We start from the raw sequence: 55510 nt of genomic DNA, 5'->3' as shown, positions 1-55510 counted from the left end.
CGAGATCAAGGTCGGCTGATCCGCCATGGGACGCTACGTCGTCCGGCGGCTGCTCCAGATGATCCCGGTGTTCATCGGGGCCACGCTGCTGATCTTCCTGATGGTCAACGTGATGGGCGACCCCATCGCCGGCCTCTGCGGTCAGCGGCAGTGCGACCCGGCGACGGCGGCCCAGCTCAGGAAGGAGTTCGGTCTCGACAAGCCGGTGTGGCAGCAGTACCTGACCTACATGGGGAACGTCTTCACCGGCGACTTCGGGACGGCGTTCAACGGCCAGCCGGTCACCGAGCTGATGTCGACGGCGTTCCCGGTCACCATCCGGCTGACCATCGTCGCGATCCTGTTCGAGATCGTCATCGGGATCGCCCTGGGTGTCGTCACGGGCCTGCGCCGGGGCCGGCCCGTGGACACCGGGGTGCTGCTGCTCACCCTGGTCGTGATCTCCGTCCCCACCTTCGTCACCGGTCTGCTGCTGCAACTGCTGCTCGGCGTCAAATGGGGCTGGATCAGCCCCTCGGTGTCCGCGGGGGCACCCTTCAACGAGCTGATCCTGCCCGGCCTCGTCCTGGCCTCGGTCTCCCTCGCCTACGTCACCCGGCTCACCCGCACCTCCATCGCGGAGAACCGGCGCTCCGACTACGTGCGCACCGCCATCGCCAAGGGGCTGCCCCGGCGCCGGGTCGTCGTCCGGCACCTGCTGCGCAACTCCCTCATCCCCGTCGTCACCTTCATCGGCGCGGACATCGGCTTCCTCATGGGCGGGGCCATCGTCACCGAGCGGATCTTCAACATCCACGGCGTCGGCTACCAGCTCTACCAGGGCATCCTCCGCCAGAACACGCAGACCGTGGTCGGTTTCGTGACCGTCCTCGTCCTCGTCTTCCTGGTCGCCAACCTGGTCGTCGACCTCCTGTACGCCGTACTCGACCCGAGGATCCGCTATGCCTGAGCAGCCCTACGAACCCGAAGGCGCCATCGCCGGCACCGGCGCGGGCGGCGCGATGGACCTCGGGGCCAGCGAGGCGGAGAGCCTGGAGCGGACGCCGCGCGGACCCGACGGGGGTCCGGTGGGAAAGCCGCGCAGCCTGTGGTCCGACGCCTGGCGGGACCTGCGCCGCAACCCCGTCTTCATCATCTCCGGGCTGGTCATCCTGTTCCTGGTGTTCATCTCGCTGTGGCCCTCGGCGATCACCTCCGGCAGCCCGCTGGAATGCCACCTCTCCAAGGCGCAGGAGGGCCCGCAGTCCGGTCACCCGTTCGGCTTCGACGGCCAGGGCTGCGACGTCTACACCCGCACCGTCTACGGCGCCCGCTCCTCGGTCGCGGTCGGCGTGCTCGCCACCCTCGGCGTCGCGATCTTCGGCTCGGTGCTCGGCGGGCTGGCCGGGTTCTTCGGCGGCGTCTCGGACTCCTTCCTGTCCCGCATCACCGACATCTTCTTCGCCATCCCGGTCGTCCTCGGCGGTCTGGTCCTGCTGTCCGTGGTCACCAGCAACACCGTCTGGCCGGTCATCGGGTTCATCGTCCTGCTCGGCTGGCCGCAGATCTCCCGCATCGCGCGCGGAGCGGTGATCACCGCCAAGCAGAACGACTACGTGCAGGCCGCCCGGGCGCTGGGCGCCTCCAACACGCGGATGCTGCTGCGGCACATCGCCCCCAACGCCGTGGCCCCCGTGATCGTCGTGGCGACCATCGCCCTCGGCACCTACATCGCCCTGGAGGCCACCCTGTCCTACCTGGGCGTCGGTCTGAAGCCGCCCAGCGTCTCCTGGGGCATCGACATCTCCGCCGCCTCGCCCTACGTCCGCAACGCCCCGCACGCGCTGCTCTGGCCGTCCGGGGCACTGGCGATCACCGTCCTGGCCTTCATCATGCTCGGCGACGCGGTGCGCGACGCCCTCGACCCGAAGCTGAGGTGACCGCGCGTCATGCTGCTCGAAGTGCGCGACCTGCACGTGGAGTTCCGCACCCGGGACGGAGTCGCCAAGGCCGTCAACGGCGTCAACTACGGTGTGGAGGCGGGGGAGACGCTCGCCGTCCTCGGCGAGTCGGGCTCCGGCAAGTCGGTGACCGCGCAGGCCGTCATGGGCATCCTCGACATTCCGCCCGGCCGGATCACCGGCGGTGAGATCCTCTTCCAGGGCAGGAACCTGCTGACGCTGAAGGAGGAGGAGCGCAGGAGGATCCGCGGCGCCGAGATGGCGATGATCTTCCAGGACGCGCTGTCGTCCCTCAACCCGGTGCTGTCCGTGGGCGACCAGCTCGGCGAGATGTTCGTGGTGCACCGGGGCATGTCGCGCAAGGACGCCCGCGCCAAGGCCGTCGAACTGATGGACCGGGTGCGCATCCCGGCGGCCGGCGAACGGGTCCGGCAGTACCCGCACCAGTTCTCCGGGGGCATGCGCCAGCGCATCATGATCGCCATGGCGCTCGCCCTGGAACCCGCGCTGATCATCGCCGACGAGCCCACCACCGCCCTCGACGTCACCGTCCAGGCCCAGGTCATGGAACTCCTCGCGGAACTCCAGCGCGAGTACCACATGGGGCTGATCCTGATCACCCACGACCTGGGCGTGGTCGCCGACGTGGCCGACAAGATCGCCGTGATGTACGCCGGACGGATCGTGGAGACGGCCCCCGTGCACGACATCTACAAGGCGCCCGCCCACCCCTACACCCGCGGCCTGCTGGACTCCATCCCCCGGCTCGACCACAAGGGCGGGGAGCTGTACGCCATCAAGGGCCTGCCGCCGAACCTCATGAACATCCCGTCCGGCTGCGCCTTCCACCCCCGCTGCCCGATGGCGCAGGACGTGTGCCGCGCCGAGGAGCCCCCGCTCTACGACGTCACCGACTCGGACGCCGACCGGGGCAGCGCCTGCCACTTCTGGAGGGAGTGCCTGCATGGCTGAACCGATTCTGGAAGTGCGCGGACTGGTCAAGCACTACCCGCTCACCCAGGGCATCCTGTTCAAGAAGCAGATCGGCGCCGTCAAGGCGGTCGACGGCGTCGACTTCGCCCTGGACCGGGCCGAGACCCTGGGCATCGTCGGCGAGTCCGGCTGCGGCAAGTCGACGGTCGCGAAGATGCTGGTCAACCTGGAGCGGCCGACGGCCGGGGAGATCCGCTACAAGGGCGAGGACATCTCCCGGCTCTCCGGCCGGGCCCTCAGGGCGGTCCGCCGCAACATCCAGATGGTGTTCCAGGACCCCTACACCTCCCTCAACCCCCGCATGACCGTCGGCGACATCATCGGGGAGCCGTACGAGATCCACCCGGAGGTGGCGCCCAAGGGGGACCGGCGCCGCAGGGTCCAGGACCTGCTGGACGTCGTCGGGCTGAACCCGGAGTACATCAACCGCTATCCGCACCAGTTCTCCGGAGGCCAGCGCCAGCGCATCGGCATCGCGCGCGGGCTGGCGCTGCGGCCGGAGATCATCGTGGCCGACGAGCCGGTCTCGGCGCTGGACGTGTCGGTGCAGGCACAGGTCATCAACCTGATGGACCGGTTGCAGAAGGAGTTCGAGCTCTCCTACGTCTTCATCGCCCACGACCTGTCCATCGTCCGGCACATCTCCGACCGGGTCGGCGTGATGTACCTCGGCCGGATCGTCGAGACCGGCACCGACGCCGAGATCTACGACCATCCCACGCACCCCTACACCCAGGCCCTGCTCTCCGCGGTGCCGCTGCCCGACCCCGACGCCCGCGAGCAGCGGGAGCGGATCATCCTCGTCGGGGACGTGCCGTCCCCGACGAACGTCCCCTCCGGTTGCCGTTTCCGCACCCGCTGCTGGAAGGCCCGGGAGCGCTGCGCGCTGGAGGTACCCGAGCTCGCGGTGCCGGAGGAGTTCCGTCTGGCCACCGGCCCCGCCGTGCACGACTCGGCCTGCCACTTCGCGGAGGAGAAGGTGGTGGTGCCCGGTCAGGAGCCCGGTGAGCGCGGGGCGGACCGCGGGGCCGGGGCGCGCCGGGAGGGCCGGGACGAAGGGCTGTTCCGTGAGGAGGGGCTGTTCCGCGAGGAGGCGCAGGGCGGTGAGGAGGAGCAGGACCGCCGGGCGGGGCAGGGCGGCGAGGAGGCGGGGGACCGCCGGGAGGGGCCCGGCGGGGTGTCCCGCGAGGACGGCGACGGGCCGGGGTGACATCTCGCCCCGGCCCGCCTACGGCACCCGCACGGCCGTACGCTGTCGAGCATTCCGCGTCCGTATATCGGAGCCGATTCGGTGAAGTTGCCTCGCTGTGAACGCGGTTGGTGTGCTTTTGTACTGTTATGCCAGCGAGCGTCGAAGGAAGTCCAGCTGGAGTCGCAGCAGGTTCTCCGCGACCGTCTCCTGCGGAGTCATGTGGGTGACTCCGGACAGCGGCAGCACCTCGTGCGGCCGGCCCGCGGCCAGCAGGGCCGAGGACAGCCGCAGCGAGTGGGCGACGACCACGTTGTCGTCCGCCAGCCCGTGGATGATCATCATTGGCCGGTGCGGGTCGGCGGCGTCGACCAGGCCGGCGTCGTCCACCAGCGAGTTGCGCCGGTAGACCTCCGGCTGCTCCGCCGGGTGGCCCAGGTAGCGCTCCTGGTAGTGGGTGTCGTACAGCCGCAGGTCGGTGACCGGGGCGCCGACCACCGCGGCGTGGAAGACGTCCGGTCGGCGCAGCACCGCCAGTGCCGCCAGGTAGCCGCCGAATGACCAGCCGCGGATCGCGACCCGGGACAGGTCCAGCGGGAAGTCGCCGGCCAGCGCCTGCAGGGCGTCCACCTGGTCCTGGAGCACCACCGCCGCGAGCTCGTCGCGGACCGCCTTCTCCCAGGCGGGGGAGCGTCCGGGGGTGCCCCGCCCGTCCGCGACCACCACCGCGAAGCCCTGGTCGGCGAACCACTGCGGCGTCAGGTACGGGTTGCGGGCCGCGAGCACCCGCTGGCCGTGCGGACCTCCGTACGGGTCGACGAGCACCGGTAGGGGGGTGTCACCGTCGTAGTCCCGTGGCATAAGCACGGCGCACGGAATCCTCCGTGCGCCCCCGTGGACGAGGGTGACGCGCGGCGACATGCCGGGATCCTCCGCATATGAGGGGACGATCAGGGCCGCCCTGTCCCCACCGCCGGCCCGATCGCCCTCCCGCAGCAGGCGCGCCCGCGAGCCGGGCCGGTCCGGTGTGGCCGAGACCAGCACCGTCACCCCGCCGGAGCGGACCGCCGTGTGCACGCCGGGCTCCTGCGACACCCGCTCCACACCCAGCTCGCTCACCCGGTACACGTGCAGCTCACCGATCTCGGCCTCCGCCGCCTCCTCGCCGGCCGACGCCGAGACCAGCACGTCCTCCTCCCCGACGTCCAGCACCGCCCGCACGTGCAACTGCCCGTTGGTCAGGGCGCGGTCGCCCACGGCGAGGACCCGCGCCCCGCCCTCGTCCGCGATGCGGACCAGTCGTCCGGATGGCGACCAGCAGGGCACCCCGGCGAACAGTTCCAGCCAAACCCGATCTTCGTCGGCGTGCACCATCCGGGTCGCCCCGGTCTCCGGGTCCACCGCCAGGAACAGCTGGCTGCGCTGGTCCCTCGCCTGCACCAGGAGCAGCGGGGCACCCGCGGCTGACCAGTGCACACGCGCGAGATACGGGTAGCGCGCCCGGTCCCAGGAGACCTCCGTGCGCGCCCCGTCCAGGCCGATCACGAACAGCCGCACCTCCGCGTTCGCGGTGCCCGCCGCCGGGTAGGCGACGTGGCGTGGCTCACGGTCCGGCCGGGCCGGGTCGGAGATCCACCAGCGCGCCACCGGCGTGTCGTCCACCCGGGCCACCAGCAGCCGGTCCGACTCCGGCGCCCACCAGAAGCCCCGCGAGCGCTGCATCTCCTCGGCCGCGACGAACTCCGCCAGCCCGTACGACACCCCGTCCGACTCGGGCTCGGCGAGCGCGCGGTCGCCGTCGCCCTCGGCGCCCACCACCCGCAGGGCGCCCCGGGCCACGTAGGCGACGCGCCTGCCGTCGGGGGAGGGGCGAGGGTCGACCACCGGCCCCGCGGCCCGCAGCTCGCGCGCCGTACCGGCCCGCAACTCGGCCGTGAAGAGCCGCCCTGACAAGGCGAAAGATGCCAACTCCACGGCCGTGTCGGTGGCGTAGGCGACGATGCCGGAACCGCCCTCCCGGCTGCGTTCGCGCCGTGCCCGCTCCTCCGGCGGCAACTCCTCCCGCGCCCCCGCGAGCAGCGCTCCCGGATCCGCCGCCAGGCGTTCCGTGCCGTCCGCCGGGTCGAGCACCCACAGCGCGCCCACCCGGTCCGTACCGGAACGCGACCGCAGATACACGACACGGGAACCGTCCGGCGCCACCGTGAACGAACGCGGCGCGCCGAGGGTGAAGCGCTGGGTGCGGGCATGCCGCCGGGGGAAGCTCTCAGGCTCGGTCGTCATGCCTCCGACCATATTGGCCATGCGCCCCCTTGCGCGTCCGTGCGCCGATCGATGCGCGCGTACGGATAGCTATGATCACTCACGCTGTGTGGGTATGAACCTGCCGGCTGCCCTAGGAACGACCGCGTGGACAACGTGCCCTGCTCTGTTTGGAGGTGAACCGCCGTGGCACTCTCGATTTCGGCGGTGGTGCTGCTGGCGATCATCGTCTTCCTTCTGATCAGGAAGTCGGGACTCAAGGCCGGACACGCCATCGTGTGCATGCTGCTCGGGTTCTATCTCGCGTCCTCGACGGTGGCGCCCACCATCAGCGACCTGACGACCAACATCGCGGGCATGATCGGCAGCCTCAAGTTCTGACCGCCGTAGGCTGGGGGCCATGACGGAACTGCCCGCCCGGCGTCTGCTCCTGGTGCACGCCCACCCGGACGACGAGTCGATCAACAACGGCGCGACCATGGCCAGGTACGCCTCAGAGGGCGCCCTGGTCACCCTGGTCACCTGCACCCTCGGAGAGTTGGGCGAGGTCATCCCGCCGGAGCTGCGGCATCTGTCCGGAGCCGCGCTGGGCGCGTACCGCGCGAGCGAACTCGCCGCCGCGATGCGCGCACTCGGCGTCGACGACACCCGCCGGCTCGGCGGGGCCGGACGCTACCGGGACTCCGGGATGATGGGCCTGCCCGACAACGACGACCCCGGCTGCTTCTGGCGGGCCGACGTCGACGAGGCCGCCGGGCACCTCCTCGAGGTCATCCTCGAGACCCGCCCGCAGGTCCTGGTGACCTACGACGACCGCGGCGGCTACGGCCACCCCGACCACATCCAGGCCCACCGCGTCGCCATGCGCGCGGCCGAACTGGCCGCCGGGGCCGGCTGGGACATCCCCAAGATCTACTGGAACCGGGTGCCCCGGCCCGCCGCCGAGGCCGCCTTCGCCCGGCTGGAGGGCGATCTGCCCGGCCTCCCCTTCGACCGGGCGGCCGACGTGGACGACGTGCCCGGAGTGGTCGGCGAGGAGCGGATCACCGCCGAGATCGACGGCGCCGCGCACGCCGCGGCCAAGGCCGCCGCGATGCGCGCGCACGCCACCCAGATCGCCGTCGCCGAACCGTACTTCGCGCTCTCCAACGAGCTGGCCCAACCGCTGTTCCGCACCGAGTACTACGAACTGGTACGCGGGCGTGCCGGCGCCGCACGGGAGACCGACCTCTTCGCCGGGCTGCCCGGCGGGACCGGGGAGGCGTCGTGAGCGACCGCCCCCCGCTGCTCGCGCAGCCCCTGCGCGTCCCCTCGGCCGGGCGGATCGCCGGCTACCTCGCCCTGGCGCTGCTCGGTGCGGCGACCGGAGTGGCCGGCTCGCTGGTGCAGGCCGGCTGGTTCCCGGGCGGACTGCTGCTGGCGCTCGCCGGTTCGGCCGGCGTCTTCCTCGGCGGGGCCCGGGCCGCCGGCAGGCGCGCCGGGGCCGTCGCGCCCGCCGTCGGCTGGGTCGTCACCGTCATCCTGCTCACCGCGAGCCGCCCGGAGGGCGACTTCCTGTTCGCCGCGGGAGCCGGCTCCTACCTGTTCCTGCTCGGCGGTATGGCAACGGCTGTGATCTGCGCCACCCTCGCTGGCGGACGCCGTCCGGGTGCCGGTTCCTCCCGACTTGGCAAGTGACGTACCGATTCGCCGCCGGTCGGCCGTGCGGGTCCGGTGCCGGTTTCCCCAGCGGCCGTGGGATGCGCGCCAAACACGGCCAGTATGGTGGTGCGCGCCGCCGAGCCGCCCGAGACAGGTCGAAAGTAAGGGCGGCGGAGCCAATCGGGAGAACCTGCCTTGAGTCGTGAAACTGACACTCCGTCCTCCGGGCCCAACGGCCGCGGCGGAGCCGCGTACCCGTCGGGCACCCCGCCCTACGGCACCCCTGCGGCGTCCGACGGCACCACGGACGCGGGCCGTTCGGCTGCTCAGCCCGAGGAGCGCAAGACCGAGACCACGCTGACGACCCGTATCCGGATCAACATCCCCGGTTCGCGTCCCATCCCGCCGGTCGTCATGCGCAAGCCCGTCGGCGAGACCGACGGCTCCGACGCCGCGGAGGGCCCCGAGGGCACCGGACGGGCCGAGGCCGCTCCGAGCGGCGACACCGGCGCGCGCCCCGCGGGCGCGCCCGCTCCCGCCGCCGAGACGCCCGCCGAACCGGCCCCGAGGGCCGGGGAGAAGCCCACCAGCGACTGGTTCGCGCCCCGCAAGTCCTCGCCCGGCAAGGGCGGCCAGCCCGGCCCGGGCGCCAAGGGCGCCACCCCGCCCGGCGGTTCGCCGGCCGGCCCGCCTCCCGGCGGCGCCGGGGCACCGGCCGGCCGGAATCCGGGCGCCGGCCGTCCCGGCGGAGTGGTCGGCGCCATGAAAGCGCCCGGCGGTTCCCAGCCGGGCACTTCGCCCGGCGCCCGCCCGGGCGGGGCGAGCGGCACCGGCCTGCCCGGCGCGACCGGTGGGCCCGTGGCGCCCGGACACGGCGGCGGCACCGGCTCCTTCGACGTGACCGAAGCGCTGGCGGCCGGCCCGCTCGGCGGTGCCGCCCGCCCCGGTTCGGGCCCCGGCGGCGAACCGGGCGGCGAGGACCTGCCGTACTTCGCGGACAACGGCGCCGCCGACCAGCAGGGCGGCGGCCTCGGGGCCCCGGACGGCGGCTACGGCGGACCGGGCGACCCCTACGGCGGGCCACGCGGACTGGACGACCCCTACGGCACCGCTCGCGGTCAGAACCCGCCCGGCGGCTACGACGCCCCCCGGGGCCCGGGCGGGCCCGGCGTGAGCGCGGGCCACGGCAGCGATCCCTTCGGGGTGCCCGGCGGCCCCGGCGCAGGCCCGGGCCCCTCCGGTCCGACCTCCGGTCCGGTCACCGGCGACGGGCCGACGGTGACGCCGGCCGGCGGCACCGGCGCACCCGGCCCGCACGGCACCGCAGTCCCGGGCGCCGGGGCCGGAGCGGGCCTCGGCACCGGCCAGTTGAGCGACGACACCGCGATCCTCACCCCGCAGACACCCGCCCCCGAGCCGCCCCCCGGCGGCTACGGCGCCCCCGGCGACCAGGTCTCCGGTCCTGCCCTCAACGGCGGCCTGCCGGTCGTGCCCCCGGCCGGCGGGACCGGTGCGGCCGGCGGCAGCCCGTTCGGCCCGGTCGGCGGCATCCCGTTCGACGACCCGGAGCCGAACCCCCCGCAGCAGCGGTCCGAGCCGGAGCGGCAGCGCAGCACGCCCGCACCGGCACCGAAGAAGAAGGGCCGCAGCAAGGCGGCACTGCTCGTCGGAGGTCTGGTCGTGCTGGCCGCCGGCGCCTACGGCGCCGGGCTGCTGATGAACCACTCGGACGTGCCCAGGGGCACCACCGTGCTCGGCGTCGACATCGGCGGCGGCACCCGCGACCAGGCCGCCAAGGTGCTCGACCAGAACTTCGGCAAGCGGGTCGGACAACCGCTGAAGCTGTCGGTCGGCGGCAAGACGGTCACCCTCAAACCCGACCAGGCCGGCCTCCAGTTCGACGAGGACGCCACGGTCGGGGCGGCGGCGCAGAGCGACTACAACCCGGTCTCCGTGATCGGCTCGCTGTTCGGCAGGCAGCGGGTCGTCGAGCCGGTCATGCCGGTCGACGAGGAGAAACTCCAGGCCGCCCTGCGGGCCACCGCCGCGGGCGGCACCGGCTCCGCGACCGAGGGCACCATCAGGTTCGAGTCCGGCAAGGCCGTCGCCGTCCACGGCAAGCCCGGCAAGGGGGTCGACGTGATCCGGGCCCGGCAGATCGTCGAACAGGCCTACCGCACCCAGGTCGAGACCGGTTCGGCCGGCACCGTGCGACTGCCGACGGCGACCACGGAACCCACCGTCTCCGACGCCGAGGTCGATCGGGAGATGAAGGAGTTCGCCGAACCCGCGATGTCGGCGAACGTGTCGGTGCGCACCGACGCCACCCACTTCATCGAGTTCAGCCCCGAGAAGTCGCTGTGGAAGTTCCTCCGGGTGAAGGCGGTCAACGGCAAACTCGTCGACAGCCCCGACCTGGACGCCCTCGCCGGTCTCTACGGCAAGACCTTCGACGGCGTGCTGATCGCCCGGGCCAACGGCGAGAAGACCGCGGTCACCCCGCAGGACGTGTACGGCGCGCTGCGCCAGGCCCTGCTCAGCACGACCCACCGGGACGTCGTCATCGACACCGACCCGAGCTGACGCGCCGGGGCGGGTCGCCCCGGCGCGCCCCGGGCGCCCGCCGCGACCCGCGCCGGAGCCGGAAGCGCCCGCGCCGGGCCGGGTGTCCGCGCCGGGCCGGGTGTCGGCGCCGGGCCGGGTGTCCGCGCCGGGCCGGGTGTCGGCGCCGCGGGGCCGCGGGCCCACCGCATGACATCTGTCATGTGCTGATCCGGACCGCAGACACTCCCGCACGAGCGGCCCCGGCGGCCACCATGGACGCCATGACGACGACAGTGACGACCACCGCCAGTCCGGTGGTCGAGTTCGACCGGGTGAGCAAGAGCTATGACAGCGTACGGGCCGTCGACGGGCTGTCGCTCGTGCTGCGGCCGGGGGAGACCGTGGCGCTGCTCGGGCCGAACGGGGCGGGCAAGTCGACCACCCTCGACCTGCTGCTCGGCCTCAAGCGCCCCGACTCCGGCACGGTCCGCCTGCTCGGCTCCGAGCCGCGCGAGGCGATCGTGGCCGGCCGGGTGGGCGCGATGCTGCAGAGCGGCGGGCTGATGGACGGGGTCACCGTCGGCGAACTGGTGCGGCTCGCCTGCGCGCTGCACCCCAGGCCCTACCGGGTGAGCGACGTGCTGTCGCGGGCCGGGGTCGCGCAGATCGCCGACCGCAAGGTGGACAAGCTCTCCGGCGGGCAGGCCCAGCGCGTCCGCTTCGCGCTCGCCACCGCCGGGGACAGCGACCTGATCGTCCTGGACGAGCCCACCACCGGCATGGACGTCACCACCCGCCAGGCCTTCTGGGCCACCATGCACGAGCAGGCCCAGCAGGGCCGTACGGTCCTGTTCGCCACCCACTACCTGGAGGAGGCCGACGCCGTCGCGGACCGGGTCCTGGTGCTGCACCGCGGCCGCCTGCTGGCCGACGGCACCGCCGCCGAGATCAAGGCGAAGGCGGGCGCCCGGCGGATCTCCTTCGACCTGGCCGGCGGCGTGGACGAGGCCCTGCTGCGCGACCTGCCCTTCCTGACCTCCCTGGACGTGTCCGGTCAGACCGTGCGCATCCAGTCCTCCGACGCCGACGCGACCGTCCACGCGATGTACGGACTCGGCCTCTACCCCCGCAACCTCGAAGTCGCCGGGCTCGGCCTGGAGCAGGCCTTCGTCGCCATCACCGCCGCCGAGGAGGCGAAGCAGTCGTGAACCACCTCATCAAGCTTGAACTGGCCCGCTCCCTGCGCAACCGCAGGTTCCTGTTCTTCTCCGTGATCTACCCGGCGCTGCTGTTCCTGATCATCGCGGGCAGGGCCGACAGCACCACCGAACTGGACGGGTCGGGCCTGACCCTCCCGACCTACATGATGGTCTCCATGGCCTCCTTCGGCGCCCTCACCGCCGTGCTGATGGGCAACAGCGAGCGCATCGCCAAGGAGCGCGAGAGCGGCTGGGTGCGGCAGTTGCGGCTGACGTCGCTGCCCGGCCGCGGCTACGTCCTCGCCAAGACGGCGAGCGCGGCGGTGGTGAGCCTGCCGTCCATCGTCGTCGTCTTCGTCGTCGCCGCGGCGGTGAAGGACGTCCGCCTGGACGCCTGGCAGTGGCTCGCCCTCACCGGCGCGATCTGGGCCGGCAGCCTGGTGTTCGCCGCGCTCGGTGTCGCTCTCGGCTATCTGGCCAGCGGGGACGCCGTCCGCCCCCTCACGATGATCATCTACTTCGGCCTGTCGATGCTGGGCGGCCTGTGGATGCCGTCGACGACCTTCCCCGACTGGCTGCAGAGCGTCGCGAAGTGGCTCCCCACGCACGCGTACGCTGCCCTGGGGCGCTCCATCGAGCAGAGCCAGGCCCCGCAGGCCCAGGACATCGCACTCCTCGCCGTGTTCTTCGCCCTCTTCGCGGGCGGCGCGGCTTGGCTCTACCGGAAGGACACGCTGAAGGCGTGAACAGCGTAGGCATCGCGCAGCGCCCGCAGACCGCCAGACAGCGGGTCATGAAGGCCCTCTGGACGGGCATCTGGCTCGTCTACCTGAGCGGGCCCGTCGACGACCTCCTGCACGGCGGGCACAGCGCCGGAGTGAGGCTGCTCGGCGGGATCGGCCTGGTGGCCTTCGTGGTGTGGTACCTGGCCCTGGTCTTCCGCGCCGGGCGACGCGACACCGTGCCACTGGTACTCGGCTCGCTGGCGGTGCTCGCCACCCAGGCGACCGTGCTCTCGCTCACCCTGGGGCGCGACTGGCTGGTGCTGTACGTGTACGTGGCCGTCGCGTCCGGCGCGGCGCTGCCGATGCGCTACGCCCGCTGGACCGTGCCGGGCGCGTCCGCGCTGCTGGCCGTGGTCGCCCTGACCGTCCCGGGCGGCCGCGCCTTCCTCGGCGCGCTGCTCGTCCCGGCACTGCTCGGCGGGTTCTCCATGACCGGCGTACGGGAGTTGATCCGCACCACCGTCGAACTGCGGGAGGCCCGCGCCACCGTCGCCCACCTCGCGGCCAACGAGGAGCGGCTGCGGCTCGCCCGCGACCTGCACGACCTGCTCGGCCACTCCCTGTCGCTGATCACCCTGAAGAGCGAACTCGCCGGCCGGATGCTGCCCGGCCGGCCGGACCAGGCCGCCCAGCAGGTCGCCGACATCGAACGGGTCAGCCGCCAGGCCCTGGTGGACGTCCGGGAGGCAGTCACCGGCTACCGCCGGCCCCGGCTGGCCGCCGAACTGGCCGGCGCCAAGGTCGCCCTGACCGCGGCGGGCGTGGACGCCGCACTGCCCGTCGAGCCCGGCCTCGACGGACTGCCCGAGGAGAGCGAGTCCGCGCTGGCCTGGACGCTCCGGGAGGCCGTCACCAACGTCGTACGGCACAGCGGGGCGCGCCGCTGCGCGGTCGAACTGCTGCACCGGCAGACCCTGGACGGGCCCGTCCTGGAACTCTCCGTCGAGGACGACGGCTCCGGCGGCTCCGGCGGCGCCCCCGGCAACGGGCTGACCGGGCTGACCGAACGCCTGGAGAAGGCCGGCGGTGTCCTGGAGAGCGGTCCGCTGCGGCGTGGCTGGCGTCTGGTGGCCCGGGTGCCCGCGGTCGACGTGCCGGACGTAGGATCCGGCGCATGACCCGCGTGATCAACGTGCTCCTGGCCGAGGACCAGTCGATGGTCCGCGAGGCGCTCGCCGCCCTGCTCGGCCTGGAGGACGACATCGAGGTCGTCGCCCAGGTGGCGCGCGGCGACGAGGTCCTCGGCGCGGCCCGGGAGCACACCGTGGACGTGGCCCTGCTGGACATCGAGATGCCGGGCGCCACGGGCATCGAGGCGGCGGCGGAACTTCACCGGGAACTGCCCCGGGTGAAGCTGGTGGTGCTCACCACCTTCGGCCGGCCCGGCTACCTGCGCAGCGCGATGGAGGCGGGCGCCGACGCCTTCCTCGTCAAGGACGCCCCCGCGGCCCAGCTCGCCGAGGCGGTCCGCAAGGTCCTCGCGGGGGAGCGGGTCATCGACCCGACGCTGGCCGCGGCCGCCCTGGCCGAGGGCGCCAACCCGCTCACCGACCGCGAGCGCGAGGTACTGCGCTCCGCCGCCGACGGCTCCACCAACGCCGAACTCGCGGCCGCCCTGCACCTCTCGCCGGGCACGGTCCGCAACTACCTGTCGACGGCGATCCAGAAACTGGCCGTGCGCAACCGGGCGGAGGCGGTGCGGATCGCCCGGGAGAAGGGCTGGCTGTAGAGCCCGTCCGGGGAACTGCGGCGACTCCGGCGCGTTCACCGGCAGGGGTCGTCCGGGTCCGCGGTGAGGCCTCGGGCGTGGACGCCGGCGGCGGTCGTCCGACTCCGCGGTGAGGCCTCCGGCGTGGCGCGGGCAGCGGTCGTCCGACTCCGCGGTGCGGGTGCGGTGCGGGTCAGTTGAGCATCGCCCGCGCCGTCCGGGCCTCGCCGCGCAGCCGCTCCGCGGCCTGCGCGTCCACCGGCGCCACCACCTCCGCGTACGCCTCCAGTTCGGCGGCTCCGGCGGCGAACTCTCCCCGGCGCACCAGCGCCTGCCCCAGCTCGTGCCGCAGCCGCGCCGGACGGGACGGCAGCAGCAGGGACAGCTCCACCGACCACAGCGCCACGTCGGAACGCTCGGGCCGGGCCGCGGCCCAGGCGCGGACGTTGTTCAGGACGCGCAGTACCACGTCCGCGGTGGCGGCGGGGGCCAGGGAGGACGGGTCGAGCGGAGTCCCGGTGGCTCCGGCGACCAGCAGCTCCGCGTCCGCTCCGGTCAGGATCCGGCCGCCGTCGAAGGGGTCGGCGAGCACCTGCTCCTCCCCGGAACCGAGGCCGACCACGAAGTGCCCGGGCAGCGCCACCCCGTACACCGGTGCCCCGGCCCGCCGTGCCACCTCCAGCCACACCACCGACAGCAGGATCGGCAGCCCGCGCCGCCGCCGCAGCACCTCGTGCAGCAGCGAGGCCTCCAGCCGCCGGTAGTCGGCGGAGGTGCCGTGGAAGCCGTACCGGTCGCCGAGCAGTCCGCGCAGGGCCTCCGCCCAGGCCGCCGGGGACCCGGGCCGGAACGGCAGTTCCCCGGCCAGCCGGTCCAGCTCCACCTGCGCCGCGTCCATGCCGGCGTCGTCCAGCGTCCCGTCCGCGACGGCGCCGATCAGCAGGCACAGGGTGGACAGGTCGGGCCGTTCGGCGCGGGCCTCGGCGGCGAAGCGCTCGCGCAGCCCGGCGGAGCGCTCGGGCGGCGGGGGATACGGGGGACGCATGGCCGGCCGTCGCCTCCTCACGCGTGCCCGGGCCGGGGCGCGCGGTAGTGCCGGTACGCGTGGTGCGGGGTGAAGCCCATCCCGGTGTACAGCGCCCGGGCCCCCTCGTTGCCCGTCTCGACCTGGAGCCACGCGGCCGAGGCGCCCTCGTCGAGCGCCCGCCGGGCCAGCGCGGCCATCACGGTGGTGGCCAGCCCGCGCCGGCGCAGTCCGGGATCCACCTCGACGGCGGAGAACGAGGCCCACCTCCCGTCCACGACGCACCGGCCGATGGCCGCCGGGGCGCCCTCACCGGGCACCGCGGCGAACCAGACCGACGGTCCGCTGCCGAGCACCGTCAGGGCCACCTCGCTCACCCCCTTGCGCTGGTAGCGGGCCAGCCAGTCCTCATCGGCCCGTCGGGACAGCGGCACCCGGTCCGAGCCGGGCCGGTCGGCGAGCGGCGCCAGCGACGCGGTCCACAGCTCGGCCGTCGACTCGGCTACCCAGCCGCGCCGTTCCAGCTCGGCGCAGAGCGCTTCCTGGGTGCCCTCGGCCCCGGTCGAGGTCTGTATGTACGCGGGCAGGCCGCGCTCGCCGTACCAGCGCTTCACGGTCTCCAGCGCCTCGTCGAGCGGCAGGCCCGGGTCTCCGAGCGGCAGGACGGAGTTGGCCCGGCGGGTGAAGCCGGAGGCGGCCCGCAGCTCCCACCCGCCGAGCCGCCGGCTCTCCACCGGCCGCCAGGCGCGGGAGGCGACGCGGGCGAGTTCGGTGTAGGAGGCGGCCGGACCCCGGCGACGCGCCGGGGCGGCCGGCACCACCTTTCCGGCGACCAGCGCGGACTCCGCCATATGGACTGTCCGACCGTCCTTTCGTGTGATCACCACCACACCATCGTCCCAGGATGTGAGAACGCCGACCGTGTCGGTGAACTTTCCACCGGTTTCCCGGGGATCGTTCAGTCGTCGCACCGAGACGCGTTTGCCCACGTCAGCGGCGGTGACACGGACCTCAAGGCGCCCGGCGGCAGAGAATTCCACGGGTCGGTTCACCCCTCCTGTTCGGATCATGCCCAGGAACGGAGATACTAGGGGCGGGCATCGACGACGCCGCGCTCCCGCGCGCCAGGCGGCGGAGCCTGTGGGAGGCCCGCCAGCGCCCTATCGAGGAGGAACGACAGCGTGACCTACGTCATCGCGCAGCCTTGTGTCGACGTGAAGGACAAGGCGTGCATCGAGGAGTGCCCGGTCGACTGCATCTACGAGGGCCAGCGGTCCTTGTACATCCACCCGGACGAATGCGTCGACTGTGGTGCCTGTGAGCCGGTCTGCCCGGTCGAGGCGATCTTCTACGAGGACGATGTGCCGGACGAGTGGAAGGACTACTACAAGGCGAACGTCGAGTTCTTCGACGAGCTGGGCTCCCCGGGCGGGGCGAGCAAGCTGGGGCTGATCGAGCGCGACCACCCCGTCATCACCGCTCTGCCGCCGCAGGCCTGACCGGCCCAGCGAGCGGCCCCGCTCCGCCGCCTCGGTCCCGCACGGCCCTGATCGTCCCGATCGAGAGCGCCGTGCGGGACCGAGGCGTTCTGCCGTACCGACCGACGAAAGCGAGCCAGCACCCGTGTCCGCAGTCTCCGCGCTCTCCGACCGGCTGCCCGCCTTCCCCTGGGACAGGCTGGCGCCCTACAAGAAGACGGCCGCGGCGCATCCGGACGGCATCGTCGACCTGTCCGTCGGCACGCCCGTCGACCCGGTCCCCGAGCTGATCCGCAAGGCACTGGTCGACGCGGCCGACTCGCCCGGCTACCCGACCGTCTGGGGCACGCCGGAGCTGCGTGACGCGATCACCGGCTGGACGGAGCGCCGACTGGGCGCCCGGGGCATCACCCACCACCACGTGCTGCCCGTCGTGGGCTCCAAGGAACTCGTGGCCTGGCTCCCCACCCAGCTCGGTCTGGGCCCCGGCGACCGGGTCGCCTTTCCGCGACTGGCCTACCCGACCTACGAGGTGGGCGCCCGCCTGGCCGGCGCCGGGTACGAGGCGTACGACGACCCCACCGACCTCGACCCGGCGGGGCTGAGGCTGCTCTGGCTGAACTCGCCGTCCAACCCCACGGGCCGGGTCCTTTCCGGCGGGGAACTGGCCCGGATCGTCGCCTGGGCCCGCGCCCACGACGTCCTGGTCCTCTCCGACGAGTGCTACCTGGAACTGGGCTGGGAGGCCGACCCGGTCTCCGTCCTCCACCCGGACGTCAACGGCGGCTCGCTGGACGGCGTCGTCGCGGTGCACTCGCTGTCGAAGCGGTCGAACCTCGCCGGCTACCGGGCCGCGTTCCTGGCCGGGGACCCCGGGGTGCTCGGTCCGCTGCTGGAGATCCGCAAGCACGGCGGGATGATGACCTCGGCGCCGACGCAGGCGGCGGCCGTCGCGGCCCTGGCCGACGACACGCACGTCCGCGAGCAGCGCGAGCGCTACGCGGCGCGCCGTGCACTGCTCCGCGAGGCGCTGCTCGGCCACGGCTTCCGCATCGAGCACAGCGAGGCCGGCCTGTACCTGTGGGCCACGCGGGACGAGTCCTGCTGGGCGACCGTCGGGAGGCTGGCCGACCTCGGCATCCTGGTCGCCCCCGGCGACTTCTACGGCCCGGCGGGGGAGAGGTTCGTACGGGTGGCGCTGACGGCGACGGACGAGCGGGTGGCCGCGGCGGTCCGCCGACTCGCGTAGCCGGGCCGGACCGCACCGCGCGGCGGCGCCCCGACCGGGCCGTCCCGCCCTTGCCGGTGGCCCCCGCAGTTCTGGTCCCGCCCTTCCCGGTCGTCCCGCTCGTTCCGCCCCTCCCGGTCGTCCCGCTCGTCCCGCCTCGGTCGGCGGGGCGGGGTGCGCGCGGGTGCACCAGGCGCCCGGGCGCCCCGGCACCCGGCGCGCACGCGACGGGGCCCGGGGGCGGACCCCCGGGCCCCGTCGCGGTCGACGGCGCCGGACCGGCGTCAGCCGAGCGGCAGGCCCTGCAGGGGCAGCGCCTGGGCCGGGGACCCGTGGGTCAGGCCGTCCGCGGGCAGCCCGTCCGTGGGCAGCCCGCCCTGCGTCGCCGTCTTCGCGGTGTCGCCGAGGAGGCCGCCCGCGGCCCCGCTCGCCTCGCCCGCGGTCTTCTGCGCCATCGGCGCCGCCTTCTCCACGGCCTGGCCGCCGGTCCTGCCCGCTGCGGGCACCGCCTGCTCGACCGTCCTGCCGCCGGTGTCACCGGCGACCCCGGTGGCGTGCTGCACCGCGCCGTCCGCGGTGTTGCCGACGCTCCCCGTGTCCAGGGCGGTCAGCCCGCCGAGGTTCGGGGCCGCGGGCAGTTCGGGGGCCGCGCTGGCGGAGCCGGCCGCACCGACCCCGGCGGCCGCTCCCGCTGCGACGAGCAGCGCGGTACGGGCGATCCGGCGGGTCAGGGGGAGGGACATGATGCTCCTTCGACGGGAGAGAACGTGAACCGTCCGACTGCGCCCGGCTCGTGGGCCACCGGCGGTGCTTCGGGCCGACAGTCCGCCGTCCGGGCTCGGACGCAGTGACTACCGCTCGAGGTCTGCGAAGGTTGCGGCGGGCCGACGCAAAGAGTTGGCAATGCGTCGCATTATCGGCTACGGATAAAAACGGACAAAAGGCTTCCGGTCGGAAAGTCCGCCGAATCCCCAGAACCCTTTGTTCCCAAGGGTTCCGCCGGATTCGAGGGTGACGCCACGAAAAACTGCGCACCCCCGGGTCCGCGCCGCCCCCGCACAACCCGTGCGAGTGAGGACCCGTACTACTGCCCGGTGGTGATCCGGACCGCGTCCGCGTCCCCTCCGGGCGCCGGACCGCTCCCGTCCGGTCCCGTTCCCTCCGAACCGTCCGCCTGTCCCGCGCCGCCCTTCCCGTCCGCGGTGCCCTCCGCTTCGCGCGCCTGCGTCCGCACCGTGCGCCACCGGCTGTCGGTCCCCCCGGCGACCCACTCCCGACCGGCGTAGCGCACCCGCTCGATGTGCAGCGCGGAGGAGTTGGCCACCGCCCAGTGGGCGAGCTGCCAGCCCCGCTCCTGCCGCGGCCGCGCCGCGGAGCCGTCCGCCCGCTCGGGCACCGGTACCGTCACCGTCCGACCGCTCGCTCCGGCGGTCCCCGAAGGCGCCGGTGCCGCGGTCGGCGAGCCGGCGTGCACCTGCGCACCGGCCTCCTCCAGGGCGCCGCGCCCGAAGTCCCGTACCAGCGCGGCCCGCACCGCGTCCGGGCCCGCGGTCCGGTTCGGCCCCGGCCGACCCTCGCAGGTCAGCGTGGCCGCCGAGCGACCGGTGAGAGCGGCGGCCAGCAGCGCCGCGTCGGGCTCGTGCTTGGCGTACGCCTCCGGGAACCCGCTGCGCTGCACCCGCTGCGCGGCCACCGTCAGCGGCAGCCGGGTGTAGCCGGGCACCTTCACCAGGTGCTCGTAGAACATGCCCGCCGCGTACGTCGGGTCCATGATCTGGCCCCGGGTCCCCCAGCCCTGCGAGGGGCGCTGCTGGAACAGGCCCAGCGAGTCGCGGTCCCCGTGGTCGAGGTTGCGCAGCCCGGACTCCTGGAGCGCGGTCGCCAGCGCGATCGTCACCGCCCGCTCGGGCAGCTCGCGGTTGGTGCCGACGGCCGCGATCGTGGCCGCGTTCACCGCCTGCTCCGGACTGAAGACGTAGGCCGCACCGCCGCCCCGGCCCGAGACGACCCGGCAGCCGGGGCCGCCCGATCCGCCGGTGACGTACTGGACCGCGAGGTAGCCCGCGACCGCGGACAGGACCGCCGCGGCCGCGACGAGACGCAGGAGGCGGGCGCGACGCTTGGGGGAGGTGGGGGACGGCTCTCGCACGCGGTACAAGGTACTGGAGCCCCGCCGACGGGCCCAGTGTCAGTGCGGACAAGCGTGCGCACGACAGGTGTCCGCCCCCGGGCGCTAGGGTCGGGACCATGGCCGAAACCCCGCTTGACCTCACGCTGGACGCCGCCGCGCTCACCGCGCGGCTCGTCGACCTCCCCTCCGAGAGCGGCACCGAGAAGCCGCTCGCGGACGCGATCGAGACGGCCCTCGCCGCCCTGCCGCACCTCGCGGTGGACCGGCACGGCAACAACGTGGTCGCCCGCACCCGCCTCGGCCGCGCCGAACGCGTGATCCTCGCGGGCCACGTCGACACCGTCCCGATCGCGGACAACGTCCCCTCCCGGCTCGACGACGAGGGCGTGCTGTGGGGTTGCGGCACCTGCGACATGAAGTCGGGGGTCGCGGTGCAGTTGCGCATCGCGGCCACCGTGCCGGCCCCGAACCGCGACCTGACCTTCGTCTTCTACGACAACGAGGAGGTCGCCGCCGACCTGAACGGCCTCGGGCACGTCGCCGACGCCCACCCGGACTGGCTGCACGGAGACTTCGCGGTGCTGCTGGAACCCTCGGACGGCCAGGTGGAGGGCGGCTGCCAGGGCACCCTGCGGGTGCTGCTGCGGACGAGCGGCGAACGGGCCCACTCGGCACGTTCCTGGATGGGCGCCAACGCCATCCACGCGGCCGCCCCGATCCTCGCCCGGCTCGCGGCCTACCAACCCCGCAACCCGGTGATCGACGGCCTGGAGTACCGCGAGGGCCTGAACGCGGTCGGCATCTCCGGCGGAGTGGCGGGCAACGTCGTCCCGGACGCGTGCACGGTGACCGTCAACTTCCGCTACGCGCCCGACCGCACCGCCGAGGAGGCCCTGGCGCACGTGCGGGAGGTCTTCTCGGACTGCGGGGTGACCGAGTTCGTGGTCGACGACCACAGCGGTGCCGCGCTGCCCGGCCTGTCGCATCCCGCGGCGGCCGCCTTCATCGAGGCGGTGGGCGGCACCCCGCAGCCCAAGTACGGCTGGACGGACGTCTCCCGCTTCTCCGCCCTCGGCGTCCCGGCCGTCAACTACGGCCCCGGCAACCCGCACCTCGCGCACCGGCGGGACGAACGCGTCGAGACCGCGAAGATCCTCGCGGCGGAGGAGCGGCTGCGGGCCTGGCTGACCGCCTGAACCGCCCGGGACACCGGCCCGGTCCGGCCCCCCTCGCGCCGGTCGGCCCGGCCCCTGCCGGTCGGCCCGGTCACCGTCTGCCGACCGGCCCCGGCGTCCCGCCCGTCTACCGGCCCCGGCGTCCCGCCCGTCTACCGGCCCCGGCGTCCCGCCCGTCTACCGGCCCGGCGTCCCGCCCGTCTACCGGCCCGGCGTCCCGCCCGTCTACCGGCCCGGCGTCCCGCCCGTCTACCGGCCCGGCGTCCCGCCCGTCTACCGGCCCGGCGTCCCGCCCGTCCACCGGCCCGGCGTCCCGTCCGGGTCGGCGGACGGGGCGCCGGTTGTCCCGCCCGCCGACCGCCCGCGCGTCCCGCCGGGTGCCGGTGCCCGCGGCCGCAGGCGCCCGGCGTGCCGGTGCCGCGGGCGCCGGTGCGCCGGGCCGGCACCCGGTTCGACGCAAGGGGCTTCGAGGAGGGACACGCCCGCGTCCTCCCTCCGTAACCCTCGTGGATCTACGCTGAGGTGCCAGCAGCGTCGGACGGAGGGAGCGCACATGGCCACCGGCAACCCCGAGGGCAAGCACCGGCCACCCGAGGAGCAGCGCCTCGGCCCGGTCCTGCGGCGGCGCGGTCAGGTGACGGCGAGCACCACCGACCAGCGCCTGCTCGACGCGGGAGGGCCCACGGACTGGGTGCACACCGACCCCTGGCGGGTCCTGCGCATCCAGTCGGAGTTCATCGAGGGATTCGGCACGCTGGCCGAACTCCCCGCCGCGATCAGCGTCTTCGGCTCGGCACGGACACCGGCCGACTCGCCCGAGTACGAGGCGGGCGTCCGCCTCGGCCGGGGCCTGGTGGACGCCGGGTTCGCCGTGATCACCGGTGGCGGGCCCGGCGCCATGGAGGCGGCCAACAGGGGGGCCTGCGAGGCGGGCGGCACCTCCGTCGGACTCGGCATCGAGCTGCCGTACGAGCAGGGACTCAACCCCTACGTCGACATCGGGCTGAACTTCCGCTACTTCTTCGTGCGGAAGATGATGTTCGTCAAGTACGCGCAGGGCTTCGTGGTGCTGCCCGGCGGCCTCGGCACCCTCGACGAGCTGTTCGAGGCCCTGACCCTGGTCCAGACCCGCAAGGTCACCCGCTTCCCCATCGTCCTGTTCGGCAGCGCCTACTGGGGCGGACTGGTCGACTGGATCCGCGGCACGCTGGTGGCCCAGGGCAAGGCCACCGAGAAGGACCTGCTGCTCTTCCACGTCACGGACGACGTGGAAGAGGCGGTCGCCCTGGTGTCGAAGGAGGCCGGCCGCTGAGCGGTGCGGGCGGAGCCGACCGGGGCGCGGCCGCCCCGGGGCGTCGCGGCGAGGGGCGCGGGGCCACCGCGGGCGGCGCCGGTGGCGCGCCCGCGCCGGGGCGCCCCCTCAACCGGACGCGTCGGTCACGCCAGACCCCGCCGGGCCACGGCCGGCGGGCGGTGCCCCGCGATCGACGCCACCATGTCCAGCACCTGCCGCGTCTCGGCCACCTCGTGCACCCGGTACACCTGCGCCCCGAGCCAGGCGGACACCGCGGTCGTCGCCAGCGTGCCCAGCAGCCGTTCCTTCACCGGTTTGTCCAGCGTCTCACCGACGAAGTCCTTGTTGGACAGCGACACCAGCACCGGCCAGCCGGTCGCGGCCATCTCGTCCAGCCGCCGGGTCGCCTCCAGGCTGTGCCGGGTGTTCTTGCCGAAGTCGTGCCCCGGGTCGATCAGCACCGACTCCCTCGGCACGCCCAGCTCCACCGCCCGCTCGGCCAGCGAGACCGTCACCCGCAGGATGTCGGCCACCACGTCCTCGTACTCCACCCGGTGCGGCCGGGTGCGCGGCTCGGCGCCGCCCGCGTGGGTGCACACCAGCCCGGCCCCGTGGCGCGCCGCGACCTCCGCGAGCCGGGGGTCGACCCCGCCCCAGGCGTCGTTCAGCAGATCGGCGCCCGCCTCGCAGACCGCCTCCCCGACCTCGGCCCGCCAGGTGTCCACGCTGATCACGACGTCCGGGAAGCGCCGCCGCACCTCGGCGACGAACCCGACCGTCCGCCGCGCCTCCTCCTCGGCCGTGACCTCCTCGCCCGGACCGGCCTTGACCCCGCCGACGTCGATGATCGCGGCCCCCTCGGCCACCGCCTGCTCGACGCGTGCCAGCGCCGGCTCGTCGCGGAAGGTGGCGCCCCGGTCGTAGAAGGAGTCGGGGGTGCGGTTCACGATCGCCATGACCACCGGCTCGTGCGCGCCGAATTCACGCCTGCCCAGCCTGAGCATCCCCTGTGACCTCTTCCGGTATGTCGCGGTCTTCGACTGCCTGCGACCCTAACCGCCAGCCTCGCATGGCACGATCGGACCCTGACAGCAGACTCGGCCCCCGGCCCGCGCCCGGACGCCGAGCACACCGAAACCTGGGGAAGCAGCGATGGTTATGTTCTTGTTCCTGGTCGTCGCGCTCGCCGTCGTGGTCGCCGCGGTGACGCTCGCCGTGGTCGGCGGCGGCGAGGGCACCGGCCCGCTGCCCGAGGCCGCCCCCGAGCGGCTGTACGACCCGCTGCCCCCGGACCGGCCCGTGGACCGCGGCGACATCGACGGCCTCCGCTTCCCGCTGGCCGTCCGCGGCTACCGGATGGACGACGTCGACGTGGCCCTCGACCGCCTCGCCGCCGAACTCGACGAGCGCGAGGCCCGCATCGCCGACCTGGAGTCGGCCCTCGCCGGCGCGCGGGCCGCCGCGCACGGCCCGCAGGACACCGGCGGGGACGAGGCGCAGGAGGGCGGACAGTGAACGCCGGCACGGCACTGGCCGGCCCGGACGGCGCGCCGCGCTGCCCGTGGGCGCTGTCCGCCCCGGACTACACGGCCTACCACGACGAGGAGTGGGGCCGCCCCGTCCACGGCGACCAGGCGCTCTTCGAACGGCTCAGCCTGGAGGCCTTCCAGTCCGGCCTCTCCTGGATCACCATCCTGCGCCGCCGCCCCGGCTTCCGCGCCGCCTTCGCCGACTTCGACATCGGCAGGGTCGCCGCCTTCACCGACGACGACCGGAGCCGGCTCCTCGCCGACCCGGGCATCATCCGCAACCGGGCCAAGGTCGACGCCACCCTCGCCAACGCGCGGGTGCTGTCCGGCTGGGCGCCCGGCGAACTCGACGAGCTGATCTGGTCCCACGCCCCGGAACCCGCCGGCCGCCCCGCCCCGCGCGCCCTGTCCGACGTCCCCGCGGTGACCCCGGAGTCGACGACCCTGGCCAAGGCCCTGAAGAAGCGCGGTCTGCGCTTCGTCGGGCCGACGACGGCGTACGCGCTGATGCAGGCCTGCGGTCTGGTCGACGACCACCTCGACACCTGCGTCGCGCGCCGCCGGCCCTGACGGCCGCCGCGTCAGCGGCCCAGGTACTTCGGCTTCTCCTTGTCGACGAAGGCCTGTACGGCGATCGCGTGGTCCTCGGAGGAGCCCGCCCGGGTCTGCAGCTCGTCCTCCTTCTCCAGCGTCTGCGCCAGGGAGTGCGACAGGCCGTAAGCCACCGACTCCTTGAGCGCCGCGTAGGCCACCGTCGGCCCCTGGGCCAGCCGGCGGGCCGTCTTCTCGGCCTCGGCGCGCAGCTCCGACGCCGGGACCAGCCGGTTGGCGATGCCCAGCTCGTGCGCCTCCCGGGCGCTGATGTTGCGCGGGAACAGCAGCAGGTCGGTGGCGCGTCCGGGGCCCACGACCCGGGGCAGCGTCCAGGAGATGCCGGAGTCGGCGGTCAACGCGACCCCGGCGAACGACGTGTTGAACGCGGCCGTGTCCGCGACGATCCGGTAGTCCGCCGCCAGCGCGAACCCGAAGCCCGCGCCCGCCGCCACCCCGTTGACCGCCGCGACCACCGGCTTGGCCGCCTCGGCCAGCGCACGCACGATCGGGTTGTAGTGCTCCTTGACGGTGCTCATGGTCTGCCCCGAGCCGGACTCCCGGTCGGCGGCCAGCAGGCCGATGTGCTCCTTGAGGTCCTGCCCCACGCAGAACGCCCGGTCGCCGGCGGCGGTCAGCAGCACGGCCCGCACCGCGGGGTCGTGCTCGGCGGCCCGCACCGCGTCCCGGAGGGCCACCTTGGCCGCGACGTTCAGCGCGTTCATCGCCTCGGGGCGGTTGAGCGTGATGGTCGCGAGCCCGTCCTGCACCTCGTAGAGCACGCTGTCGGCCATGGTGGGTCCCTCCGCTGTCGGGCCATCGGCGTACCGGCCGGTACGCCTGGGGTACGAAGGACAGCATGACGGAGATCGCGGACGGTGACCCTGGGCGGACGTGTGACCTGCGTCAAACGGAAGGCGGCGGATTTCGGACGCCGGGCGTCCGCGAGGTGGCGCAGTATCGCAGCCACCTCCCCGAATTGAGTGGTTTTGCTCGCGCGCGTTGCCCAAGCGATGCCGACCGATGTTGGTCATCGGGTCCGGAGATGCGGGATAATGGCCGGGAAGCAATGTGTTCGATGCCGGTGACGCGTGTCCTGGGTTTCGGAACCCGGACCGCGCGTGCCCTCCCAGGGGCCGTCGGCTGTGGCGATGAGCTGGTTTCAGGAAGGGGAACGAGCATGGCGGCCATGAAGCCGCGGACGGGTGACGGCCCGCTCGAGGTGACCAAGGAGGGGCGGGGCATCGTCATGCGCGTTCCGCTCGAAGGCGGCGGTCGGCTCGTCGTCGAGCTGACCCCTGATGAAGCCGACGCTCTCGGCGACGCCCTCAAGAAGGTCGTCGGCTGACGCGGAAGCGACCATACCTTTTCGGCCGCCCCGGCACCGCACCCGGTGCCGGGGCGGCCGTACGTCTGCCGGGCGGCCGCGGAAGCGGGGAGCCGCCCAGGGCCAGGTCCTCCGCCGAGTCCCGGGGAAGCACCGAATCCCCCGGAGGAGGGGCAGCGGCGTCGCCGGTCGTCGCCGCCGCACCGAGCCACCGCTCGGCGCTCAGCGCTTGACGGCGCACAGCAGCCCGTCGCCGACGGGCAGCAGGGAAGGCACCACGTCCTGGCTCTCACGCACGGCCCGCAGCAGCTCCCGGATCCTTATGACCTCCGTGGGCTGCGGCCCGGAGTCGACGGTGCGGCCGGCGGCGAAGACGCCCTCGAAGACCACCAGGCCGCCCGGACGCAGCAGACGCAACGATTCAGCGAGGTAGTCCAGGAGCTCCAGCCGGTCCCCGTCGCAGAAGACGATGTCGTACCCGGAGTCCGCCAGCCGGGGCAGCACCTCCAGGGCACGGCCGGGTATGAAACGGGACCGGTTGGCGGCGAAGCCGGCGGCGCGGAACGCCTCCCGGGCGAACTGCTGGTGCTCCGGCTCGGGGTCGACCGTGGTCAGCACCCCGTCCGACCGCATGCCGTGCAGCAGATGAATACCGGAGACACCGGTCCCGGTGCCGATCTCCGCCACCGCCTTCGCGTCCACGGTGGCGGCGAGCAGGCCCAGCGCGGCGCCGGTGGCGGGCGACACCGAGCGCAGCCCTGCCGCGCGGGCCCGGTCGCGGGCCCAGCGCAGCGCGTCGCCCTCGGCGACATAGGCGTCGGCGAACGCCCAGCTCGTCTGCCGGTTGCCGGTAATGGCCCTCTCCCGTCCCCATGGTTGCCTCGGCGTGACTGTATCCGTTGGTGCCGGGAACCCGCAGATGGGACCGCGCGTTAACAAGGAGTGGAAAGGACCGCGGGGGGCACGGTTGGATCACGACGAGGGACGGGACGCCGAGCAAGTGCTGACGCAGACGTATGAGCCGTGTCAGCCCAGATCAAATTCTCGTAAAACCGCTTATCCGGTCCTAACGGGCGAGGTGGCTATGGTAGGGGCTCCACTGGACACCACCAGAGCTGACAGGGGAGGTGCGGCTGCGCCCGAGCATCGGGGAGGAGTGCTGCGGCGCTTCCTCGGGTCGGCGGGCAGGCCGAGATCCGTGACCGACACCGCTGACCACAGCCACGCCGCCGGCTCCACCGCCGTGCGGACCCAGACCGCGACCTTCAGCGGCGACGCGGACGGCCAGGCGTGGACTCCGCCCACCTGGGAGGAGATCGTCAGCGCGCACAGCGGCCGGGTGTACCGGCTCGCCTACCGGCTCACCGGCAACCAGCACGACGCCGAGGACCTCACCCAGGAGGTCTTCGTCCGCGTCTTCCGCTCGCTGTCGACGTACACCCCGGGCACCTTCGAGGGGTGGCTGCACCGCATCACCACCAACCTCTTCCTGGACACGGTCCGCCGCAAGCAGCGCATCCGCTTCGACGCCCTCGGCGAGGACGCCGCGGAACGCCTCGCCAGCAAGGAGCCCACCCCGCAGCAGATCTTCAACGACGCCCACCTCGACGCGGACATCCAGCAGGCGCTGGACACCCTCGCGCCCGAGTTCCGGGCCGCCGTCGTGCTGTGCGACATCGAAGGACTGTCCTACGAGGAGATCGCCGCGACCCTCGGCGTGAAGCTCGGCACCGTCCGCTCCAGGATCCACCGCGGCCGTTCCCAGCTGCGCAAGGCCCTCTCACACCGTTCGCCCGAGGCGCGCGAGCGCCGCTCGCCGGCGGCCGTGGTGCCCGCGCTGGGAGGAGGGGGCGCGTCCGCGTGAGTGGATCACGTCCTGACCCCGCAGAGCAGCACCTGGGAGACCGACTCTCCGCCCTGGTGGACGGCGAACTCGGTCACGACACGCGTGAGCGCGTACTGGCGCACGTGGCCACCTGCCCGAAGTGCAAGGTCGAGGTGGACGCCCAGCGCCGCCTGAAGAACGCCTTCGCGGAGACCGCACCGCCGGCACCCTCCGAGAGTTTCCTGGCCCGCCTCCAGGGCCTGCCCGGGGGAGGCGGGACGGACGGCGGCGGCTCACCGCTGGACGGAGGAGCGGCCGGCGGTCACCCTGCGGGGCCCGGTGCCTTCGGGACGCGGCCCGGTGGCGCGCTCTTCGACCTCGGCCCGTCCCACTCCGGCCCGCCCGGCAGCATGCTGCCGGGCGGTGCCGCCGACCGGGGCTTCCGCATCCACGCCGTCGGCCGGAGCGAGCCGGAGCGGTCCGCCTCGCGCGGGCTCCGGTTCGCCTTCGCCGCCGCCGGTGCGGTGTCCCTGGCCGCGCTCGCACTGGGCGGACTGGCGCCCGGCGCGCCGATCGACATCGACGGGCGCGGCGGCAGCAACGTCACCCCGGCACGCCCCCAGGGAGCGGGCTCCGCGACGGCACCGGAGAGCCAGCGGCGACGCACTACCGGCCCGCTGTTCGCGCAGGGCGCCGGGCAGGGCGGCCTGCTCGGGCAGGCACCGGCGGCCTCCACGGCCGCGACCGCCCCGCTGGTCCCCGGCGTCCTGCCCCCGGCCGGCGAACCGGACGCCGGTGACAAGCTCACCGCGTCGGTGATGGCCGGGGCCGCCGCCGTCTCCCCGCTGATACGCCCCCTCGACGTGCACGCGCCGATCGCGCTGCCCGAATGGCATCCCGCCGCCTCCGGCACACCCACCCCGGGCCTGCTCGCCGCACCGCTGCCGGATGCCGCCGTTTCCCCCGGTGCCTCCAGCGCCCACTGACCGGCCGCTGCGCGGCCGCCCGAACGCCTGGTTGAATCCGGGGTGGACCGCGCCCGCATTCAGCCGGGCGCCCAGTGGACGATCCACGGCGGAGTCCGAGCGACACCGGCCGCGGCCGGCTGTGGGGAGAGCATGAACGAGGGGAAGCCCGCACGGGACTCATCGGCGGGGCCGCAGGGCACCGATCCGGCGGCGGCCGGGGCCGCCCGGGACGCCCGTACGCCCGGCGCCCCCGCCGACCCGGAGCCGGAGACCCCCGTCCTGCCCGGCCCGTCGGACGGCGGCGACTTCGAGCTGCGCCCCGCCGGCGCTCCCGGTCACCGCGCCGCGTCCGAGGCTCCTCCCGAGCCCCTCCCGGCCGCCGACGCCGCGGCCCCCGCCCCGGCCGTAGGAGCCACGGCGCGTCCGGCCGCGCCGGGAGCGCCCGCCACGGATGCCACACCGGCCCTGGACGCCATTCCCGCCACGCGCGCTGCTACCGCCACGGGAGCCACGGACGGGGGAGTAGCCGGGGTGGCCGGGGAGGGCGACCGCGGCCGAAACAGCCGCCAGGACGGCGAGGACGGCCGGGACGGCCGGGACGGCTGGGACGGTGAGGACGGCCGGGATTTCCGGGACCTGGATGTGCAGGGGCGCCGGCCTGCCGGGACCGACGCAGGTGGGTCCTGCGGACCGGCACCCGCGCCCTCGGACGGGTGCGTGCCCGGCTCACCCCCGGTGCCGCCGCCGTCGCAGGAGCCCGCCGCCCCGCCGGCGCCCCTGCACGACCCCGACCCGTACAGCACCCCGCCCTACGGCGAGCCGGGTCCGTGGGCGCCTGCCCCGCCCGTGCAGCACCCGGCGGCCACCCCACCGCACGGCACCCCGCTTCCGCCTCCCGCCCCCGCACCCGCGGAGCCCCGGCCCGGCACGGCGCAACCCGGCTCGGCGCACCCTGCCCCCGAGGCGCCCCGGCCCCCGGTCGGCGGCGGGACTCCGCTCGCGCCGCACACCACCGGTCCCGCCCCGGTCTCGTCAGCCGCCCCGGTCTCGTCAGCCGCCCCGGTCCCGGCCCCGCCCCCGGGCCCCCTCCAGGGGACGCCCGCCACCGACGCCCCCGCCGACCCCTGGCGACGCTACGACCCGTGGGCGGCCGCCCGGACAGCCGCCCGACCCCTTGCGGGGACCGGGCCGCTGCACCAGAACGGCGCCGCCGTGCCGAGCGAGCGACGGCGGCGCGCCCGTGGCCGACGCACGCTCCTCGGCGCGGCCCTCGCGCTCGCGCTGCTGTCCGGCGGCGTCGGCGGTGCCGTGGGGGCGTACCTGGAGCGCAACGGCGGCCCCGGCACCGTGGAACTGCCGCAGGCCGGGCCGGAGCCCACCGAACGGCCGGCCGACAGCGTGGCCGGGATCGCGGCCCGCGCACTGCCCGGCGTAGTCACCCTGCACGTCACCGGCAGCGAGGAGTCCGGCACCGGTACCGGGTTCGTGCTCGACACCCGGGGCCACATCCTGACCAACGACCACGTGGTCGAACCCGCGGGCAGTGACGGCCGGATAACCGTCGTCCTCGACGGCGGCCGGACCGCGACGGCGGAGGTGGTGGGCCGCGACAGCGGCTACGACCTCGCAGTCGTCCGGGTCAGCGGGGTGAAAGGGCTCCGGCCGCTGCCCCTCGGCAACTCCGACAACGTCCGGGTCGGCGATCCGGTCGTGGCCATCGGCGCCCCCTTCGACCTGGAGGGCACCGTCACCTCCGGGATCATCAGCGCCAAGGAGCGGCCCGTCACCGCGGGCGGTGGACCGGGAGACGGCAGCGACGTGTCGTACGTGGACGCCCTGCAGACCGACGCGGCCATCAACCCCGGCAACTCCGGCGGCCCGCTCCTCGACTCCCGGGCCCGGGTGATCGGCATCAACTCCGCCATCCGTTCCGCCGACGCCGACCCGCAGGACGGCCGGGCCGGCTCCATCGGCCTGGGCTTCGCCATCCCGATCAACCAGGGCAAGAGGGTCGCGGAGGAACTCATCAACACCGGCAGGGCCACCCATCCGGTCATCGGCATCACCCTCGACATGCAGTACACCGGCGACGGAGCCCGCGTCGGCACCCGCGCCGACGACGGAGGTCCCGCCGTCACCGCGGGCGGCCCGGGCGATCGGGCCGGCATCGAGGCAGGCGACGTCATCACGGCCGTCGACGGCCGGCCCGTCCACTCGGGTGAGGAACTGATCGTCAGGACCCGCGCCCACCGCCCGGGCGACCGGCTGGAACTGACCGTCCGGCGGGACGGCCGGGAACGCGGGATCTCGCTGGTGCTCGGCTCCGCCGGCGGCAGCTGACGGTGCCGGGGAAGGGAGTGCCACGGGAAGGGAGTGTCACGGGCGGGCGCCGACCCGCAGCCGCCGCCGTACCCGCGGCGATCCGGCCCGCCGGGCGGAGACCCGGTCGTTTTCGTCCGTCCGGAAACCTCGGGACCGTACCGGCCGGAGGCGCACGACAGGTACCGTGGAACGGGCCCGAGGACTCGCAAGGAGCTACAGGTGTTCAATGACATAGGACCACTCGAGCTGGTCACGCTCGTCGTCCTCGCCGTGCTCGTCTTCGGTCCGGACAAGCTTCCCAAGGTCATCCAGGACGTCACTCGTACGATCCGGAAGATCCGCGAGTTCTCGGAGAGCGCCAAGCAGGACATCCGCCAGGAGCTCGGCCCGGAGTTCAAGGACTTCGAGTTCGAGGACCTCAACCCCAAGAAGTTCGTCCGCAAGCACCTGGACGACGACGACCTGGGGCTGAAGGAGATCCGCACCACCTTCGACCTGAAGAAGGAGGTGGCCGAGGTCACGGACGCGGTCAACGGCAGCGGTTCCGGAGCCGCCTCCTCCGCGTCGTCCTCCTCCGGATCCTCCGGCGGCTCGAAGCCCGGGCGTGTCGATATGACGAAGAACGCGGAGACACCGGGTCAGGATGTGCGCCCCCCGTTCGACGCGGACGCCACCTGAGCCCGGTGCCGGGGTCGTCCCCGCCGGTCACGACGTTGCCGGCGGGGCGCACACCCGCCGGAAGGCGTGACACTTCTCATACTCCGTCGGCGCGCCGCGCAGCCTGAACCGGCCGCCCCGACGACCCACGCACCGGTCGGTTTCGCTGCTGCCAGGAGCAAGGTGGCTATGCTGCCGAGTTGTTGTGCGGATCGGACGAGTACGCCCGAAGGGGGGCGGGCCGGGACGGTCTGCCGAGAGCGAGGAGGCGTCCGGGCAGATGGAGACGAGGAGTCGGGCAGCCGCGCAGGCGTCGGCCGCGGAGGGCGGACCACAGGTCCCCTCCGTCCGGCGGACGGTCGACGGCTACCTGAGCGCGCCCTTCCCGTGGTACGGCCTTGACGAGGCGTTCACGGGCCGGCGCTGGCTGATGCAGGTCGGGACGGCGGCCGACGGGACCGTCGAGCACGGTTCGATCGGACACGGGGACGAACCTTCCGTACGCAACGAGGCCACGGCGGAGGACCGGGAGCGGTTCGCGGTCGTGGTGACCGTCGCCGCCAACCCCTCACGCCGCAGCGCCGACGGCACCGGCCTGCTGGAGGCCACCTCGGTGTCCTCGGCGGCCTGGCTGGCCGGGGTGGGGCTGCTGTCCTTCACCTGGCCCGGCCAGATGGACCACAGCCTGCGCGACGACTGGCTGGAGCAGCAGACGGAGACCGCGTGGGCGCTGGCCGACGACCTCTCCGGCCCGGCCTGGTCGACGCTGTCCCTGCCGGTGGACGGGGTGCCCACGCCGTTCCACTACCGGGAATCCGAATTCGGGTGGGTGCTCGCAGGCCCGACGCAGCAGGGCGTGCACGTGGGCGCGTACGGCAGGGGCATGAGCGCCTACGGCCTCGGCTTCTCGATCGTCAAGGACGTCGCGGCGTACGAGTGACGTGCTCGGCGAGGGGGCATCGCCACGGGACGCCGCCCTCTGCCACCGGAAGCCGGGAAGAACCGGGCGCGGGGAGGATCCGGGCGCGGCGAAGAACCCGGCGCCGTGTGGAAACGGGCGCCAGGCGTGACACCGAGCCCGCCGCACCTACCGGCAGCCCCTGGGTTCACCGGCCGGCCCCCGGAACACCGGGCCCACCGGCGGACCCGGGCCGACGGGTGCGCCGACGACTGGGAAGGCGCGATCCCGGAATGTGAACGGGTGGGCCGCCCGTGGCCCCGGACCGCCGCGCCCGTGATGCGCATCTGACAGACGCCGACGGCTCCGCCGCTGGTCAGAAGGTTGACCAATGGCGGAGCCGCAGACCGCGGGCGTGCGGATTCAGAACTTGTTCTTCGGCGTGATCCCCAGCGACAGCCCGGACAGGCCGCGCTGCCGTCCGCCCAGCTTCCCGGCGATCGCCCGCAGCGACGCGCCGGCCGGGGAGTCCGGGTCGGTCAGGACGACCGGCCTGCCGTCGTCGCCCCCCTCGCGCAGGCGGACGTCGATCGGGATGTCACCGAGGACGGGCACGGTCGTGCCGGTCGTGCGGCTCAGGCCGTCGGCGACCCGCTGACCGCCGCCGGTGCCGAACACGTCGACCATCTCGCCGCAGTGCGGGCACGGCAGTCCGGACATGTTCTCGACCACGCCGACGATCTTCTGGTGAGTCTGGACCGCGATGGAACCGGCCCGCTCGGCGACCTCCGCGGCCGCCTGCTGGGGCGTCGTCACGACGAGGATCTCCGCGTTCGGGATGAGCTGGGCCACCGAGATGGCGATGTCCCCGGTGCCGGGCGGCAGGTCGAGCAGCAGCACGTCCAGGTCGCCCCAGTACACGTCGGCCAGGAACTGCTGGAGCGCGCGGTGCAGCATCGGGCCGCGCCAGACCACCGGGGCGTTGCCCGGGGTGAACATGCCGATGGAGATCACCTTCACGCCGTTCGCCGACGGCGGCATGATCATGTTCTCCACCTGGGTGGGCCGGCCCTCCGCGCCCAGCATGCGCGGCACGCTGTGGCCGTAGATGTCGGCGTCCACGACACCGACCTTGAGCCCGTCGGCCGCCATGGCCGCCGCCAGGTTCACCGTCACCGACGACTTCCCGACGCCGCCCTTGCCGGAGGCGACCGCGTACACCCGGGTCAGGCTGCCCGGCTTGGCGAACGGCACCTCGCGCTCGGTCTGGCCGCCGCGCAGGGCGTTCGCCAGCTCCTTGCGCTGTTCGTCGCTCATCACGTCCAGCGACACGTCGACACGGGTGACGCCCTCGACCCGGGAGACCGCCTCGGTCACCCGCTGGGTGATCGTCTCGCGCATGGGGCAGCCGGAGACCGTCAGGTACACGGTGACCGCGACCGCTCCGTCCGCACCGATCTCCACCGATTTGACCATCCCCAGCTCGGTGATGGGCCGGTTGATCTCGGGGTCGTTCACCGTCGCCAGTGCCTCGCGCACCGCGTCTTCCGTAGCCATAGAGACGATGGTACGGCGCGGTAGCCGTGGCCCGGGAAGCCCGTCAGAGGTCGTCTGCGTCACGTCCCGGAGGCCGTTCTGCCGGAACTGCCGGGACTGCCGGGACTGCGTCCCGCTCGCGGTGGCCGTCCTGCCGCACCTCCAGCTCCCTCATCAGATCCTCCAGCTCGGAGCGGATCCAGTCCCGGGTGGCGACCTCGCCGAGGCCGATGCGCAGAGCGGCGATCTCACGGGTCAGGTACTCGGTGTCGGCGATGGACCGCTCGTTCTGCGCGCGGTCCTGCTCCAGGTTGACCCGGTCGCGGTCGTCCTGCCGGTTCTGCGCCAGCAGGATCAGCGGGGCCGCGTAGGAGGCCTGGAGCGACAGCACCAGGGTCAGGAAGATGAACGGGTACTCGTCGAAGCGCCACGGCCGCGGCAGGAAGATGTTCCAGGCGATCCAGACGATGATCACCACGGTCATCCAGACCAGGAACCGCCCGGTTCCGATGAAGCGGGCGATGCGCTCCGACAGCCGGCCGAAGGCCTCCGGATCCCACTCCGGCAGCAGCCGCCGGCGGGGCGGGAGCGGCTGGTCCAGCCGGGTGCGCGGGCGGCTGGAGGCCGTGGCCCCGGCCGGCAGGCGGTCGCGGATGATCTCCCGCTCAGGTGCCATGCGCGGTCGCCTCCTCACCCAGGTCGAACTCGGCCTCGCGCCAGTCCTCGGGCAGCATGTGGTCCAGGACGTCGTCCACGGTGACCGCGCCGAGCAGCGAGCCGGACTCGTCCACGACGGGCGCGGACACCATGTCGTAGGTCGCGAAGAACCCTGCGACCACGGGCAGCGGCGCGTCCGGGGCGAGCGGTTGGAGGTCCTGGTCCAGCAGCGAGCTGACCAGGGTGTACGGGGGGTCGCGCAGCAGCCGCTGGAAGTGGACGGTGCCCAGGTACTTGCCGGTGGGAGTCTCGTCCGGCGGCCGGCACACGTACACCTGGGCGGCCAGCGCGGGCGACAGGTCGGCGTTGCGCACGCGGGCCAGGGCGTCGGCGACGGTGGAGTCGGGGCGCAGCACGATCGGCTCGGTCGTCATCAGGCCGCCCGCGGTGTGCTCCTCGTACGCCATGAGCCGTCGCATGTCGGCCGCGTCGGACGGTTTCATCAGGCTCAGCAGCCGCTCCTTGTCCGCCTCGGGCAGTTCGCCGAGCAGGTCGGCGGCGTCGTCCGGGTCCATGGCCTCCAGGACGTCGGCGGCCCGCTCCTCGGCCAGCTTGCCGAGGATCTCGATCTGGTCGTCCTCGGGCAGCTCCTCCAGTACGTCGGCCAGCCGGTCGTCGTCCAGGGCGGCGGCGACCTCGGCGCGGCGTTTGGCGGACAGGTGGTGCAGCACGTTGGCGAGGTCCGCGGGGCGCAGCTGCTCGAAGGTGGCGAGCAGGTTCTCCGCGCCCTGCCCGTGCTCCTCCAGGGAGAACCCGCTGACGTCGGACCACTCGACGGTCAGCGTCTCCCCCTTGCCGCGGCGGAAGGCGCCGCCCTTCCGGCCCCGGCGTACGAACACCCGGTCGATCTCCCACTCCCGGCGGGCGGGCAGCTGCTGCACCGACAGGTCCAGGACCGTGACCTCCTCGCCGGTCTCCTCCAGGGTGACCCGCCGGTCGAGGAGCTCGCCGAAGACCAGGCGCTCGGTGGGGCGTTGCTCGAAGCGGCGGACGTTGAGCACCCCGGTGGTGATCACCTGGCCGGACTGCACGCCGGTGACCCGGGTCATGGGCAGGAAGATGCGGCGCCGCGTGGACAGCTCGACGACCAGGCCGAGCAGCCGCGGCGGTCGCCGTCCCACACGGAGCATGACGACCAGATCGCGGACCCGGCCCACCTGGTCGCCGTTCGGATCGAACACGGCGACGCCGGAGAGGTGCGAGACGAAGATCCGGGGGGCGCCCGCTGCCATGCCGGTGCTTCCCTTTCCTGTGACGTGGGTCCTGGATGCGTTCCTTTTCCGAATTGCCCTCGGCGGGCCGATCAGTCGGGCTTCAGGCTAGCCCGTCCGGATCGGGTGCGCTCCGGGGGAGGGTCCGGACGATCCGGCTCCGGATGGCCCCGGGGGTCCCGGTACGCTGCCGTACGCTGCTGTGGCCCCCACGAGAAAGGCAGCCCCGCCTGTGATTCCGACCTCTCCGGGACGTGTGCGCCGGGCCGCGCTGGCGAGCGTGTGGTGCGCGCTGGCCGTGGTGGGAGCGGTCGGGTGCGGCGGGGACCCGGACGCGGGCACCAACGGGGTCGGCAGGCTCCCCGCCGAGCAGATCCAGAGCCGCGCCCGGCAGGCCGCCGCCGGTGTCGACGCGGTGCGGCTGGCGGGGACCGTGGTGGCCGGCGGGCACACCTACAAGCTGGACATGCGCTTGAAGTCCGAGGCCGGCAGCGGGTCGGTCACCGCGGACGGAGCGTCCTTCCAACTCCTGCGGGTCGGCGAGCAGCTCTATCTGAAGGCCGGGGCGGACTTCTGGTCCCGGGCGGACGGCAAGGGCGGCGACGGCGGTTCCGCGGACTCCGCGATCGGGGAGAAGCTGGACGGCAAGTACGTCAAGGTGCCCCGGAAGGACCCGGCCTACCAGCGCTTCAGCGGGTTCACCAGGAAGGAAGTGCTGCTGGACGGCCTGCTGACGCTGCACGGCCCCCTGTCCGCCGACGGCCATCACGAGCAGCACGGCGTCCGCGTCATCCGCATCACCGGTGACCACGGTTCCGGCGGCACCCTCGACGTCTCCCTGGAGGGCAAGCCGTATCCGCTCCGCCTGGTCCGCGCCGGGGGAGCGGGCACCCTGGCCTTCTCCGACTGGGGCAAGGACTTCCGGGTCGAGGAACCGGCTTCGGGTGACACCGTGGACTACGGCAAGCAACTGCCGACGTCCTGACCGCTCGGCGGATCACGGCGCCGGTGCGCTGTCCGGTGTGCCGGCCCACTCTCCGTGCGTGCCTGGGTCCCGGGCGACTCCGTGGCCGGTCCGCCGGGTGCCGGGCGCCCGGATCCGCGTGCGCGCGCCCGGGGCCGCGCGGCCGCAGGGCGGCCCGGCCGGCTGGGGCCGGCCTCAGCGGCCTCAGCGGCCCCGGCGGCGCCGGCGGCCTCAGCGGCCCCGGCGGCCCCGGCGGCGCCTGCGGAACAGCAGCCGCGGCAGCCCCGCCGGGACCGGCTCCCGTGTCGTCGCCGGGCTCGGCAGCGGCTCCTCGGCCAGTGAGCCCTCGGGCGGCGGCAGCGTCCCGCCCGTCTGCTCCAGGCGCAGTACCCGGCACTCGCGGGCCCAGCGGCCCGGCATCGCCTCGCCGTCGGGCGCGTTCAGCCGCTTGCCCTTCAGCTCCGCCACCGCGGCCTGCCACTGCTCCGACTCCGGCGCCAGTTCCACGACCCGCGCCGTCCAGCCGACCAGCCGGCCGCCCTTGTCCTTGCTGCGGGCCGTCACCTCGGCCGAACCGCCGTCGACCAGTTCGGGCAGCGGCTGCTCGCCGGGGCCGTCACCGATCAGGCAGACCGCGCCCTCGTGCCACACGTGCCACAGCGCACGTGGGGCGGGCGCGCCGACGCCCCGGACCCACAGCAGGCCGGACTTCTTCGCGGCCTCCTCGACGAGGGCCCGGTCGAGCAGCTCAGGTGTCATGCGCCCAGCCTAGCGATGCGGTCCCGGGCCGGGGTCACAGCCAGCCGTTGCGCTTCAGCGTCCGGTGGATGCCGAGGCAGATGGCGCCCGTGACCAGCATGATGACCGGGTATCCGTACCGCCAGTGCGTCTCGGGCATGTGGTCGAAGTTCATGCCGTACACCCCGCACACCATCGTCGGTACGGCGATGATCGCCGCCCAGGACGTGATCTTCCGCATGTCCTCGTTCTGTGCGACGGAGGCCTGTGCGAGGTTCGCCTGCAGGATCGAGTTGAGCAGTTCGTCGAAACCGACCACCTGCTCCTGGACGCGCGCCACGTGGTCGGCGACGTCCCGGAAGTACTTCTGGATGTCGGGGTCGACCAGCCGCATCGGCCGCTCGCTGAGCAGCTGCATCGGCCGCAGCAGCGGCGCCACCGCCCGCTTGAACTCCAGGATCTCCCGCTTGAGTTGGTAGATCCGGCCGGCGTCGGTACCGCGCGGGGTGCCCTTGCGGCCCGGTGAGAACACATCGGTCTCCACCGCGTCGATGTCGTCCTGGAGCGCGTCGGCGACCGCGATGTAGCCGTCCACCACGTGGTCGGCGATGGCGTGCAGCACCGCCGAGGGGCCCTTGGCGAGCAACTCGGGGTCGTCCTGCAGGCGGTGGCGCAGCGCCCGCAGTGAGCCCTGCCCGCCGTGCCGCACGGTGATGAAGAACTCCCCGCCGGTGAAGCACATCACCTCGCCGGTCTCCACCACCTCGCTGTTGGCGGTGAGTTCGTCGTGCTCGACGTAGTGCACGGTCTTGAAGACGGTGAACAGGGAGTCGTCGTAGCGCTCCAGCTTCGGGCGCTGGTGGGCCTGCACCGCGTCCTCCACGGCCAGCGGGTGCAGCCCGAACTCGCTTGCGATGCCCGCGAACTCGGCCTCCGTCGGCTCGTGCAGCCCGATCCACACGAAACCCCCGTCGCGGCGCACCTGGTGCATCGCCTCCTGCGGGGTGAGCGGTTCGGCGGTGGCGACGCGGGCGCCGTCGCGGTAGACGGCGCAGTCGACGACGGCCGAGGGCGTCACCGCGGTGCGCGGGGTGCCGTGGCCGGCGCCCGGCGCCGGACGGGTCCCGCTCTTGCGCAGCACCGGGCGGGCCGGGCGGACCGCTGCGCGCAGGTCGCGGATCATCGACATGGCAGGCTCCTTCGCATGGGGCAGCGATGGCCTTCCACGGCGGGTGGAACACCCCGGAATGAGGACGTCCGGACCTCGGATGTTTGGCACGTCCACAAAGCGGGGAGCACCGCACCGTCGCGGTGGCGAGTTTCGCTGCTGAGTCAGATCAGAGAGATCAGGCAGAACGAGACCACGGGCTCTTCCGAGTGAAGGCGCGCAGGGGAGGCGGCAGCCAGCCAGAGCAGCAACTGCATCAGCAGCCGGAAGAACCAGTGGTACTGCACGGTCGACTTCGATCCATGACAGCCCCACCTCCTCCGGCCGGTCCCTCGTAAGGGAGTTCCATCGGTGTCGGGGCGCGATGCGCGATGCGCTGCGAGCTGCCCCGACCGGCTAAGAGTATCAGCCACCCGACGTGTCAAGGCGCCGCTTTGCCCGCCGCTGACGAGTCCTATGCTCGCCCCATGGCTGATGTTCTTCCCCTGGTCGAGGCCCGGCTGCGCAGCGCGCTCGGCGAACCGGACGCCCGTGCCGCGGTCACCTTCCTCGGTACCGACCGCATCGAGGTGCTGAGGTTCCGCGAGGGGGACGTCGTCCGCTACGCCACTCTCGGCATGTCCGCGCAGCCGATGGCGGACCCCGCGGCACTGCTCGCCGACCCGGTGCTGGGCCCGCGCGCGGAGCTGGTGCTGTCGGTGCGCGCCGGGGTCGCCGACACCGACCAGGTGCTCCGCACGCTGGCCGTACTGGCCGCGTCCCCGCAGGTCGAGGGTGTGGTCCTGGCGCCCGGCGGCTCCCTCGACGTGGGCGGGCCGCTGTGGCCCGGCGCCCCGTTCACCTCGGTGCTGGTGGCCGAGCCGGGCGGACTGGTGGAGGACCTGGAGCTCGACGCACCCCTGGAGCCGGTGCGGTTCCTGCCGCTGCTGCCGATGACCCCGAACGAGGCCGCCTGGAAGCGGGTGCACGGTGCGGGGGCCCTGCACGAGCGCTGGCTGGAGAGCGGGACGGACCTGCGGGACCCGTCCCGCAGGTCCGTCCCGCTGGAGTGAGCCGCCCGCCGTCGCGGGTGACGGATCTCACCCGCACCGGCCCGGCAGGGAGGTGCGGGCGCGGCCCGGGCGCCGCTCAGTCGGCGAACACCGCGACGCCGTCCTGCACCGCGTGCTCCGGCCGCAGCTCTTCGGCCTCGCCGGTGAGGGCGGTGCGCCGGAGCAGTACCACCAGTGCGCCCGCGGCGGCGGTCGCCGCCGCCACCGCGAACGGCATGCGGACGTCGGTCCACTCCTCGATCTTCGGCGCCAGGTACGGGGCGGCCGCCGCGGCGAACCAGCGGACGAAGTTGTAGCCCGCGCTGGCCACCGGGCGCGGTGCGTCGGACACACCGAGCGCCAGCTCGGTGTAGACGGTGTTGTTCACCCCGATGAACGCGCCGGAGAGGATCGTGCAGACGACGGCCGTGGCGTGGTCGCCGTAGCCGAGGACGAGTACGTCCGCGGCGAGCAGCAGCAGCGAGCCGCCGAGCACCTTCAGCGAGCCGAACCGCTTCTGCAGGCGGGGTGCCACGATCACCGAGAACACCGCGAGCAGCACACCCCACGCGAAGAACACCCCGCCCGACCGGTACGGGGTCATGTCCAGCACGAACGGGGTGAACGCCAGCACGGTGAAGAACGTGTAGTTGTAGAAGAACGCGGAAGCCGCGGCCGAGGCGAGTCCCCCGTGGCCGAGTGCCCTGACCGGGTCCAGCAGCGAGGTCCGCCGGGCGGGCCGGGGCTGCTCCTCGAGGAACGCCGTGATGCACAGGAAGCCGACCGCCATCAGGAACGCGGTGCCGAAGAACGGGTAGCGCCAGTCGGCGTCACCGAGTACGGCGCCCAGCAGCGGCCCGCAGGCCATGCCCAGGCCGAGCGCGGACTCGTACAGCAGGATCGCCGCCGCGCTGCCGCCGGCCGCGGCTCCCACGATGACGGCGAGGGCGGTGGAGACGAACAGCGCGTTCCCCAGGCCCCAGCCGGCCCGGAAGCCGACGAGTTGGCCGACCGAGTCCGAGGTGCCGGACAGGCCGGCGAAGACCACCACGAGTGCGAGCCCCGCCAGCAGTGTCCGGCGACCGCCGATGCGGCTGGAGACGAAGCCGGTGAGCAGCATCGCGAACGCGGTGATCAGGAAGTAGGAGGTGAACAGCAGCGACACCTGGCTGGGCGTCGCGTTCAGCCCCTGGGCGATGGACGGCAGGATCGGGTCGACGAGCCCGATGCCCATGAAGGCGACGACGGATGCCCCGGCCGTCGCCCACACGGCCTTCGGCTGGCGCAGAATGCCGCCCGCTCCCGCGTCGAACGGGTCCATGGTTGCTCCAATCCCGGAAGAAGTGGTTGGTGTGTGCACACGTTAAGTTAGATTAGCTAATTAATGCAAGATACATCTGATTTCTTCGGTGGCTGGTTCCGGCCGGACGGGTGATCGTCCTTGACGTGACGCGGCGGGGGTAGGACCGTGGGGCTCTATGAGGGGCGAACCCAGTTGCCCGAAGTGCGGTGGCCGGGTCAGGGCTCCCGGCCTCTTCGCCGACACCTGGCAGTGCGACGTGCACGGCGCCGTGCATCCGCTGCAGCCCGTGATCCCGCCCAGCGTCGAGGCCCTCGCGGTGGTGGTGCACCGCACCCGGGTGCCGCTGTGGATGCCCTGGCCGCTCCCGGTCGGCTGGCTGTTCACCGGCGTGGCCTACGCCGGCGACGACCGCAGCGGCGGTCGCGCGACGGCCGTGGCGTGCACCGGCCCCGGCCCGCTCGGCGGCATGGGCGAGCTGATCCTGGTGGCCGAGGAGCTCGGCGTGGGCCTCGGCGCACGGTACGCCGGCATCGACGGGCCCGATCCGGGGCCTTCCATGAACGTCGAGAAGCCGCCGGAGGCCAAGGTCCTGGCGGCCGGCCGCCCCACCCCGCTGTGGGGTGTCCCCGGCGCCCCGCCGGACCGCGCGGTCTTCGCCGGTGAGGCGCTCGGGATGTGGCTCTGGGCGGTGGTCTGGCCGGAGCAGTCCGGACTGCTCATGTACGACGAACTGGTCCTCACCGACCTGCGCGACGCGGGGGCCGAGGTCGAGCTGGTGCCCTGCGGCGCGCTGTCGCCCCGGCTGCTCAAGCCCTAGCGGGCCCCGGCCGCGCCCCGTGGCCGCAGCCCGGGGCGCGGTGCCCGGATGCGGGCGGGGCCGGGCGCGGGTGAGGCCGGGCGCGGGACACGTCGCGGCGGCGACGGGGGCGGGTGGAGGGAGGAGCGCCCGGGTCGACGGGGCGGGCGCGGGGTAGGGAGTGCACCGCCGCTTCGGGTGTGACTCGGAGGGGTCGCAACGCCGGTTATCCTGGAGCGTCCGCTTCCGTCCGCCACCGCCTGGAGTCCGCGTCGTGCGTATCGATCTGCACTGCCACTCCACCGCGTCCGACGGTACGGACACCCCGGCCGAGCTGATGCGCAATGCCGCCGCGGCCGGTCTGGACGTGGTCGCGCTGACCGACCACGACACCACCCGCGGACACGCCGAGGCCGTCGCCGCCGTGCCGCACGGCCTCACCCTGGTCACCGGTGCCGAGCTGTCGTGCCGGCTCGACGGCGTCAGCATGCACATGCTGGCCTACCTCTTCGATCCCCGGGAGCCCGCCCTGCTCGCCGAGCGCGAGCTGGTGCGGGACGACCGGGTGCCGCGCGCCCGCGCCATGGTCGCCAAGCTGAACGAGCTGGGGGTCCCGGTCACCTGGGAGCAGGTCGAGCGCATCGCCGCCGGCGGTTCCGTCGGCCGGCCGCACATCGCCACCGCGCTCGTCGATCTCGGTGCCGTGCCGAGCGTGAGCGACGCCTTCACTCAGGAGTGGCTGGCCGACGGCGGCCGGGCCCACGTGGAGAAGCACGAGACCGACCCGTTCGAGGCGATCAGGCTGGTCCGGAACGCGGGCGGGGTCACGGTCTTCGCCCACCCGGCCGCGAGCAAGCGCGGCCGCACGGTGCCGGAGTCCGCGATTGCCGAGATGGCGGCCGCCGGGCTGGACGGCATCGAGGTCGACCACCTGGACCACGACGAGGCGGCCCGTACCCGGCTGCGCGGACTGGCCGGGGAACTGGGCCTGCTGGTCACCGGGTCCAGCGACTACCACGGCAGCCGCAAGTCGGTGCAGCTCGGTGCCTGCACGACCGACCCCGAGGTGTACGGGGAGATCACCCGCCGGGCGACCGGGGCGTTCCCGGTGCCGGGAGCGGGCGGAGTCTGAGGTCCGCCCCTCACCCGCTCCGGATCCTCACCCCGCCCCCCGTCTTCTCCTCCCGCAAGGCTCTCGTCACCCATGTTCGACACCGCCGTCTTCGGCTCCCTGTTCCTGACCCTCTTCGTCATCATGGATCCCCCCGGGATCACCCCGATCTTCATCGCCCTGACCGGTGGCCGCCCCGTGCGCGTGCAGCGCCGGATGGCGCTGCAGGCCGTCTGCGTGGCCGGCGGCGTCATCACCGTCTTCGGTCTCCTGGGCCACCAGATCCTCGACTACCTGCACGTCTCGGTACCCGCGCTGATGATCGCGGGCGGACTGCTGCTCCTGCTCATCGCGCTGGACCTGCTCACCGGGAAGACCGACGAGCCGAAGCAGACCAAGGAGGTCAACGTCGCGCTCGTCCCGCTGGGCATGCCGCTGCTGGCCGGTCCGGGCGCGATCGTGTCGGTGATCCTCGCGGTGCAGAAGGCCGACAGCGTCTCCACTCAGGTGTCCGTGTGGGCGGCGATCCTCGCCATCCACGTGGTGCTGTGGCTGGTGATGAGGTACTCGCTGCTGATCATCCGGGTGATCAAGGACGGCGGTGTGGTGCTGGTGACGCGGCTCGCCGGAATGATGCTGTCGGCGATCGCGGTCCAGCAGATCATCAACGGGATCACGCAGGTGATCCGCGGCGGCGCCTGAGCGGCCCGGGCCCCGGCACGGTGCAGGCTCCCGTACGGCGCAGGGTCCCGGCACGGTGCAGGGCCCCCGGCGCGGTGCGGGGTCCCGGTACGGCGCAGGGCCCCGCACGGCGGTGCGCCGTGCGGGGCCCTGGGGCTTCGGTGGGGGATCCGCGGGTTACGAGGCCGAGGTGTCGGCCGGGCGGATCCACAGCCGCTGCCCTATGGCGGCGGCCTGCTGAACGATCCGGTTGACGGAGGCGGCGTCCACGACGGTGGTGTCCACGGGTGTGCCGTCGACGTCGTCGAGTCGCAGGATTTCGAAGCGCATGAAGCGCCCCCCTTCGTCTGGTCATCCTCCTGAGGAGAACTACTGGTGGGTCGGGCCACGGGGCGTCGGTGCTCCGTGCTCCCTCTGCAGTCAACGAGCGACGTGTTACGAACATTCCCTACGCTAAAGAAATTTTTCGAACGACTAATTACTAGCGAGTAAGAGTTCCCGGTCCGGAGCGACCCGTTCCGACTCGGGGACCGAAAGGCAGCGGTTGTGTTCGCAACGTGACCGCCGGGAGAATGGATCCGATGAACGACGACCTCGCGGCCCCCTCCGCCCTCGACCGCACGAACGAGCTGCTGCAGCGCGTGCTCGCCGAGGTGGCGAAGACCCCTTCGACGCACGCCGTCTTCGTGGATGCGGGCTACGTCTACGCCGCCGCGGGACGGCTGGTCGCCGGCACCGAGGACCGCCGCGCCTTCGACCTGGACGCCGGGGGCCTGATCGAGGCGCTCATCGACCGGGCCCGCACGGTCTTCGCGGACAGCAGGCTGCTGCGCGTCTACTGGTACGACGGCGCCCGGCGCCGCATCCACACCGCCGAGCAGCAGTCCATCGCGGAACTGCCCGACGTCAAGGTGCGCCTGGGCAACCTCAACGCCAACAACCAGCAGAAGGGCGTCGACTCCCTGATCCGCAGCGACCTGGAGTCACTCGCCCGGTACCGGGCGATCAGCGACGCGGCACTCCTCGGCGGCGACGAGGACCTCGTCCCGGCGGTCGAGTCGGCCCAGGGGTACGGCGCGCGCGTCCACCTGTGGGGCATCGAGGCACCGGAGGGCCGCAACCAGGCCGAGCCGCTGCTGTGGGAGGTCGACAGCCAGCGCACACTCGACCTGGACTTCTTCAAGCCGTACGTCACGCGGCGCACGGCCGCCGGCTACGAGGGCTCCCCGGCGGTACGGCCCGCCCGGGAAGCGGTCCGCTTCGTGGGCGCGCAGATCGCCGCGAAGTGGCTGGCGGCCCGGGGCCCGGAAGCCCTGTCCCAGTTGCTGCCGGGCCACCCCTACCTGCCGGGCAGCGTCGACCAGGACCTGCTGTCGGACGCCGAGGGCCTGCTGCAGTACTCCCTGCGCGGCCAGTCCGACCTGCGGCGCGCACTGCGCGACGGCTTCTGGGACCACCTGCGGACGCAGTTCTAGGCCGCCGCGGCACCCGCCACCCTCCTCGGCGAGGGGAGCGGCCCCGGCCTCACGTGTCGACCCGCCCGGCGACGGCACCGGCGGCGCGTCCACGGCGGACCGGCGGACCGGCGGGCCCTTCGCCGTGCTCAGCCGGCCGTGCCCCGGAAACCCTCTCCGAGGCCGTCCCAGAAGGCGGCGAGTGCGCGTGCGGTCGGCAGCGGCTGGTCGGCGTTGGGGGAGTGCTCGGCACCCGGGACGACGGTGCGCCGTGCCCGCAGCCGGGTGGACATCTCGTCCAGCAGCGGCAACGGCCAGGTGTCGTCCCGCGCGCCGGACAGCACGTGGAACGGCAGCGGGACCGCGGCGAGCTCGCCGACCCGGTCCGGTTCGGCGCACAGCTGCCGACCCGTGGCGAGTAGCTGGGCGGGCCTGGTGTTCAGGAAGCGTCTGCGCAGCTGCGCCTGGTCGCCGATGCCTCCGGCGGGCCCGCCGACCTCCTCCGGCGGCCCCATCGCCCGGATCGCCTCCCACACCTCGACCTGCGTCAGCGCGGTCAGCGCCTCCCGCAGCAGTCGCACCCGCTGCTGCTGCGAGTCGGAGATCCTGGCCGGACCCGACGCCATCAGGGTGAGCGAACGGAACGGGGTGTGGTCGAGCAGGACGGCGGCACGCGCGATCTGACCGCCCAGCGAGTGCCCCAGCAGATGCACCCGCGTACCCACGGCCGCAGCCTGGGCGAGCACGTCGCGGGCCAGTTCCGGCCGCGCGTAGGCCGCCTCGTCGTCGCGGCCCTCCGACTCGTTCTGCCCGCGCCCGTCCACCGCCACGGTCCGGTAGCCGTGGTCCGCCAGCGGCCCCTGCAGCAGGCCGAAGTCCTCCTTGGAGCCGGTGTACCCGGGCAGCAGCAGCACGACGCCCCGCTCCTCGACACCGGCCGGCACCGGCATCTCCACCACGGCGAACTCACCCCGGGAGGTCGTCAGGCGGCGGGCGCGCGCCCCGGGAGGCGGGGTGAAGACGGTGGAGGTGGTCACGAGGGGAGGTTAACCGTTGCGGAGCCCGCAGGTGACCCCGGGCGGAGCGTTCCCGCCCCGGACGCAGGGCGCGGATACGCCGGCGGCCCGGCCCCACGAGTGGGAACCGGGCCGCCGGACGGGCCTCCGCCGGGTCGGATCAGCCCTCAGCGGGCTCCGCCGCAGCCGCGACCTTGCGCGTACGCGCACCAAGCGCCGCCGGCTCCGCGGCCTCGGCCCCGGTCTTCGCCGCGGCGGTCTTGCGGGTGCGGCGGGCCTTGGGCTCGGTGGCCTCCGGTACGGCCTGGGCGGGGATGCCGGTGGTGGCGTCCGCGTCGGGGGCGGGTTCGGTGGCTGCGGCCTTGCGGGTCCGGCGGGTGCGGGGCTTGGCCGGGGTGCCTTCGGCGGTGTCGGCGGTGGTCTCGGCCGGTGCCGCCTTCTTGCGGGTGCGGCGGGGCTTGGCCTCGGTCGCCTCGGCCGTGTCGACCGCGGCCTCGGCGGGCTCCGCCTTCTTCCGCGTACGGCGCGGCTTGACCGGAGCCTCATCGGCGGCGCCGACGGTGGTCTCGGCCGGTGCCGCCTTCTTGCGGGTGCGGCGGGGCTTGGCCTCGGTCACCTCGGCCGTGTCCAGCGCGGCCTCGGCGGGCTCCGCCCCGGTCTTCGCCGCGGCGGTCTTGCGGGTGCGGCGGGTCTTGGGCTCGGTGGCCTCCGGTACGGCCTGGGCGGGGATGCCGGTGGTGGCGTCCGCGTCGGGGGCGGGTTCGGTGGCTGCGGCCTTGCGGGTCCGGCGGGTGCGGGGCTTGGCCGGGGTGCCTTCGGCGGTGTCGGCGGTGGTCTCGGCCGGTGCCGCCTTCTTGCGGGTGCGGCGCGGCTTGGCCTCGGTCGCCTCGGCCGTGTCGACCGCGGCCTCGGCGGGCTCCGCCTCCCCCCGCGTACGGCGCGGCGCGGCCTCGACCGGCTCCACGGCCTCCACGGTCTCGACGGCCTCCACTGCCGATTCGGCAGCGGTCTCCGCGGGAGTCGTCGACCGCGCCGACGAGCGGGTCCGGCGGCGGCGCTGCCTCGGCGCGGACTCCGACACCTCCGGGGAACCCGGGCCGGCGACCTCCGACACCGAGACCGCCGCGGCCTCCGCCTGCGTCGCCGGGCCGCCGTCGGCAGCGGCAGTGCCCTCCGCCGTCTCCACGGCGGTGGACGCGGAACGGGTCGTGGCGCCGCCGCGGGTCCGGCGACGGCGGCGCAGGGTGCGCGGCGCGGTGCCGTCCTCCGCCGCAGCCGACTGCTCGGCCGGCCCACCGGCCGCCGGGGCCGCGTCCACCGGGGAACCGCCCCGCGTACGGCGGCGACGGCGGGGCGTGCGGTCCCGCTCGCGGGTCTCGCTCCGGGCCTCGCCCCCACGGGTCTCGCCCCGGCCGCCGCGTCCGCGCCCGTTGCGGCCGCCCGGCTCGCCCAGGTCCTCCAGCTCCTCCGCGTCGAGACCGGCGCGGGTGCGTTCGGACCGGGGCAGGACGCCCTTGGTGCCCTCGGGGATGCCGAGGTCGGCGAAGAAGTGCGGGGAGGTCGAGTACGTCTCCGGCGGGTCGTTGAAGTCCAGCTCCAGCGCCTTGTTGATCAGCTGCCAGCGCGGGATGTCGTCCCAGTCGACGAAGGTGACCGCCGTGCCCGAGGCGCCCGCGCGGCCCGTACGGCCGATCCGGTGCAGGTAGGTCTTCTCGTCCTCCGGCGACTGGTAGTTGACCACGTGGGTCACGCCCTCGACGTCGATGCCGCGGGCGGCGACGTCGGTGCAGACCAGGACGTCCACCTTGCCGTTGCGGAAGGCGCGCAGCGCCTGCTCGCGAGCGCCCTGGCCGAGGTCGCCGTGGACGGCGCCGGCCGCGAAGCCGCGGCGCCTGAGCTGGTCGGCCACATCGGCTGCGGTCCGCTTGGTGCGCGTGAAGGCCATCACCAGCCCGTGGCCCTCGCACTGCAGGAGGCGGGCGAGCATCTCGATCTTGTCCATCGAGTGGGCGCGGTAGACGAACTGGCTGGTGTTCGCCACCGTCGTGCCCTCGTCGTCCGGCGAGGTGGCGCGGATGTGCGTGGGCTGCGACATGTACCGGCGGGCGAGCCCGATCACCGCGCCCGGCATCGTGGCCGAGAACAGCATGGTCTGCCGCCGCACCGGAAGCATGTTGACGATCTTCTCGACGTCGGGCAGGAAGCCCAGGTCGAGCATCTCGTCGGCCTCGTCGAGGACCAGGCACCTGACGTGCTTCAGGTCGAGCTTCTTCTGGCCCGCCAGGTCGAGGAGCCGGCCCGGGGTGCCGACCACCACGTCGACGCCCTTCCTCAGCGCCTCCACCTGGGGCTCGTAGGCCCGGCCGCCGTAGATCGCGGTCACCCGCACGTTGCGGACCTTGCCGGCGGTCAGCAGGTCGTTGGTGACCTGGGTGCACAGCTCGCGCGTGGGAACGACGACGAGCGCCTGCGGCGCGTCGGTCAGCTCCTCGGCGGCGGCACGGCCGGCCTCCACGTCGGCGGGGACGGTCACCCGCTCCAGGAGCGGAAGGCCGAAACCGAGCGTCTTGCCGGTGCCGGTCTTCGCCTGGCCGATGACGTCCGTGCCGGAGAGGGCGACGGGAAGCGTCATCTCCTGGATGGGGAAGGGGGTGACGATGCCGACGGCCTCCAGGGCCTCGGCGGTCTCGGGCAGGATTCCGAGTTCTCTAAACGTCGTAGTCAGGGTGCTGCCTCTTCTGTGTACGCGGCGCGAGGCGAGCGCGGGGGTCGTTGACGGACCGTGCCGGGGGCGTCGGCTGCCTTACGGGCGGGCCGACCGGGGCACGCCGTATGGCACGGGACCACTGCCGACGCTCTAGCGCTCTCACCGCTGAGGGTGTCCCACTCCGGGGGCCGCACGGATGCTGCCGTACGGTCGGGAGGGCTGTCGGTTCGGAGCCGATCGGGCCACCGACCGGGCATCCTCATACATACGGCCCGTCGAATACGCTGAATACTCGGCAGGCGCATTACCACCATACCCCGGATCCGCGCACATGCGATGGCCGATTCGGTCACGTTGCCGTGGGGGCGGTGAATCCGGTACGTCTGCGCGTCGCCGTCGTCACAGTGGATGACCAGGTGCTTCCGTCCTCCCGGGAGCGGGCTATCGTGCGCTCCATGACGACCTCTGACAAGCCTGACAACGCCCCCGGCGACGCCTCGGCCGCGCCCACCGGGGTGGCCGCCCGGGACTGGGCGGCGGCCTCGACCGATCCGCAGTACCGGGCCGCGGTGGTGGACCTGCTCGGTGCACTGGCTTACGGCGAGCTGGCGGCGTTCGAGCGGCTCGCGGAGGACGCGAAACTGGCGCCGACCCTGGAGGACAAGGCGGAGCTGGCGAAGATGGCGTCGGCCGAGTTCCACCACTTCGAGCGGTTGCGGGACCGGCTCGCCGAGATCGGTGAGGAGTCCACCGCGGCCATGGAGCCGTTCGTCGCCGCCTATGACGCGTTCCACAAGCAGACCGCGCCCTCGGACTGGCTGGAGGGCCTGGTCAAGGCGTACGTCGGCGACTCCATCGCGAGCGACTTCTACCGCGAGGTCGCCGCCCGGCTGGATTCCGACACCCGCTCGCTGGTGCTGGCCGTGCTGGACGACACCGGCCACGCCAGCTTCGCCGTGGAGCGGGTACGGGGCGCCATCGACGCCGACCCGCGGGTCGGCGGACGGCTCGCGCTGTGGGCGCGCCGGCTGATGGGCGAGGCCCTGTCGCAGTCCCAGCGGGTCGTCGCCGACCGGGACGCGCTGTCGACGATGCTCGTGGGCGGGGTCGCGGACGGCTTCGACCTCGCCGAGGTCGGCAGGATGTTCTCCCGCATCACCGAGGCGCACACCAAGCGGATGGCGGCGCTGGGCCTGGCGGCCTGATCCGGCCCCGCCGGCGTCCCCCGCCGCCCCTACGCCGGGGCGGACCGTCTGCGCAGCCTGCCCGCGGGCCGGAGCAGCAGGGAGAGGGAGGCGGTGCCGATCACCGCCGCACCGACGAGGCTGAGCACGAGTCGGCCGGAGCCCAGCGCGCTGTGCGTGACGAAATCGCCGAGCAGGGCTCCGGCGACGCCGGTGGCCAGCACCAGTGTGCGGGCGGGCAGGCGGCCCGCCAGGCGGCGCAGCGCCGTCCAGGCCAGGGCGAAGCCGAGCACAGCGGAGCCGAGCGCTTCCAGAATCATCGCGGGTTCTTCCTCCCAGGCGGCCGGTCTGTGCTCTCGGGTCGGTACGGGGTGGTGCCGGTGCCGGTGCCGGTGCCGGTGCCGGTGCCGGCGTCGCGGCCGTAGGCCGTCATACCCGTGGCCCGCCGAGGGCAATCCTCGCCGCGCGCGACCCCACCCTCCGGCTGCGGGAAAGAGGCCGGCGGAGTGGCGGGCCGGCCCCCGGCCCGGGCTGCGGCCGGCGGAGGCGGTGCGCCCGTGCGGGGCGGTGCGCCCGTGCGGGGCGCTCCGGCGCGCCCCCGTCCCTGCACGCCCCCGGACCACCGGCCGCACGCTCCCGGGCACCGGCCGGCGGACACGCACACGCGCCGGGGCCCGGTGAGGACACTGCGTCCTCACCGGGCCCCGGCGCGTGGCGGATGCCTCCGCTGCTACAGGGCGCCGAAGCCGACCTTGCGCGGGGCCTGCTCGCCGATCTCCACGTAGGCGAGGCGGTCGGCCGGGACCAGGAGCTTGCGGCCGTGCTCGTCCACCAGGCTCAGCAGCCGCGACTTCCCGGCCAGCGCCTCGGCCACCACCTGCTCGACCTCCTCGGCGCTCTGACCGCTCTCCAGAACGATCTCGCGGGGCGCGTGCTGCACGCCGATCTTGACCTCCACGGCTATGTCCCTCCGACGGTCAGTGAAGTGCGCGACCTTCCGCGCCGTACGCAGCACACATTAGCCCGGTGAGGGGACCGGTACGCTCCGCACGGGCACGCCAGGAGCGAACAGCGCACGGGAACAATCCGCGCCGCACGCCCCGGCGCCCCTGCGGGGACCCGGTCAGTGCTGCTGGTCGCTGCCGTGCATCGGGAACCCCGCGATGCCCCGCCAGGCGAGCGAGGCGAGCAACTGGACCGCCTGGTCCCGCGGCACGCTGCGGTCGCTGTGCAGCCAGGAGCGCGCCACCACCTGGGCCAGCCCACCGAGCCCCGAGGCGAGCAGCATCGACTCGGCGCGCGAGAGGCCGGTGTCCTCGGCGATGACCTCGCAGATCGCCTCGGCGCACTCGTTGGTCACCTTGTCGACGCGCTCGCGCACCGCCGGCTCGTTCGTCAGGTCCGACTCGAAGACCAGGCGGAAGGCGCCGCCGTCGTCCTCCACGTACGCGAAGTAGGCGTCCATCGTCGCCCGCACGCGCTGCTTGTTGTCGGTCGTCGACGCCAGGGCGTTCCGCACGGACTGGATCAGGGACTCGCAGTGCTGGTCCAGCAGCGCCAGGTAGAGGTCGAGCTTGCCCGGGAAGTGCTGGTAGAGCACCGGCTTGCTGACGCCCGCCCGCTCGGCGATGTCGTCCATCGCGGCCGCGTGATAGCCCTGTGCCACGAACACTTCCTGCGCGGCACCCAGCAGCTGGTTCCGTCGGGCACGGCGCGGCAGGCGCGTACCTCGCGGGCGTGTCGCCTCTGTCTGCTCGATGGCTGTCACGCCGCCTCCCATAGTCGTCCATATGCGGTGTGCGCCGCGCTGCCATCGTACTTTTCGGTAACTCGGCTGTGCGCGCTGCGAGCGCAGAATTTCATGGACCGGACGGCGGCGAAAGTCGTGCAACAGGTTTCAGATCCGGTCGAAGCGGGCAGGGAGACCGGTTTTTTCTCCGGATCCCGCGCTCGACCCCGGTCCTGCCCGTTCGCACCCCCGTGCGCCCTCCGCGCCTCCCGCTCCGCCTTCCGTCCCGCTCTCCACGGTGCCCGCGCCCCGCACCGCCGGCCCGCACCGCCGGCTGCCCGGCGGGTCCGGTCGGCCGCGGGCGTCAGCGGTAGTCGTCCTCGTCGAGGGAGACCACCCGGGCCTGTTCGGCGAGGTCCGCCTCGTTCGCCCGGCCGGGATCCACCCCGGTCAGCGGTTCGTCCTGCTCCCTGGCCACGTCGGCGTGCTGCTCGGCCGCGTCGCCCTCGGGGGCCTCGACGTCGAACTCCTCGGCGCCGGCCTCCTCGGTGTCCTCGAACGTCTCCGGATCGGTCGGGTCAACGGCCATGGACGGGCTCCCTTCCTGCGAACGTCCCTGGAAGATGCGGGGGGACACCCGGGTGCCCTCTTCCCGAGCCTATGAGACACGGGAAGGGGGCGCTACGCGATCCCTCCCGGCGGTCCACCGTCCGTGACCGCCGCACCGGCGGATCCGGTCGAACCGCGACGCCCTGTGACCGCGAACACGTGAATCGGTGCGTGATCGCCTCGTAACATGACCGCATGTCTTCGACCGAGCTGCCGTCCGTGCCGCCCACCGACGTGATCGAGGAGGCGGTGCGCGTCCGGGTCGCCGAGGGCGAGCGGCTGAGGCCGGTGGCGCTGGCCGGAGTCACGCTGGCGGTCCGGTCGCGACCACCGGTGCGCGACGGACTCGAATCCGCGCTGTACATCCACGGTCTCGGCGGATCCTCGCAGAACTGGTCGTCCCTGATGGCCCTGCTGGACGGTGTCGTCGCGTGCGAGGCGGTCGACCTGCCGGGCTTCGGCGACTCCCCGCCGCCGGACGACGGCGACTACTCGGTCACCGGGCACGCCCGCGCCGTGATCCGCTATCTGGAGTCGGCCCGCCGCGGCCCGGTGCACCTCTTCGGCAACTCCCTCGGCGGAGCCGTCTCCACGCGCATCGCCGCCCTGCGGCCCGACCTGGTGCGCACCCTCACGCTCGTCTCGCCCGCCCTGCCGGAACTGCGGGTCCAGCGCACCGCCGTCCCGACCGCGCTGCTCGGCCTGCCCGGCGCCGCCCCCCTCTTCACCCGCCTCACCCGCGAATGGACGGCCGAGCAGCGGGTCCGCGGCGTCCTGGGGCTCTGCTACGGCGATCCGGGGCTCGTGACCCCGGAGGCCTTCCGGCACGCGGTGGAGGAGCTCGAGCGGCGCCTGCGGCTGCCGTACTTCTGGGACGCGATGACCCGTTCCGCGCGCGGCCTGGTCAACGCCTACACTCTGGGCGGCCAGCACGGGCTGTGGCGCCAGGCCGAGCGGGTTCTCACACCGACACTGCTGGTCTACGGTGGCCGCGACCGGCTCGTCGGCTTCCGCATGGCGCAGCGCGCGGCCCGCGCCTTCCGTGGCTCCCGACTGCTGACCCTGCCCGATGCCGGGCACGTCGCGATGATGGAGTACCCGGAGGCGGTCGCCGAGGCGTTCCGGCAACTGCTGGCGGACACGGAGCCGGCGCGACCGGCGGGTCCGGAGAGCGCCGCCGACCGACCGAGCCGTACGAACCAGGGGAGCTGAGGCGCGACGTGGGACGCCACAGCCGGCGGGGGCCCGCTCCCAAGCGCGTGCCCGGAAACAGTACGGAGTCCCCCCAACGGCGGGGGACACCGGCGCCCCCGCCACCGGGAGGGAACCAGGGCCCGGAGGCGGAGGCCGGCACGGGCCGGCAGAGGCCGCCGGGCGGTGACGCCGCCCCCGCGGCATCCGGATACCCCCCGCAGTGGCAGGGCCTCCCGCGACGGGCCGCCGACGGAACCTCGGCGCACGGTGCGCCGAGGTTCCCCGGCGGGACTCCGGCGCACGGTGCGCCGCGGTTTCCCGACGGGACGCCCGCGGGCGGTGTGCCACACCCCGGTGACGGCGCGCCCGGACGGGGGAACCCGCCGGTTCGCGGAGGCCACCCCGAGCAGCGCGAGCCCGGCGGAGGCTGGGGCGAGTCCGGGACGCCCGGGGCCGGGCCCGGGGGACCGCGGCGGCCCCCCGGGGAGGAGACCGGGTTCCCGCAACAGCGCCGGGCGCCGCGCACGGGGCCGCGGCAGGAGTACCTCGATGCCTTCGCGGAGGACGGCGACCAGGTTTTCGCCCCGGCCCGCACCCCGTACACCGCGCCCGCCGCGGAGCGTTTCCCGTCCACCGCGGACTGGAACTCCACCGCCACCGGCCGGGGCGCCACCGGGGCCCGCCGCGCGCCGGGCCCCGGTGCGCCGGCGAGGGCGAAGGGCGCCAGGGGCCGCACCTTCACCGGGATCGCGGCCGCCGCCGTCACCGCCGCCCTCGCGGTGGTGGTGGCCGGACAGGTCGCCGGCAGGCAGCACCACGCCGGCGCGGCCTCCCCGCTGCCCACGGGCCAGGCCCGAGACACCCACGACTCCGCCTCCCGCGGTGACGGGAGGCCGGGGGCGTCGGCCCCGCCCAGCCCAGCGCCGCTGACTTACGAGCAGAAGATGGACCGCAAGTTCCCGCTGGACCCGAAGCTGAAGGGGCCGGGAACCTTCGACGCCGTCCCGGGGGTCGACCGGGCTCCGGGTAGCGGCCGCAAGTACACCTACCGGGTGGATGTCGAGCGCGACGTCGGACTGGACGGCGAACTGTTCGCGCAGGCCGTGCAGAAGACGCTGAACGACCCCCGGAGCTGGTCCCACGGCGGGGCCCGCACCTTCGAGCGCGTCTCGTCCGGCGACCCGGACTTCGTCATCACGCTCGCCAGCCCGGGTACCACCCACGTGTGGTGCGCGAAGTCCGGACTGGACACGAGTGAGGAGAACGTCTCCTGCGACTCCGCCGCCACGCCGCGCGTCATGATCAACGCCTATCGGTGGGCCCAGGGGTCGAAGACGTACGGCGACCGGATCCGCGCCTACCGTCAGATGCTGATCAACCACGAGATCGGCCACCGCCTCGGTCACAACCACGCCCTGTGCGACAAGAACGGCGAACTCGCGCCGGTCATGCAGCAGCAGACCAAGTTCCTCGACCACGACGGCATCCACTGCCTGGCCAACCCCTGGCCCTACCCCGAGGACTGAAGCGGTCCGCGATCGGCCGTCCTGTGCGAGGGAACACGCGTACGCTGTGACGTTTCGCAGTCGAGTGATGCCCTAGCGCCACGAAACGCGACCCGCATCGGAAAGTTACGACCGTTCACCCCTTCCG

The 55510-nt window shown here is 73.7% G+C and carries 55 protein-coding genes and 1 pseudogene (1 of these 56 cut by a window edge); 34 read left to right on the top strand and 22 right to left on the bottom strand.

Features of this window, described 5'->3' with window-relative positions; all coding sequences use genetic code 11:
* The 5 genes in view from ACL02U_RS21820 to ACL02U_RS21800 are tightly spaced (at most 9 nt apart) and all read left to right on the top strand, a layout consistent with a single transcriptional unit that may run on beyond the window.
* Nucleotides 1-19 carry the 3' portion of a peptide ABC transporter substrate-binding protein gene (locus ACL02U_RS21820; RefSeq protein ID WP_412792567.1) on the top strand. Its footprint begins 1610 nt before the window's first position, so 19 of the gene's 1629 nt are visible here — the last part of the coding sequence; the start codon falls outside the window, past its left edge; its stop codon occupies nt 17-19.
* Nucleotides 20-25: 6 nt separating this feature from the next.
* On the top strand, nt 26-949 hold the full coding sequence (locus ACL02U_RS21815) for an ABC transporter permease (RefSeq protein WP_412792566.1): 924 nt from the start codon (nt 26-28) through the stop codon (nt 947-949).
* The gene (locus ACL02U_RS21810) at nt 942-1919 is read left to right on the top strand and encodes an ABC transporter permease (RefSeq protein WP_412792565.1); all 978 of its coding nucleotides are present in this window, start codon (nt 942-944) and stop codon (nt 1917-1919) included. The genes ACL02U_RS21815 and ACL02U_RS21810 overlap by 8 nt, the downstream gene beginning before the upstream one ends.
* 9 nt (nt 1920-1928) lie before the next feature.
* A complete protein-coding gene (locus ACL02U_RS21805; RefSeq protein ID WP_412792564.1) occupies nt 1929-2912 on the top strand; it encodes an ABC transporter ATP-binding protein in 984 nt (327 codons plus the stop codon).
* A complete protein-coding gene (locus ACL02U_RS21800; RefSeq protein WP_412792563.1) occupies nt 2905-4143 on the top strand; it encodes an ABC transporter ATP-binding protein in 1239 nt (412 codons plus the stop codon). Before ACL02U_RS21805 ends, ACL02U_RS21800 begins: the two co-directional genes overlap by 8 nt.
* Before the next feature lie 126 nt (nt 4144-4269).
* Here the strand turns inward: ACL02U_RS21800 and ACL02U_RS21795 are convergent, their stop codons facing one another.
* Complete coding sequence (locus ACL02U_RS21795; protein WP_412792562.1) at nt 4270-6405, bottom strand: prolyl oligopeptidase family serine peptidase; 2136 nt, start codon at nt 6403-6405, stop codon at nt 4270-4272.
* A 165-nt stretch (nt 6406-6570) separates the two neighbouring features.
* Between ACL02U_RS21795 and ACL02U_RS21790 the strand changes: the two genes are divergently transcribed.
* From ACL02U_RS21790 to ACL02U_RS21755, 8 genes and pseudogenes are all read left to right on the top strand, one after another.
* Nucleotides 6571-6765: a hypothetical protein gene (locus ACL02U_RS21790; protein ID WP_412792561.1), complete on the top strand. Its 195-nt coding sequence runs from the start codon at nt 6571-6573 to the stop codon at nt 6763-6765.
* Between the two features lie 19 nt (nt 6766-6784).
* Nucleotides 6785-7654 (top strand): N-acetyl-1-D-myo-inositol-2-amino-2-deoxy-alpha-D-glucopyranoside deacetylase, encoded by an 870-nt coding sequence (mshB, locus tag ACL02U_RS21785; RefSeq protein ID WP_412792560.1) that lies wholly within the window; start codon nt 6785-6787, stop codon nt 7652-7654.
* Nucleotides 7651-8061 carry a DUF6113 family protein gene (locus ACL02U_RS21780; protein ID WP_412792559.1) on the top strand — a complete coding sequence of 137 codons (411 nt, stop codon included), beginning with the start codon at nt 7651-7653 and terminating at the stop codon, nt 8059-8061. The genes mshB and ACL02U_RS21780 overlap by 4 nt, the downstream gene beginning before the upstream one ends.
* A gap of 159 nt (nt 8062-8220) precedes the next feature.
* Entirely contained in the window at nt 8221-10608 is a 2388-nt protein-coding gene (locus ACL02U_RS21775; RefSeq protein WP_412792558.1) for a hypothetical protein, read from the top strand.
* 320 nt (nt 10609-10928) lie between these two features.
* Nucleotides 10929-11777: pseudogene (locus tag ACL02U_RS21770) on the top strand (ABC transporter ATP-binding protein); the annotation flags it as partial.
* Nucleotides 11774-12514 (top strand): ABC transporter permease, encoded by a 741-nt coding sequence (locus tag ACL02U_RS21765; RefSeq protein WP_412792557.1) that lies wholly within the window; start codon nt 11774-11776, stop codon nt 12512-12514. The pseudogene ACL02U_RS21770 and the gene ACL02U_RS21765, both read left to right, overlap by 4 nt.
* Nucleotides 12511-13671: a sensor histidine kinase gene (locus tag ACL02U_RS21760; RefSeq protein ID WP_412792556.1), complete on the top strand. Its 1161-nt coding sequence runs from the start codon at nt 12511-12513 to the stop codon at nt 13669-13671. Before ACL02U_RS21765 ends, ACL02U_RS21760 begins: the two co-directional genes overlap by 4 nt.
* Nucleotides 13668-14282 (top strand): response regulator, encoded by a 615-nt coding sequence (locus ACL02U_RS21755; protein ID WP_412792555.1) that lies wholly within the window; start codon nt 13668-13670, stop codon nt 14280-14282. Before ACL02U_RS21760 ends, ACL02U_RS21755 begins: the two co-directional genes overlap by 4 nt.
* A gap of 172 nt (nt 14283-14454) precedes the next feature.
* On the opposite strand, the gene ACL02U_RS21750 is transcribed toward ACL02U_RS21755, so the two are convergent.
* Both ACL02U_RS21750 and ACL02U_RS21745 read right to left on the bottom strand, forming a co-directional pair.
* Nucleotides 14455-15306 carry a tetratricopeptide repeat protein gene (locus tag ACL02U_RS21750; RefSeq protein WP_412792554.1) on the bottom strand — a complete coding sequence of 284 codons (852 nt, stop codon included), beginning with the start codon at nt 15304-15306 and terminating at the stop codon, nt 14455-14457.
* Between the two features lie 17 nt (nt 15307-15323).
* Nucleotides 15324-16325, bottom strand: a complete 1002-nt coding sequence (locus tag ACL02U_RS21745; protein ID WP_412792553.1) for a GNAT family N-acetyltransferase — start codon at nt 16323-16325, stop codon at nt 15324-15326.
* A 141-nt stretch (nt 16326-16466) separates the two neighbouring features.
* On the opposite strand from ACL02U_RS21745, the gene fdxA reads away from it, so the two are divergent.
* Entirely contained in the window at nt 16467-16784 is a 318-nt protein-coding gene (gene fdxA, locus ACL02U_RS21740; protein ID WP_412792552.1) for a ferredoxin, read from the top strand.
* A 124-nt stretch (nt 16785-16908) separates the two neighbouring features.
* Nucleotides 16909-18012: a bifunctional succinyldiaminopimelate transaminase/glutamate-prephenate aminotransferase gene (locus tag ACL02U_RS21735; protein WP_412792551.1), complete on the top strand. Its 1104-nt coding sequence runs from the start codon at nt 16909-16911 to the stop codon at nt 18010-18012.
* 263 nt (nt 18013-18275) lie between these two features.
* Here ACL02U_RS21735 and ACL02U_RS21730 read toward each other — a convergent pair whose 3' ends face one another.
* Both ACL02U_RS21730 and ACL02U_RS21725 read right to left on the bottom strand, forming a co-directional pair.
* Nucleotides 18276-18734 (bottom strand): ATP-binding protein, encoded by a 459-nt coding sequence (locus tag ACL02U_RS21730; protein ID WP_412792550.1) that lies wholly within the window; start codon nt 18732-18734, stop codon nt 18276-18278.
* Nucleotides 18735-19075: 341 nt separating this feature from the next.
* Nucleotides 19076-20140, bottom strand: coding sequence for a heavy metal transporter (locus ACL02U_RS21725; RefSeq protein WP_412792549.1), 1065 nt, complete (start codon nt 20138-20140; stop codon nt 19076-19078).
* A 98-nt stretch (nt 20141-20238) separates the two neighbouring features.
* Between ACL02U_RS21725 and dapE the strand changes: the two genes are divergently transcribed.
* Nucleotides 20239-21318: a succinyl-diaminopimelate desuccinylase gene (gene dapE / locus ACL02U_RS21720; RefSeq protein ID WP_412792548.1), complete on the top strand. Its 1080-nt coding sequence runs from the start codon at nt 20239-20241 to the stop codon at nt 21316-21318.
* A gap of 532 nt (nt 21319-21850) precedes the next feature.
* Nucleotides 21851-22609: a TIGR00730 family Rossman fold protein gene (locus tag ACL02U_RS21715; protein WP_412792547.1), complete on the top strand. Its 759-nt coding sequence runs from the start codon at nt 21851-21853 to the stop codon at nt 22607-22609.
* A gap of 125 nt (nt 22610-22734) precedes the next feature.
* On the opposite strand, the gene folP is transcribed toward ACL02U_RS21715, so the two are convergent.
* Nucleotides 22735-23595: a dihydropteroate synthase gene (gene folP, locus ACL02U_RS21710; protein ID WP_412792546.1), complete on the bottom strand. Its 861-nt coding sequence runs from the start codon at nt 23593-23595 to the stop codon at nt 22735-22737.
* A gap of 148 nt (nt 23596-23743) precedes the next feature.
* Between folP and ACL02U_RS21705 the strand changes: the two genes are divergently transcribed.
* A complete protein-coding gene (locus ACL02U_RS21705; protein WP_412792545.1) occupies nt 23744-24106 on the top strand; it encodes a DivIVA domain-containing protein in 363 nt (120 codons plus the stop codon).
* Complete coding sequence (locus tag ACL02U_RS21700; RefSeq protein WP_412792544.1) at nt 24103-24690, top strand: DNA-3-methyladenine glycosylase I; 588 nt, start codon at nt 24103-24105, stop codon at nt 24688-24690. Before ACL02U_RS21705 ends, ACL02U_RS21700 begins: the two co-directional genes overlap by 4 nt.
* Nucleotides 24691-24701: 11 nt before the next feature.
* On the opposite strand, the gene ACL02U_RS21695 is transcribed toward ACL02U_RS21700, so the two are convergent.
* The gene (locus tag ACL02U_RS21695) at nt 24702-25505 is read right to left on the bottom strand and encodes an enoyl-CoA hydratase/isomerase family protein (protein ID WP_412792543.1); all 804 of its coding nucleotides are present in this window, start codon (nt 25503-25505) and stop codon (nt 24702-24704) included.
* A gap of 386 nt (nt 25506-25891) precedes the next feature.
* Between ACL02U_RS21695 and ACL02U_RS21690 the strand changes: the two genes are divergently transcribed.
* Entirely contained in the window at nt 25892-26059 is a 168-nt protein-coding gene (locus tag ACL02U_RS21690) for a DUF3117 domain-containing protein (RefSeq protein WP_003966491.1), read from the top strand.
* A 201-nt stretch (nt 26060-26260) separates the two neighbouring features.
* On the opposite strand, the gene ACL02U_RS21685 is transcribed toward ACL02U_RS21690, so the two are convergent.
* Nucleotides 26261-26959 carry an O-methyltransferase gene (locus ACL02U_RS21685; RefSeq protein WP_412792576.1) on the bottom strand — a complete coding sequence of 233 codons (699 nt, stop codon included), beginning with the start codon at nt 26957-26959 and terminating at the stop codon, nt 26261-26263.
* A gap of 235 nt (nt 26960-27194) precedes the next feature.
* On the opposite strand from ACL02U_RS21685, the gene sigE reads away from it, so the two are divergent.
* From sigE to ACL02U_RS21660, 5 genes are all read left to right on the top strand, one after another.
* The gene (sigE, locus tag ACL02U_RS21680; protein ID WP_412792542.1) at nt 27195-27902 is read left to right on the top strand and encodes an RNA polymerase sigma factor SigE; all 708 of its coding nucleotides are present in this window, start codon (nt 27195-27197) and stop codon (nt 27900-27902) included.
* Nucleotides 27899-28849, top strand: coding sequence for an anti-sigma factor family protein (locus ACL02U_RS21675; RefSeq protein ID WP_412792541.1), 951 nt, complete (start codon nt 27899-27901; stop codon nt 28847-28849). Before sigE ends, ACL02U_RS21675 begins: the two co-directional genes overlap by 4 nt.
* Before the next feature lie 624 nt (nt 28850-29473).
* On the top strand, nt 29474-31171 hold the full coding sequence (locus ACL02U_RS21670) for a trypsin-like peptidase domain-containing protein (RefSeq protein ID WP_412792575.1): 1698 nt from the start codon (nt 29474-29476) through the stop codon (nt 31169-31171).
* Nucleotides 31172-31372: 201 nt separating this feature from the next.
* Nucleotides 31373-31831, top strand: coding sequence for a sec-independent translocase (locus ACL02U_RS21665; RefSeq protein WP_412792540.1), 459 nt, complete (start codon nt 31373-31375; stop codon nt 31829-31831).
* Between the two features lie 259 nt (nt 31832-32090).
* Nucleotides 32091-32750, top strand: coding sequence for a hypothetical protein (locus tag ACL02U_RS21660; protein WP_412792539.1), 660 nt, complete (start codon nt 32091-32093; stop codon nt 32748-32750).
* A 381-nt stretch (nt 32751-33131) separates the two neighbouring features.
* Here ACL02U_RS21660 and ACL02U_RS21655 read toward each other — a convergent pair whose 3' ends face one another.
* The 3 genes from ACL02U_RS21655 to ACL02U_RS21645 are packed head-to-tail and all read right to left on the bottom strand — an operon-like array spanning nt 33132 to nt 36193.
* The gene (locus tag ACL02U_RS21655; protein ID WP_412792538.1) at nt 33132-34265 is read right to left on the bottom strand and encodes an Mrp/NBP35 family ATP-binding protein; all 1134 of its coding nucleotides are present in this window, start codon (nt 34263-34265) and stop codon (nt 33132-33134) included.
* Nucleotides 34266-34308: 43 nt separating this feature from the next.
* Nucleotides 34309-34920, bottom strand: coding sequence for a DUF1003 domain-containing protein (locus tag ACL02U_RS21650; protein WP_412792537.1), 612 nt, complete (start codon nt 34918-34920; stop codon nt 34309-34311).
* Complete coding sequence (locus ACL02U_RS21645) at nt 34910-36193, bottom strand: magnesium transporter MgtE N-terminal domain-containing protein (protein WP_412792536.1); 1284 nt, start codon at nt 36191-36193, stop codon at nt 34910-34912. The genes ACL02U_RS21650 and ACL02U_RS21645 overlap by 11 nt, the downstream gene beginning before the upstream one ends.
* A gap of 211 nt (nt 36194-36404) precedes the next feature.
* Between ACL02U_RS21645 and ACL02U_RS21640 the strand changes: the two genes are divergently transcribed.
* Nucleotides 36405-37157 (top strand): hypothetical protein, encoded by a 753-nt coding sequence (locus ACL02U_RS21640; protein WP_412792535.1) that lies wholly within the window; start codon nt 36405-36407, stop codon nt 37155-37157.
* 210 nt (nt 37158-37367) lie between these two features.
* Here ACL02U_RS21640 and ACL02U_RS21635 read toward each other — a convergent pair whose 3' ends face one another.
* The 3 genes from ACL02U_RS21635 to ACL02U_RS21625 form a co-directional block, all read right to left on the bottom strand.
* A complete protein-coding gene (locus ACL02U_RS21635; protein WP_412792534.1) occupies nt 37368-37895 on the bottom strand; it encodes a hypothetical protein in 528 nt (175 codons plus the stop codon).
* Nucleotides 37896-37929: 34 nt separating this feature from the next.
* A complete protein-coding gene (locus ACL02U_RS21630) occupies nt 37930-39063 on the bottom strand; it encodes a magnesium and cobalt transport protein CorA (protein ID WP_412792533.1) in 1134 nt (377 codons plus the stop codon).
* Nucleotides 39064-39206: 143 nt separating this feature from the next.
* Complete coding sequence (locus ACL02U_RS21625; protein ID WP_412792532.1) at nt 39207-39329, bottom strand: hypothetical protein; 123 nt, start codon at nt 39327-39329, stop codon at nt 39207-39209.
* A 180-nt stretch (nt 39330-39509) separates the two neighbouring features.
* Here ACL02U_RS21625 and ACL02U_RS21620 point away from each other — a divergent pair, with 180 nt between their 5' ends.
* The gene (locus ACL02U_RS21620; protein ID WP_412792531.1) at nt 39510-40094 is read left to right on the top strand and encodes a suppressor of fused domain protein; all 585 of its coding nucleotides are present in this window, start codon (nt 39510-39512) and stop codon (nt 40092-40094) included.
* A 76-nt stretch (nt 40095-40170) separates the two neighbouring features.
* Here the strand turns inward: ACL02U_RS21620 and ACL02U_RS21615 are convergent, their stop codons facing one another.
* Nucleotides 40171-41394, bottom strand: coding sequence for an MFS transporter (locus ACL02U_RS21615; protein ID WP_412792530.1), 1224 nt, complete (start codon nt 41392-41394; stop codon nt 40171-40173).
* A 157-nt stretch (nt 41395-41551) separates the two neighbouring features.
* On the opposite strand from ACL02U_RS21615, the gene ACL02U_RS21610 reads away from it, so the two are divergent.
* The 3 genes from ACL02U_RS21610 to ACL02U_RS21600 all read left to right on the top strand — a co-directional run bounded on the left by ACL02U_RS21610 (nt 41552) and on the right by ACL02U_RS21600 (nt 43985).
* Entirely contained in the window at nt 41552-42193 is a 642-nt protein-coding gene (locus tag ACL02U_RS21610) for a DUF6758 family protein (RefSeq protein WP_412792529.1), read from the top strand.
* 253 nt (nt 42194-42446) lie between these two features.
* Nucleotides 42447-43304 (top strand): PHP domain-containing protein, encoded by an 858-nt coding sequence (locus tag ACL02U_RS21605; protein WP_412792528.1) that lies wholly within the window; start codon nt 42447-42449, stop codon nt 43302-43304.
* 72 nt (nt 43305-43376) lie between these two features.
* Nucleotides 43377-43985, top strand: a complete 609-nt coding sequence (locus ACL02U_RS21600) for a MarC family protein (RefSeq protein WP_412792527.1) — start codon at nt 43377-43379, stop codon at nt 43983-43985.
* Between the two features lie 156 nt (nt 43986-44141).
* Here ACL02U_RS21600 and ACL02U_RS21595 read toward each other — a convergent pair whose 3' ends face one another.
* Complete coding sequence (locus ACL02U_RS21595) at nt 44142-44294, bottom strand: hypothetical protein (RefSeq protein WP_390646468.1); 153 nt, start codon at nt 44292-44294, stop codon at nt 44142-44144.
* Between the two features lie 251 nt (nt 44295-44545).
* On the opposite strand from ACL02U_RS21595, the gene ACL02U_RS21590 reads away from it, so the two are divergent.
* Nucleotides 44546-45439, top strand: a complete 894-nt coding sequence (locus ACL02U_RS21590; RefSeq protein ID WP_412792526.1) for an NYN domain-containing protein — start codon at nt 44546-44548, stop codon at nt 45437-45439.
* Between the two features lie 128 nt (nt 45440-45567).
* Here the strand turns inward: ACL02U_RS21590 and ACL02U_RS21585 are convergent, their stop codons facing one another.
* Together ACL02U_RS21585 and ACL02U_RS21580 are read right to left on the bottom strand one after the other, a co-directional pair.
* Nucleotides 45568-46455 carry an alpha/beta fold hydrolase gene (locus ACL02U_RS21585; protein ID WP_412792525.1) on the bottom strand — a complete coding sequence of 296 codons (888 nt, stop codon included), beginning with the start codon at nt 46453-46455 and terminating at the stop codon, nt 45568-45570.
* 139 nt (nt 46456-46594) lie between these two features.
* The gene (locus ACL02U_RS21580; protein WP_412792524.1) at nt 46595-49066 is read right to left on the bottom strand and encodes a DEAD/DEAH box helicase; all 2472 of its coding nucleotides are present in this window, start codon (nt 49064-49066) and stop codon (nt 46595-46597) included.
* Between the two features lie 530 nt (nt 49067-49596).
* On the opposite strand from ACL02U_RS21580, the gene ACL02U_RS21575 reads away from it, so the two are divergent.
* The gene (locus ACL02U_RS21575; protein ID WP_412792523.1) at nt 49597-50346 is read left to right on the top strand and encodes a ferritin-like fold-containing protein; all 750 of its coding nucleotides are present in this window, start codon (nt 49597-49599) and stop codon (nt 50344-50346) included.
* Between the two features lie 29 nt (nt 50347-50375).
* Here the strand turns inward: ACL02U_RS21575 and ACL02U_RS21570 are convergent, their stop codons facing one another.
* From ACL02U_RS21570 to ACL02U_RS21555, 4 genes are all read right to left on the bottom strand, one after another.
* Nucleotides 50376-50645 (bottom strand): hypothetical protein, encoded by a 270-nt coding sequence (locus ACL02U_RS21570; protein WP_412792522.1) that lies wholly within the window; start codon nt 50643-50645, stop codon nt 50376-50378.
* 410 nt (nt 50646-51055) lie between these two features.
* On the bottom strand, nt 51056-51283 hold the full coding sequence (locus ACL02U_RS21565) for a DUF3107 domain-containing protein (RefSeq protein ID WP_412792521.1): 228 nt from the start codon (nt 51281-51283) through the stop codon (nt 51056-51058).
* A 165-nt stretch (nt 51284-51448) separates the two neighbouring features.
* A complete protein-coding gene (locus ACL02U_RS21560) occupies nt 51449-52093 on the bottom strand; it encodes a TetR/AcrR family transcriptional regulator (protein ID WP_412792520.1) in 645 nt (214 codons plus the stop codon).
* Nucleotides 52094-52418: 325 nt separating this feature from the next.
* Nucleotides 52419-52643, bottom strand: coding sequence for a hypothetical protein (locus ACL02U_RS21555; protein ID WP_412792519.1), 225 nt, complete (start codon nt 52641-52643; stop codon nt 52419-52421).
* A 215-nt stretch (nt 52644-52858) separates the two neighbouring features.
* Between ACL02U_RS21555 and ACL02U_RS21550 the strand changes: the two genes are divergently transcribed.
* Together ACL02U_RS21550 and ACL02U_RS21545 are read left to right on the top strand one after the other, a co-directional pair.
* Nucleotides 52859-53875, top strand: a complete 1017-nt coding sequence (locus ACL02U_RS21550) for an alpha/beta fold hydrolase (RefSeq protein ID WP_412792518.1) — start codon at nt 52859-52861, stop codon at nt 53873-53875.
* Nucleotides 53876-53883: 8 nt separating this feature from the next.
* Nucleotides 53884-55383: a DUF3152 domain-containing protein gene (locus tag ACL02U_RS21545; RefSeq protein ID WP_412792517.1), complete on the top strand. Its 1500-nt coding sequence runs from the start codon at nt 53884-53886 to the stop codon at nt 55381-55383.
* Nucleotides 55384-55510: the final 127 nt, after the last annotated feature.

This window comes from Streptomyces sp. MS06, from assembly GCF_047200655.1.
Taxonomy (GTDB): Bacteria; Actinomycetota; Actinomycetes; order Streptomycetales; family Streptomycetaceae; genus Streptomyces.
The sequence above is the reverse complement of the archived record's forward strand: the minus strand, read 5'-3'. Positions and strand labels throughout refer to the sequence as shown.

Excerpts from the sequence above, each read along its gene's own strand:
- ACL02U_RS21815 (WP_412792566.1), top strand. The coding sequence starts at position 26 with ATGGGACGCTACGTCGTCCGGCGGCTGCTCCAGATGATCCCGGTGTTC.
- ACL02U_RS21810 (WP_412792565.1), top strand. The coding sequence starts at position 942 with ATGCCTGAGCAGCCCTACGAACCCGAAGGCGCCATCGCCGGCACCGGC.
- ACL02U_RS21805 (WP_412792564.1), top strand. The coding sequence starts at position 1,929 with ATGCTGCTCGAAGTGCGCGACCTGCACGTGGAGTTCCGCACCCGGGAC.
- ACL02U_RS21800 (WP_412792563.1), top strand. The coding sequence starts at position 2,905 with ATGGCTGAACCGATTCTGGAAGTGCGCGGACTGGTCAAGCACTACCCG.
- ACL02U_RS21795 (WP_412792562.1), bottom strand. The coding sequence starts at position 6,405 with ATGACGACCGAGCCTGAGAGCTTCCCCCGGCGGCATGCCCGCACCCAG.
- mshB (WP_412792560.1), top strand. The coding sequence starts at position 6,785 with ATGACGGAACTGCCCGCCCGGCGTCTGCTCCTGGTGCACGCCCACCCG.
- ACL02U_RS21755 (WP_412792555.1), top strand. The coding sequence starts at position 13,668 with ATGACCCGCGTGATCAACGTGCTCCTGGCCGAGGACCAGTCGATGGTC.
- ACL02U_RS21750 (WP_412792554.1), bottom strand. The coding sequence starts at position 15,306 with ATGCGTCCCCCGTATCCCCCGCCGCCCGAGCGCTCCGCCGGGCTGCGC.
- ACL02U_RS21730 (WP_412792550.1), bottom strand. The coding sequence starts at position 18,734 with ATGTCCCTCCCCCTGACCCGCCGGATCGCCCGTACCGCGCTGCTCGTC.
- dapE (WP_412792548.1), top strand. The coding sequence starts at position 20,239 with ATGGCCGAAACCCCGCTTGACCTCACGCTGGACGCCGCCGCGCTCACC.
- ACL02U_RS21715 (WP_412792547.1), top strand. The coding sequence starts at position 21,851 with ATGGCCACCGGCAACCCCGAGGGCAAGCACCGGCCACCCGAGGAGCAG.
- folP (WP_412792546.1), bottom strand. The coding sequence starts at position 23,595 with ATGCTCAGGCTGGGCAGGCGTGAATTCGGCGCGCACGAGCCGGTGGTC.
- ACL02U_RS21705 (WP_412792545.1), top strand. The coding sequence starts at position 23,744 with ATGGTTATGTTCTTGTTCCTGGTCGTCGCGCTCGCCGTCGTGGTCGCC.
- ACL02U_RS21695 (WP_412792543.1), bottom strand. The coding sequence starts at position 25,505 with ATGGCCGACAGCGTGCTCTACGAGGTGCAGGACGGGCTCGCGACCATC.
- ACL02U_RS21690 (WP_003966491.1), top strand. The coding sequence starts at position 25,892 with ATGGCGGCCATGAAGCCGCGGACGGGTGACGGCCCGCTCGAGGTGACC.
- ACL02U_RS21660 (WP_412792539.1), top strand. The coding sequence starts at position 32,091 with ATGGAGACGAGGAGTCGGGCAGCCGCGCAGGCGTCGGCCGCGGAGGGC.
- ACL02U_RS21655 (WP_412792538.1), bottom strand. The coding sequence starts at position 34,265 with ATGGCTACGGAAGACGCGGTGCGCGAGGCACTGGCGACGGTGAACGAC.
- ACL02U_RS21650 (WP_412792537.1), bottom strand. The coding sequence starts at position 34,920 with ATGGCACCTGAGCGGGAGATCATCCGCGACCGCCTGCCGGCCGGGGCC.
- ACL02U_RS21645 (WP_412792536.1), bottom strand. The coding sequence starts at position 36,193 with ATGGCAGCGGGCGCCCCCCGGATCTTCGTCTCGCACCTCTCCGGCGTC.
- ACL02U_RS21635 (WP_412792534.1), bottom strand. The coding sequence starts at position 37,895 with ATGACACCTGAGCTGCTCGACCGGGCCCTCGTCGAGGAGGCCGCGAAG.
- ACL02U_RS21630 (WP_412792533.1), bottom strand. The coding sequence starts at position 39,063 with ATGTCGATGATCCGCGACCTGCGCGCAGCGGTCCGCCCGGCCCGCCCG.
- ACL02U_RS21620 (WP_412792531.1), top strand. The coding sequence starts at position 39,510 with ATGGCTGATGTTCTTCCCCTGGTCGAGGCCCGGCTGCGCAGCGCGCTC.
- ACL02U_RS21615 (WP_412792530.1), bottom strand. The coding sequence starts at position 41,394 with ATGGACCCGTTCGACGCGGGAGCGGGCGGCATTCTGCGCCAGCCGAAG.
- ACL02U_RS21610 (WP_412792529.1), top strand. The coding sequence starts at position 41,552 with ATGAGGGGCGAACCCAGTTGCCCGAAGTGCGGTGGCCGGGTCAGGGCT.
- ACL02U_RS21600 (WP_412792527.1), top strand. The coding sequence starts at position 43,377 with ATGTTCGACACCGCCGTCTTCGGCTCCCTGTTCCTGACCCTCTTCGTC.
- ACL02U_RS21595 (WP_390646468.1), bottom strand. The coding sequence starts at position 44,294 with ATGCGCTTCGAAATCCTGCGACTCGACGACGTCGACGGCACACCCGTG.
- ACL02U_RS21590 (WP_412792526.1), top strand. The coding sequence starts at position 44,546 with ATGAACGACGACCTCGCGGCCCCCTCCGCCCTCGACCGCACGAACGAG.
- ACL02U_RS21580 (WP_412792524.1), bottom strand. The coding sequence starts at position 49,066 with ATGACGCTTCCCGTCGCCCTCTCCGGCACGGACGTCATCGGCCAGGCG.
- ACL02U_RS21575 (WP_412792523.1), top strand. The coding sequence starts at position 49,597 with ATGACGACCTCTGACAAGCCTGACAACGCCCCCGGCGACGCCTCGGCC.
- ACL02U_RS21570 (WP_412792522.1), bottom strand. The coding sequence starts at position 50,645 with ATGATTCTGGAAGCGCTCGGCTCCGCTGTGCTCGGCTTCGCCCTGGCC.
- ACL02U_RS21555 (WP_412792519.1), bottom strand. The coding sequence starts at position 52,643 with ATGGCCGTTGACCCGACCGATCCGGAGACGTTCGAGGACACCGAGGAG.
- ACL02U_RS21550 (WP_412792518.1), top strand. The coding sequence starts at position 52,859 with ATGTCTTCGACCGAGCTGCCGTCCGTGCCGCCCACCGACGTGATCGAG.